At 41.1% G+C, this 46,616-nt stretch carries 41 protein-coding genes and 3 tRNA genes; 29 read left to right on the plus strand and 15 right to left on the minus strand.

Features of this window, described 5'->3' with window-relative positions:
* Window positions 1-36 precede the first annotated feature (36 nt).
* The 5 genes from BIY37_RS07115 to BIY37_RS07135 form a co-directional block, all read right to left on the minus strand.
* Window positions 37-384 (minus strand): ATP-binding cassette domain-containing protein, encoded by a 348-nt coding sequence (locus BIY37_RS07115; RefSeq protein ID WP_070067146.1) that lies wholly within the window; start codon window positions 382-384, stop codon window positions 37-39.
* Between the two features lie 2 nt (window positions 385-386).
* Window positions 387-1,262, minus strand: coding sequence for a branched-chain amino acid ABC transporter permease (locus tag BIY37_RS07120; protein ID WP_080324924.1), 876 nt, complete (start codon window positions 1,260-1,262; stop codon window positions 387-389).
* A complete protein-coding gene (locus BIY37_RS07125; RefSeq protein ID WP_070067147.1) occupies window positions 1,259-2,131 on the minus strand; it encodes a branched-chain amino acid ABC transporter permease in 873 nt (290 codons plus the stop codon). The genes BIY37_RS07120 and BIY37_RS07125 overlap by 4 nt, the downstream gene beginning before the upstream one ends.
* Window positions 2,132-2,831: 700 nt before the next feature.
* Window positions 2,832-2,908 (minus strand) — tRNA-His (locus BIY37_RS07130).
* A 41-nt stretch (window positions 2,909-2,949) separates the two neighbouring features.
* A tRNA-Arg gene (locus BIY37_RS07135) sits at window positions 2,950-3,026 on the minus strand.
* Window positions 3,027-3,589: 563 nt separating this feature from the next.
* Here BIY37_RS07135 and BIY37_RS07140 point away from each other — a divergent pair.
* The 3 genes from BIY37_RS07140 (at window position 3,590) to BIY37_RS07150 (ending at window position 7,808) form a co-directional block, all read left to right on the plus strand.
* Window positions 3,590-3,916, plus strand: a complete 327-nt coding sequence (locus tag BIY37_RS07140; RefSeq protein WP_070067184.1) for a carboxymuconolactone decarboxylase family protein — start codon at window positions 3,590-3,592, stop codon at window positions 3,914-3,916.
* 558 nt (window positions 3,917-4,474) lie between these two features.
* Window positions 4,475-6,592, plus strand: a complete 2,118-nt coding sequence (locus BIY37_RS07145; RefSeq protein WP_070067185.1) for a thioredoxin domain-containing protein — start codon at window positions 4,475-4,477, stop codon at window positions 6,590-6,592.
* Window positions 6,593-6,611: 19 nt separating this feature from the next.
* Entirely contained in the window at window positions 6,612-7,808 is a 1,197-nt protein-coding gene (locus BIY37_RS07150) for a glycosyltransferase (RefSeq protein ID WP_070067148.1), read from the plus strand.
* Between the two features lie 149 nt (window positions 7,809-7,957).
* Here the strand turns inward: BIY37_RS07150 and BIY37_RS07155 are convergent, their stop codons facing one another.
* Window positions 7,958-9,373, minus strand: a complete 1,416-nt coding sequence (locus tag BIY37_RS07155) for an NAD-dependent malic enzyme (protein WP_070067149.1) — start codon at window positions 9,371-9,373, stop codon at window positions 7,958-7,960.
* A 158-nt stretch (window positions 9,374-9,531) separates the two neighbouring features.
* Between BIY37_RS07155 and BIY37_RS07160 the strand changes: the two genes are divergently transcribed.
* From BIY37_RS07160 to BIY37_RS07195, 7 genes are all read left to right on the plus strand, one after another.
* Complete coding sequence (locus tag BIY37_RS07160) at window positions 9,532-10,227, plus strand: metallophosphoesterase family protein (RefSeq protein WP_070067150.1); 696 nt, start codon at window positions 9,532-9,534, stop codon at window positions 10,225-10,227.
* Window positions 10,228-10,341: 114 nt separating this feature from the next.
* Window positions 10,342-10,953 carry a nucleotide exchange factor GrpE gene (locus BIY37_RS07165; RefSeq protein ID WP_070067151.1) on the plus strand — a complete coding sequence of 204 codons (612 nt, stop codon included), beginning with the start codon at window positions 10,342-10,344 and terminating at the stop codon, window positions 10,951-10,953.
* 3 nt (window positions 10,954-10,956) lie between these two features.
* Window positions 10,957-12,813: a molecular chaperone DnaK gene (gene dnaK / locus BIY37_RS07170; RefSeq protein WP_070067152.1), complete on the plus strand. Its 1,857-nt coding sequence runs from the start codon at window positions 10,957-10,959 to the stop codon at window positions 12,811-12,813.
* Between the two features lie 214 nt (window positions 12,814-13,027).
* The gene (locus BIY37_RS07175; protein WP_179129324.1) at window positions 13,028-13,987 is read left to right on the plus strand and encodes a cobalamin biosynthesis protein; all 960 of its coding nucleotides are present in this window, start codon (window positions 13,028-13,030) and stop codon (window positions 13,985-13,987) included.
* On the plus strand, window positions 13,963-14,760 hold the full coding sequence (locus BIY37_RS07180; RefSeq protein ID WP_070067153.1) for an energy-coupling factor transporter transmembrane component T family protein: 798 nt from the start codon (window positions 13,963-13,965) through the stop codon (window positions 14,758-14,760). The genes BIY37_RS07175 and BIY37_RS07180 overlap by 25 nt, the downstream gene beginning before the upstream one ends.
* 181 nt (window positions 14,761-14,941) lie before the next feature.
* Window positions 14,942-15,724 carry a hypothetical protein gene (locus BIY37_RS07190; RefSeq protein ID WP_143299205.1) on the plus strand — a complete coding sequence of 261 codons (783 nt, stop codon included), beginning with the start codon at window positions 14,942-14,944 and terminating at the stop codon, window positions 15,722-15,724.
* Between the two features lie 36 nt (window positions 15,725-15,760).
* Window positions 15,761-17,170, plus strand: a complete 1,410-nt coding sequence (locus BIY37_RS07195) for a cobyrinic acid a,c-diamide synthase CobB (protein ID WP_070067156.1) — start codon at window positions 15,761-15,763, stop codon at window positions 17,168-17,170.
* Here BIY37_RS07195 and BIY37_RS07200 read toward each other — a convergent pair.
* From BIY37_RS07200 to BIY37_RS07210, 3 genes are all read right to left on the minus strand, one after another.
* Window positions 17,136-17,648 (minus strand): chemotaxis protein CheW, encoded by a 513-nt coding sequence (locus BIY37_RS07200; RefSeq protein ID WP_070067157.1) that lies wholly within the window; start codon window positions 17,646-17,648, stop codon window positions 17,136-17,138. The genes BIY37_RS07195 and BIY37_RS07200 overlap by 35 nt on opposite strands.
* A 306-nt stretch (window positions 17,649-17,954) precedes the next feature.
* Entirely contained in the window at window positions 17,955-18,482 is a 528-nt protein-coding gene (locus tag BIY37_RS07205) for a chemotaxis protein CheX (protein ID WP_070067158.1), read from the minus strand.
* Between the two features lie 179 nt (window positions 18,483-18,661).
* Window positions 18,662-18,889 (minus strand): helix-turn-helix domain-containing protein, encoded by a 228-nt coding sequence (locus BIY37_RS07210; protein WP_070067159.1) that lies wholly within the window; start codon window positions 18,887-18,889, stop codon window positions 18,662-18,664.
* Window positions 18,890-19,207: 318 nt separating this feature from the next.
* On the opposite strand from BIY37_RS07210, the gene BIY37_RS13460 reads away from it, so the two are divergent.
* Window positions 19,208-19,381, plus strand: coding sequence for a hypothetical protein (locus BIY37_RS13460; RefSeq protein WP_179129325.1), 174 nt, complete (start codon window positions 19,208-19,210; stop codon window positions 19,379-19,381).
* 304 nt (window positions 19,382-19,685) lie between these two features.
* On the opposite strand, the gene BIY37_RS07230 is transcribed toward BIY37_RS13460, so the two are convergent.
* Window positions 19,686-21,383 (minus strand): YihY/virulence factor BrkB family protein, encoded by a 1,698-nt coding sequence (locus BIY37_RS07230; RefSeq protein WP_070067163.1) that lies wholly within the window; start codon window positions 21,381-21,383, stop codon window positions 19,686-19,688.
* Window positions 21,384-21,540: 157 nt separating this feature from the next.
* Here BIY37_RS07230 and BIY37_RS13465 point away from each other — a divergent pair, with 157 nt between their 5' ends.
* Window positions 21,541-21,684, plus strand: a complete 144-nt coding sequence (locus BIY37_RS13465) for a hypothetical protein (protein WP_179129326.1) — start codon at window positions 21,541-21,543, stop codon at window positions 21,682-21,684.
* Between the two features lie 563 nt (window positions 21,685-22,247).
* Here BIY37_RS13465 and BIY37_RS07240 read toward each other — a convergent pair.
* The 5 genes from BIY37_RS07240 to ispH all read right to left on the minus strand — a co-directional run bounded on the left by BIY37_RS07240 (window position 22,248) and on the right by ispH (window position 26,939).
* The gene (locus tag BIY37_RS07240) at window positions 22,248-23,024 is read right to left on the minus strand and encodes a DUF2950 family protein (protein ID WP_070067165.1); all 777 of its coding nucleotides are present in this window, start codon (window positions 23,022-23,024) and stop codon (window positions 22,248-22,250) included.
* Between the two features lie 24 nt (window positions 23,025-23,048).
* Window positions 23,049-24,131, minus strand: coding sequence for a DUF3300 domain-containing protein (locus BIY37_RS07245; protein ID WP_070067166.1), 1,083 nt, complete (start codon window positions 24,129-24,131; stop codon window positions 23,049-23,051).
* Window positions 24,132-24,344: 213 nt separating this feature from the next.
* Window positions 24,345-24,441: transfer RNA gene (locus BIY37_RS07250), tRNA-Sec, on the minus strand.
* A 52-nt stretch (window positions 24,442-24,493) separates the two neighbouring features.
* Window positions 24,494-25,183, minus strand: a complete 690-nt coding sequence (locus BIY37_RS07255; protein ID WP_070067167.1) for a DUF502 domain-containing protein — start codon at window positions 25,181-25,183, stop codon at window positions 24,494-24,496.
* 13 nt (window positions 25,184-25,196) lie between these two features.
* On the minus strand, window positions 25,197-26,939 hold the full coding sequence (gene ispH, locus BIY37_RS07260; RefSeq protein ID WP_143299206.1) for a 4-hydroxy-3-methylbut-2-enyl diphosphate reductase: 1,743 nt from the start codon (window positions 26,937-26,939) through the stop codon (window positions 25,197-25,199).
* 494 nt (window positions 26,940-27,433) lie between these two features.
* Here ispH and BIY37_RS07265 point away from each other — a divergent pair, with 494 nt between their 5' ends.
* From BIY37_RS07265 to BIY37_RS07345, 17 genes are all read left to right on the plus strand, one after another.
* Window positions 27,434-28,183 (plus strand): glycosyltransferase family 2 protein, encoded by a 750-nt coding sequence (locus BIY37_RS07265; RefSeq protein WP_070067187.1) that lies wholly within the window; start codon window positions 27,434-27,436, stop codon window positions 28,181-28,183.
* Window positions 28,184-28,208: 25 nt separating this feature from the next.
* Window positions 28,209-29,351: a radical SAM family heme chaperone HemW gene (gene hemW / locus BIY37_RS07270; protein WP_070067169.1), complete on the plus strand. Its 1,143-nt coding sequence runs from the start codon at window positions 28,209-28,211 to the stop codon at window positions 29,349-29,351.
* Between the two features lie 36 nt (window positions 29,352-29,387).
* Window positions 29,388-29,945 carry an elongation factor P gene (gene efp, locus BIY37_RS07275; protein WP_070067170.1) on the plus strand — a complete coding sequence of 186 codons (558 nt, stop codon included), beginning with the start codon at window positions 29,388-29,390 and terminating at the stop codon, window positions 29,943-29,945.
* A gap of 124 nt (window positions 29,946-30,069) precedes the next feature.
* Window positions 30,070-31,053: a polyprenyl synthetase family protein gene (locus tag BIY37_RS07280; RefSeq protein ID WP_070067171.1), complete on the plus strand. Its 984-nt coding sequence runs from the start codon at window positions 30,070-30,072 to the stop codon at window positions 31,051-31,053.
* Between the two features lie 218 nt (window positions 31,054-31,271).
* Window positions 31,272-32,015, plus strand: coding sequence for a tetratricopeptide repeat protein (locus BIY37_RS07285; RefSeq protein WP_070067172.1), 744 nt, complete (start codon window positions 31,272-31,274; stop codon window positions 32,013-32,015).
* A 1,177-nt stretch (window positions 32,016-33,192) separates the two neighbouring features.
* Entirely contained in the window at window positions 33,193-34,290 is a 1,098-nt protein-coding gene (locus BIY37_RS07290) for an efflux RND transporter periplasmic adaptor subunit (protein WP_070067173.1), read from the plus strand.
* 35 nt (window positions 34,291-34,325) lie between these two features.
* On the plus strand, window positions 34,326-37,586 hold the full coding sequence (locus tag BIY37_RS07295) for an efflux RND transporter permease subunit (RefSeq protein WP_080324927.1): 3,261 nt from the start codon (window positions 34,326-34,328) through the stop codon (window positions 37,584-37,586).
* Window positions 37,587-37,682: 96 nt separating this feature from the next.
* Complete coding sequence (locus BIY37_RS07300) at window positions 37,683-39,113, plus strand: TolC family protein (protein ID WP_070067174.1); 1,431 nt, start codon at window positions 37,683-37,685, stop codon at window positions 39,111-39,113.
* A 126-nt stretch (window positions 39,114-39,239) separates the two neighbouring features.
* Window positions 39,240-40,004, plus strand: coding sequence for a M90 family metallopeptidase (locus BIY37_RS07305; protein WP_070067175.1), 765 nt, complete (start codon window positions 39,240-39,242; stop codon window positions 40,002-40,004).
* Window positions 40,005-40,253: 249 nt separating this feature from the next.
* Entirely contained in the window at window positions 40,254-41,627 is a 1,374-nt protein-coding gene (gene atpD, locus BIY37_RS07310) for a F0F1 ATP synthase subunit beta (protein WP_070067188.1), read from the plus strand.
* The gene (locus BIY37_RS07315) at window positions 41,624-42,028 is read left to right on the plus strand and encodes a F0F1 ATP synthase subunit epsilon (RefSeq protein WP_070067176.1); all 405 of its coding nucleotides are present in this window, start codon (window positions 41,624-41,626) and stop codon (window positions 42,026-42,028) included. Before atpD ends, BIY37_RS07315 begins: the two co-directional genes overlap by 4 nt.
* Window positions 42,028-42,303, plus strand: coding sequence for an AtpZ/AtpI family protein (locus BIY37_RS07320; RefSeq protein ID WP_070067177.1), 276 nt, complete (start codon window positions 42,028-42,030; stop codon window positions 42,301-42,303). The genes BIY37_RS07315 and BIY37_RS07320 overlap by 1 nt, the downstream gene beginning before the upstream one ends.
* On the plus strand, window positions 42,303-42,968 hold the full coding sequence (atpB, locus tag BIY37_RS07325) for a F0F1 ATP synthase subunit A (protein WP_070067178.1): 666 nt from the start codon (window positions 42,303-42,305) through the stop codon (window positions 42,966-42,968). The genes BIY37_RS07320 and atpB overlap by 1 nt, the downstream gene beginning before the upstream one ends.
* Before the next feature lie 12 nt (window positions 42,969-42,980).
* Complete coding sequence (atpE, locus tag BIY37_RS07330; RefSeq protein ID WP_070067179.1) at window positions 42,981-43,247, plus strand: ATP synthase F0 subunit C; 267 nt, start codon at window positions 42,981-42,983, stop codon at window positions 43,245-43,247.
* Window positions 43,244-43,984: a F0F1 ATP synthase subunit delta gene (locus BIY37_RS07335; RefSeq protein WP_070067180.1), complete on the plus strand. Its 741-nt coding sequence runs from the start codon at window positions 43,244-43,246 to the stop codon at window positions 43,982-43,984. The genes atpE and BIY37_RS07335 overlap by 4 nt, the downstream gene beginning before the upstream one ends.
* 136 nt (window positions 43,985-44,120) lie before the next feature.
* Window positions 44,121-45,617 (plus strand): F0F1 ATP synthase subunit alpha, encoded by a 1,497-nt coding sequence (locus BIY37_RS07340; protein WP_070067181.1) that lies wholly within the window; start codon window positions 44,121-44,123, stop codon window positions 45,615-45,617.
* Window positions 45,618-45,619: 2 nt separating this feature from the next.
* On the plus strand, window positions 45,620-46,462 hold the full coding sequence (locus BIY37_RS07345) for a F0F1 ATP synthase subunit gamma (protein ID WP_070067182.1): 843 nt from the start codon (window positions 45,620-45,622) through the stop codon (window positions 46,460-46,462).
* Window positions 46,463-46,616 lie beyond the last annotated feature (154 nt).

The following is a 46,616-nucleotide window of genomic DNA, read 5'->3' on the forward strand; positions in this document are numbered from 1 at the left end:
CGCCCTACACTAAACTCTATGGGGTAAAGTGTCCAACTAATATTGACACAGAGGGGTGGCATCGGATTGTGCTACGAGGAGATGATCTATCACGGTCAGGCTGCCCCAAATTTTAACATCCTGGAAGAGCCTGCCAATTCCCATCCGGGCGACTTGGTAGTCGGATAGCCCATTCATTTTACGAGAGTTATAGAATATTTCATCCGAATCTGGCCTGATATGGTTAGTTTTCGTAATAAGGTTGAAAAGGGTTGTTTTACCCGCACCGTTAGGGCCGATGAGTCCAACGATTTCTCCTTTTTTTATGGAGAGGCAGACGTTCTTTACCGCCATAATTCCATTAAAAGACTTTGATACCTTATTTAACACTAAAATTTCATCCATCTTTAAACACTCCCGAGTTCCTTATCTCCCGCGATACCCCAGGGACGAAATCTTGCAAGCAAGATCAGTATCAAGGCATAAATAATCTGTCTGAGGTTATGCGCTATTGAATCAGGCAAACCAACGAAACGGAGGAATTCCGGGATGAGTAACATGAACAATACGCCAACAATAGGGCCTTTAAAATTGCCAGTCCCGCCTATGAGGACAATTGCAAGGATGAATATCGATTCATCAAGGGTGAAGCTGGTGGGATCAATGTATGTTATATAGACGGCGTATAATCCGCCTGCAATTGCTGCGACACCACCGCTGATTACAAAGGCAAGAATTTTAAATCTGACAACATTCTTTCCCATGGAAACGACCGCTTGTTCTTCTTCCCGTATGGCTTTTAGTACCGTGCAAAAAGGGGATTTATAAAGGCTATATTTAAAATAGATTACCAGCACTGTTATATTAGTAGTGAATACAAAAAATTCCGGTAACGTATCAACTTTGAAACCGAAAAGGCCTGGCCTTGGAATCCCGACTATTCCATACGGCCCTCTTGTAAGACCAACCCAATTGTAGAGGATGCCAAAGATAATGACCTGAAAGGCAAAAGAGGATATTGCAAAATAATCTCCCCTGAGTTTTAAAGAAGTATATCCAATGCAAAGGGAAAAGATAGCGGTAATGAATACTGCGAATGCAAGAGATGGAAAGAAATTAAGCCCGGCATGCATCATGAGGAGAGCGGAAGCGTACGCCCCTAATCCATAAAATGCTGCATGAGACAAGGAAAGAAGTCCGGTATAACCAACAACCAGGTTGAGGGACAATGCTAATATAGCGTAGATTTCAATCATAATGAGCAGGTGAAATGCGTAATTCATAGCTCTTCTGCCCTCTTTTTCATCTTCAAAACACCGCCTGATTGGTAAAGAAAAAATACTATTAAGACGGAAAACGTAACCACACTTTCCCAACGTCCGGAGAAATACCATACCACGAGATTTTGGGACATGCCAATAAAGAAGGCGCCTGCAATTGTTCCTTCAATCCGCTTAACTCCACCGAGTATTACAGCCGTTACTGCATTAAGTAGCGGCATCATACCCATATAGGGGTCTAGGCCAACGTCCAGACCAGTTAAAATTGCTGCTATACTGGCAAAGAATGAGCCTATCGCAAAAACAATGAATCGCATCTTTTGTAAATTTACACCACGGAATTCCAAAAGGCGTGCATTACAGCCCATTGCCTGGATTGTTTTTCCTATCCTTGTATAGTGCATAAAAAATAGGGAAAGTATGGCCAATATAAGAAACGTGAAAAATTGTACGACCTGTATTTTCGTAAGAATAATTCCACCAAGATGGACACTAGCTCCAATCTCATATGACAGGAGTTTGGTTTCATTACCAAATATGAGTGCAATTATATTAATTATTAGTATATAAACACCCAGGGAACTAATTAAATAAATTCCGTGTGAGGCTCTTTTTTCATGTAATGGTTTGTAAACAAGGAATTCAATCAAAATACCGGCAACAATAGTCAAGATAATCGCAAGGATTATTGAAATAGCAAATGGTAAGTGCCAGGAAAGTAGGGCGTACAGTAAATAAGCTGCCACCGTATACACAGCGCCATAGGCAATATGGAAAAAATTGGTTGTGCTGTAGATTACACCAAAACCTATTGCCATGATCGAAATAAGGCTTCCTGTGATTATCCCGTTTGCTATAAGTTGAAGTATCATAATGTTTTCCTTTTAGGGGGGAATTATAACACGGAGACATAATAATAAATATCCTAAAAATATCCATAAAATATTTTCCTGTAAAATTTATTGCCTATGGCATCAAGACGAGTCTGATTTTGTAGATGCATTCGTGAATGCCTTTTAATGGGTTTACTGTAATAGTTTAGCACCCCCACCTGACCTCCCCCATCGGGGGGGAGGAAGTGTTTTTCCCCGCCCCTGGCGGGAGGGGATAGGGGAGGGGGGTGGACTGATACAATTTACTTTGGTGAGAAGCAAGAAAATGAACCCGTAAAGGTTACGCAATATATTATCGACGATCATGGACGTAAGGAAGCGGCACTTATTGAGATCGTAGAACTTAACCGGCTGGAGGAATTGTTTGAGGACTTATCAGATATAAAATCTATTGAAGACAGGAAAAAGGAGCCTAACGAAGATTACGAAACCTATAACAATAAAAGAAAGTCACCGTTATAAGGTAGGTTTTGTTTTTCGTCCTGAGGATAAAAGATGCGCAGCATTTTTCGTGATGCCTGCATCGCGCAATTTTCTAGACGGACGGTGCTGAGTCAAACTGAAATAAGATAAAATTCTGTGTCAAAGAAAATATGAGGGGAACGTTTTGGGAATAGTTTGAGGATGTTATTTCTTTGCAGGTCAAAAACACAAAGTCTTTGACCTGCAGGAGATTATTTGGGGTGAGCGACGGGATTCGAACCCGCGACCCTTAGAGCCACAGTCTAATGCTCTATCCAACTGAGCTACGCTCACCACAACATTGGACTGTGCAAGATAAACGGAATATTTTCATATGGCGCGCCAGGAAGGACTTGAACCCTCGACCGCCGGATTAGAAATCCGATGCTCTATCCAACTGAGCTACTGGCGCAAATAATTACTATCTTATAAACATAATTTTTTCTATTTATAACAAAATTATGTGTCTTTGCAAGAGAAAAAAACATCACCGGCTTGCAAATAAAAGTACAAGGCTATCGATTCCTTTTAAGATAAAGAACTATTACCTGATTTTGTAATGGTTGCGCGTACAGGATTTAAACAATGCTTTTTATACGGCACGAATTCTCGTTATCAAAGATGACGTTACAATTATTTGTCATGCACTTTTATGGAACGCATGCTATAATTATTGCATTATCGGGGGGTGTTATACATTGCCAATATCATTTTTCGTAACCGTTTAGCTTTTTGAAAGGAATTTCCCCCTGCATTTCATATGTACGGTAAGAGACGAAACATCTGCTGCATTGTGACACATCCCTAAATCCCCTCTTTTTATAGGGGACTCTTGCTCTCCACTCTTAAAAGAGGGGCTGAGGGTGTGTTTGATTCGAGCAACCGCATTATCTTATATGAAGTGCAACAACTTGAATGTTACCGGGATTTTTCAAAAAACTGAATTGTTGTCTTTTTGTGAAAGGAAGAGAGATTATGTCGAAGGGAAAATTGCCCCAACAGTATCTCCGGATTAAAGAGAAGCATGAAAAATATTTCAACGCGGTCGAGGAGCTTGGTAAGGTTGTAAAACAGGAAGGCCCTCTGGATGAAAAGACTGCGCATCTGATTCAACTTGCAGCAGCGGTAACGGCTCATTCAGAAGGCGCCGTACACAGCCATGTAAGACGGGCGCTTGAGATAGGAGTAACCCCGGAAGCAATACATCATGCAATCCTTCTTCTTACCAGTACCGTTGGATTTCCAACGGTTGTTGCGGCGTTAAGTTGGGCTGAAGATATTATAAACAACGAGAAAATGTAACAATTTATACCTAGCGACATAAGTTTACACCTGCCAGTCATTCCGGGATTGACCCGGAATCCAGTATTTTTCTGGATTCCCGCTTCCGCGGGAATGACATGTTCGTATCTGATTAATGACGCTGTGTACAGCTCTTTGAAAAACCGTGCATTTACGGATAATTCGCACAAAACAAAAAATGCAACACGGGTGGTTTGTCTTCCGCCTTACCCGGACTACAAAGGAATAGCGTTGCCTTTTCAAAGAGCTGAATGGTTGAGGAAAAATTCAATACTATATAGTAGGCTGGTGGATACTACGTTTGTGGTGCATGGGGCGAATATGATCTAGTGCAGCATAACCCTCTTGTCGATATGTTTTACACACCGCAACATTGAAAAAATAAAGCAAATGGTTGATTCAACATTATGAGCAAAGCTCATTTCGGTTAACGAATAAATGTTTGTAAACGAATTCTTGATGGGTAAGATTTTTCAGATTTTTACCTTCAGTATCTATAGCGTTCCTATCCGAACTATTATCCTTGCAATTTTTATGAAAGGATGTGTCTTTAACGATATGAATCCAAATAATGGCAGCGTTCCGTCTGCGACCCAACCGGACACGAAAGCTTCTCAGAAAAGAAAACCGAATCGCTTGATCCATGAAAAAAGCCCATACCTGCAGCAACATGCATATAATCCTGTTGACTGGTATCCCTGGGGTGAAGAGGCATTTCAGAAAGCTATCAGGGAAAACAAACCCATCTTCCTTTCTATTGGTTATTCGACCTGCCACTGGTGTCACGTCATGGAATCCGAATCTTTTGAGGATGAAGAAGTTGCAAAACTATTGAACGAAAACTTCGTGTCGATTAAGGTTGACCGGGAAGAACGGCCAGATATAGATAATGTGTATATGGCCGTTTGCCAGGCCATAACCGGCAGCGGTGGTTGGCCTCTCAATATCTTTTTGACACAGGAGAGAAAGCCATTTTATGCCGGTACCTATTTTCCCAAAACGGAACGGTATGGAAACCCCGGGTTTATTGCGATTCTCAAAAAGATTTCCGATTTATGGAAAACCAATGCGGAAAGCACTATTGCATCGGGCGAACAGGTGACGAAGGTTATACAATCCATGGTCCCCACAACGCCAGGTGGACTTTTAACCAGTGAGATAATGAAGCTTGCCTATGAACAGTTAAGAGACACCTTTGATAACATTTATGGTGGATTTGGTTCATCACCCAAGTTTCCTACCCCTCATAATTATACTTTTCTCCTTCGGTGGTGGAAACGAAGCAACACCCCTCCCGCGTTGGATATGGTAGAAAAAACTCTGGAGCGGATGAGCCGGGGTGGCATATACGATCAGTTGGGAGGCGGGTTTCACCGGTATTCTACGGACGAATACTGGCTTATCCCTCATTTTGAAAAAATGCTTTACGACCAGGCATTATTAGCCATCGCTTATACTGAGGCATATCAGGCCGCAGGAAAAACATATTATGCTGACATCGTAAAAGACATCTTCCGGTATGTTTTAAGGGATATGACTTCCCCGGACGGTGGCTTTTATTCTGCAGAGGACGCAGACAGCGAAGGGGTTGAGGGTAAGTATTATGTATGGACTCCTGATGAGATCGTAAAGATTTTAGGTGAAAAAGACGGGAAGATTTTTTGTGATTATTACGACGTCTCCGATGAAGGCAATTTTGAAGGAAAGAACATCCTGCATGTTGATAAGCCGTTTGATGCCTTTGCCAAACTGGAGGGCATCAGTCCGGATAAACTCCAGGAAATATTACGTACATCCCGGGAAAAACTTTTTGCCGTTCGGGAGAAGCGCATTCATCCTCACAAAGATGACAAGGTGCTTACCTCATGGAATGGTTTAATGATTGCTGCGTTTGCCAAAGGTGCACGGGCATTAAACGAACCAGGGTATATACAGCCGGCAGTGCGTGCAGTCAACTTTATTTTGGATACCTTGCGTGATCACAACGGATCATTGTTAAGGCGACATCGTCTGGGTGAGTCCGCAATTCCAGGATATCTGGACGACTATGCCTATTTTGTCTGGGGTCTGATTGACCTTTACGAGGTCACGTTTGAGACAAAATACCTGAAAATGGCATTAGAGATAAACAAGATTATGATTGAAAATTTCTGGGATGAAAAAGGGGGGGGCTTTTTCTTTAGCGGTAAGAAGAACGAACAACTGATTGCCCAAACTAAAGAAGTTTACGACGGTGCAACTCCTTCTGGAAACTCCGTTGCCTTTCTCAATCTATTTCGTTTGGGACGGATGACGGGAAATCAGACTCTGGAAAAAATGGCGGAACAAATTATAAAAACCTTTGGAGAAACGATACGACAGTATCCAGCAGGCTATACTCAATTTCTGTGCGCCTTGGATTTTTCTCTGGGGCCGACAAAAGAGATTGTCATTGCCGGAGAGCCAAATCAGAAAGACACGGAGCAGATACTTACGGCGATAGGAAAGCGGTTTCTGCCGCGACAGATATTGTTGCTCCGTTCTCAAAAAGACAAAATTCTGGAAGAAATTGCGCCATTCGTGAAAGAACAAAAACCCATCGACAACAAAGCCACTGCTTACATCTGTGAAAACTATGCTTGTAAGGCGCCAATTTGTGATATAGATAAAATCATACACCTTTTGGAGGCACCTTAAAACAATTTGTTTCTCTATCATGAATAGTTATATTGCATTCTACATTGTTACCGTCTCTGCAATTGTCTGGCTCGTATTGCTCTTTATTCCGAAACGCTGGCGCATCTCTGAACGCTGGGATATCACCGATGAATTACCGGTAATGATTCGACCATTGCCGACGTTGTCCGTCATTATACCAGCGCGGAATGAGAGTTCATCTCTTCCCATAACAATGCCTTCCTGGTTAAAACAAAGCTATCCGGACTCAGAAATTATTCTGATAGACGATGAATCGAGTGATGGCACAGCAGAATGTGCCAGGGAAATTTCAGCACCGGCAAATGGTAAGGTTCAAGTCCTTGACGGTAGTCCGACTCCATCCGGATGGAGTGGAAAACTCTGGGCACTTGAGCAAGGGGTAAGGATTTCATCCGGCGAATGGTTGTTGTTTACCGATGCAGATATTTACCACAACCCGCATCTGTGGCAGGGATTGGTAGCAAAGGCAATAGCAGAGCAACGGGAACTAGTTTCATTAATGGTACTCCTGGATACCCGTGGATTTTGGGCGCAATTCCTTATTCCTGCATTTGTTTATTTCTTTCATTTTCTTTATCCTTTTACAGAAGTAAAAAATATACGGTCCGGAACATCAGCTGCTGCTGGTGGATGTATCCTTGTCTCACGAAAGGCATTGAATGCAATAGGAGGGATAGCCAGCTACTGCGAAGCATGGATTGACGATATTGCTCTTGCGGTAAGAGTTAAACGAGCCGGTATGCCGATTTCACTTTCATTGACAAAATCGGCAGTCAGTATTCGTCCGTATTTTAAGCTTCATGAGATTTGGAATATGGTTGCCCGTAACGCTTTTGCGCAGTTGCACTATTCATGGTTTCTATTATTGGGAACGGTAATCGGCTTGTTTATCTTATTTGTATCTCCCGTAGTTGGGATAGGTATTTCAGCAACAGGTAAAACCGCCATAATGGTACCCTCTGGTATTGCCCTGGTATCCATGTCTTTTACCTATCTGCCCACCATTCGTTTTTTTAATCTGAACAAGGTGAGGATATTCTCGTTACCCGTTGCAGGCTTTTTGTACCAGGCAATGACCGTATCTTCTGCCATAAATTTTATTTTGAACCGCCGAGAATGGCGGGGAAGCCGCAGAAAAAAAGACAAACAGAACGAATCTGTAAAAAACAATATGTCTGCGAACAACATCTTTTAAGTCGTATAAAATAGCGCAATCCGCCATAATTAAGAGAGAGGGCAAAATTACAGAGCCTGTCATAAAGGTTCATTAAAACGCCAAAGATCAAAAAATCATTTCAAGAAAACCAGGCCTTCATATCCCGTAAGTCGTTTTTTTGTGGGTATTCACGAAAATATATTTCGTCTTGCCACACCAGTTTTTATAGCCGCATCCGCCACTGCCTTAGCCACATCCGTATGCACTTTTTCATTGAATACACTTGGTATAATGTAATCCTCGGAGAGATGCTCTTCCTCAATAGCATGTGCAATGGCATAGGCTGCGGCCATATTCATAGTGTCATTAATTGTCGTTGCCCCGCTATCCAATGCCCCACGGAAGAGACCGGGGAAACACAGCACATTATTGATCTGATTATGATAATCTGAGCGTCCGGTAGCAATTATCCTTGTAATGCCCTCGATTGACTCAGGTTCTATTTCCGGATCAGGATTTGCCATGGCAAACACGATAGAATCCTTTTGCATCGTTTTTACCATATCTTTTGTAATCGTATTGGGCCCGGAGACGCCAATAAAAACATCTTTTTCTCTTATTGCGTCAGAAATTGTTCCTTGTTCATTTTTTGGATTTGTGATCCGTGCAAGTACTTCTTTCGCCGGATTCATATTAGCCTTTCTCCCTTTGTAAATGATGCCAGAAGTGTCACAGACCACAATGTCCTTTATTCCAGCATGTATAAGCATATGCGCTATTGAAATTCCTGCAGCGCCGGCGCCACTGATGACGACGGAAATAGTTTCCATTGATTTTTTTACCACTTTTAAAGCGTTAATGAGACCAGCGAGACAGACAACGGCAGTGCCATGCTGATCGTCATGAAAGACGGGAATCGGTAAGATTTCCTTCAGCCGCCGCTCGATCTCAAAACACCGGGGGGCGGCGATGTCCTCGAGATTTATTCCACCAAACGTGGGAGAAATGTTTACCACGGTCTTAACGATTTCATCAGTATCTTTGGTATTCAGCAAAATGGGAAATGCGTCGATATTGCCGAATGCCTTGAACAACATTGCTTTGCCTTCCATAACAGGCATTCCGGCTACGGGACCAATATCACCTAATCCCAGGATTGCCGTGCCGTCCGTAACAACGGCAACGGTATTCCTGGTTATCGTATATTCTCTTGCCAGTTCAGGATGTTCATGAATTGCCATGCATACCTTGGCTACCCCTGGCGTATATACCCGCGAAAGGTCATCAAAGGTTGTGATGCTAATGCGGTTACTTATGTAAATCTTTCCCTTTTCGTGGAGTTCAAAGACCTTGTCTTTAACAGAAATAACCTCAACAAGGTTTTTTCCAAGAGTCAAAAGTGAATTCATGATTTCTTTGACTTGTTCGTCGGCGCTTACATAAACAGCCAGATCCCTGATTTTACAATCCTTGTCGACTTTAACAATTTGAATATTACCCATGCTTCCACCCGACGTACCGATGGCCGTAAGCACCTTGCCCAGGGTACCTGGTGAATTATTGAGCTTTAAACGAAACGTCACAAGATTTTCTACAATCCTCATAAATATGTCACCTCCTAGTTATAGCCCGGGCATGCGTACGATTTCCTCAACGCGCCGAGTGGTTCAAGGGTATTAGATGGCACTTGATTGCCCATATTATATCAGTATAATATGGAATTTTACTAACTATTTATATTGAGTGGTGAACGGTACCGTATATGAAGATACTGGTTATTTCAGACATTCATGGTAATCTTGCGGCGTTAGAAGCAGTATCAGAACGTGCCGATATGATTTTTTGTCTTGGGGATATTGTGAATTACGGTCCCTATCCCGATCGCTGTATCGAAAGGATTAGAGGTTTAACCAATACCGTAGTTCGTGGGAATCACGATAATGCCATTGGCAGAAACATGGATTGTGGATGCTCCGTAAAGTATCAGGAACTCAGTAATGCCGGGAAAGTATTTACGAAAACTGTTTTAAGTGCTGAGGAAAAAGACTATCTTGGGAATTTACCCATAACGTCACTTATAGAGAGAGAAGGAAAGAAATTTTTATTATCACACGGATCGCCAGGTGGAGACATTTATAAATATCTTAGGCCAGAGGTTTCCGATAAGCAATGGGAGTCTGAATTAAAGGATATTTCTGCCGATGTCGTCTTTCTCGGACACACTCACTTGCCCATGATGCGTGTGATTCATGGCGTTACCATTGTAAACCCGGGAAGTGTCGGGCAGCCGCGAGATGGCGTGCCTATGGCATCGTACGCAATATGGGAGGACGGCCGTATCGAAATAAAACGGGTTCGTTATGATATCGAAGCAACAATAAAAGGATTGCATGAGACCGAAATTCCCCCTCATCTTATTTCCGTACTAGCAAAGATTTTAAGAGAAGGCGGAATATAACTGATTTTTTCAGCAATTCGTTGACAGAGATTTTAATTATTGTATAATAAATAAATTTGTAAAATAAGTTTACGAAGGTTTCATTTCAAAAAGATTATTTAGGGTAAGATCGCTATGTCAAATGGAACAGAAATGGGTGACAATCCATCTGAAAAAATGGAAGTTGTGCGGTCCTCCGAGGTGTTATTTACAGAACAACAATTGATAATTCAATCTTTAAAACAGGAGCTTGAAGTAAATAAAAAAAGAATCGCCGAACTTCAGGACTCGATACGGCGCCTGACAGCAGATTTTGAAAACTATAAAAAATGGACTGCAAAAGAACGGCAAACAATCGAACGTACCGCTGCAGAATCACTCATTAAAAAACTTTTGGATATGTATGAAAGTTTAGGAAAGGCAGTTTCTACAAAAACGGATACAAAAGAAAATGATTTCATTGAAGGGATTAAAATGATTTACAAGGAATTTTCACGTATCTTAAAATCAGAAGGTCTGGAACCAATACCTTCTGTGGGTTTACCTTTAGATGTTTATAAGCATGAGGTCGTGATGCAAAAGGTCAACGATGAGGTACCTGAAGATACTGTATTGGATGAGATCCAGAGAGGTTATCTATTAAATAACTTTGTGTTAAGAGCCGCAAAAGTGGTAGTGTCTCAGAAATCGGCGATACCGGAAAATACACAGAATTCAGAGAAGTCAGAAGAGGATAAAGGAGGTTAAGAAATGGCAAAGATTATTGGCATAGACTTAGGAACAAGTAACTCCGCTGCATCCGTTTTGATCGGCGGCAAACCCACGATTATTCCTAGCGCAGAAGGCGCAACCATTGGGGGAAAGGCATTTCCTTCGTATGTCGCCTTCACCAAAGACGGTGAAAAATTGGTGGGTGAACCCGCGAGGAGGCAGGCTGTGAGCAATCCGGATGGTACTATTTATGCAATTAAGAGAAAGATGGGGACTGATTACAAAGTTACGATTCGTGGGAAAACCTTCACTCCACAGCAAATTTCAGCGTTTATCCTCCAAAAGATAAAGCAGGATGCTGAGGCATTTCTTGGGGAGCGGGTTGAAAAGGCAGTAATCACGGTTCCGGCGTATTTCAATGACAATCAAAGGCAAGCCACGAAAGATGCTGGGACTATTGCAGGATTGGATGTTGTCCGTATCATAAATGAACCAACAGCTGCATCGTTGGCGTATGGGTTGGATAAGGTTGAAGAATCCCAAAAAATTCTGGTGTTCGATTTGGGAGGAGGTACCCTTGATTGTACTATTATGGATTTTGGTCAGGGAGTTTTTGAGGTGGTATCGACAAGTGGCGATACTCAATTGGGTGGCACGGATATGGATAACGCCATTGTTGATTACCTGGTGTCTGAGTTCAAGAAGGAATATGGAATCGATCTCAAAAATGACAAAATGGCTATGCAAAGATTGCGCGAAGCGGGAGAAAAGGCCAAGATCGAACTTTCTACAACTTTGACTACGGATATTAATCTCCCCTTTCTTACCGCGGATGCCTCGGGACCAAAACACTTTACCCATGCCATAACCAGGGCAAAATTAGAACAATTGGTATCACCGATTGTCGATCGTTGTGGTCATTCGATTGAACAGGCATTAAAGGATGCCAAATTAACGCCAAATGACATTCACAAAATCATTTTGGTGGGGGGACCAACCCGGATGCCTATTGTTCAGAAATTTGTGGAAGATTATGTTGGTAAAAAGATAGAACGGGGCGTTGATCCCATGGAGTGTGTAGCTATGGGTGCTGCGATACAGGCTGGAGTTTTGTCAGGAGAAGTCAAGGACCTCGTTCTTCTTGATGTAACTCCTCTGTCACTTGGAATAGAAACCCTTGGTGGTGTGTTTACTCATTTGATTGAAAGGAATACCACGATCCCAACGAAAAAAAGTCAGGTATTTACAACGGCAGAGGATAATCAGACAAGTGTAGAAGTGCATGTTCTTCAGGGCGAAAGGTCAATGGCCAGGGATAATGTAACCCTGGGAAGATTTCATTTATCCGGCATCCCACCTGCACCGAGAGGCGTTCCCCAGGTTGAGGTGTCATTCGATATCGACGCCAATGGTATCATTAATGTCCATGCAAAAGACCTCGGGACAGGAAATGAGCAAAAGATTACTATTACGGCGTCGACCAAATTAAATAAGGAAGAAATTGACCGTATGGTTAAGCAGTCTCAGGAATATGCAGACCAGGATAAACGGGCAAAAGAAAGGGCTGAAACGAAAAATAAGGCAGATAATCTGGCTTATAGCGCGGAAAAGACCCTCAAAGACGTAGCCAGCAAGGTCGAGGCATCTCAGAAGCAAAAGATTGAGTCTGCAATTAAGGATTTAAGGGAATCGATTAAAACGGAAGATGAAAAAGACATGCAGCAAAAGATGGATGCTTTAACCAGTGCCTTGCACGAAATCAGTGCAAAAGTATATGAGCAATCCGCCAAGCAAGGAGAACAGCCTCCTCCACCTCCGTCTGGAGAAGAAGAGAAGAAGAAAAAAGGGAACAAAGATGATGAAATAATCGATGCAGATTATGAAGTGAAAGAATAGGTTTTAAATCGGTTGTACCTTCTTTGTGAATCGAACGTTTAAAAATGAATAGATAACTTCGTACTATCTTTTTAAAGTGTCAGCCGCCAAAGTTCAGAATTCAGAATAGAAATTCATATTGTGTATTGACGTGGTAATACCTTTTCTGAATGCTGAATTTTGGTTTCTGGCTCTTTTTTTGATTGTCTTACCTTCCCTCACTATGATTTTCGCCTTGCATGTTAATCTTATTCAGATTGCGGTGGCTTTTCTCATAGACATCGTCATAGGCGATCCTCAATGGTCATATCACCCGGTTCGACTTATTGGAAGATTTATAGGGCAAACAGAATTAGCATTGCGAAGACTCTCTCTTCCGGAACGTATCAGTGGAATTTTGTTAACCATGTTTGTTGTACTGTGGACGTATCTGACATTTTTTTGCGTAATGTCCATTGCAAAACAGGGCGGTTTTTTTTGTGAAATTGTAACCGGCGCTGTTTGTATTTATTTTGCAATTTCTATAAAGAGCCTTGCTGATGAAGCAAAGAAGGTTATGACGGCTCTCAAAGAAAATGATTTAATAAAAGCCAGGCAAACCTTGTCACGGATTGTAGGCAGGGATACAGCACATCTTACCGAAGAACAAATAATAAGAGCATGTGTGGAAACCGTTGCAGAGGGTAGCGTCGACGGCGTTGTGTCACCATTGTTTTATTCCTTCCTGGGAGGGCCTGCGGGAGCAATGACTTATAAAGCCGTAAATACCCTGGATTCTATGGTGGGATACAAGAACGAGAAATATATCCGCTTCGGCTGGGCATCCGCGCGTTTTGATGACGTAGTCAATTATATCCCGGCGAGAATGAGCGCCGTGTTGATTCCTCTCTCCTCATTTCTCTGCGGTTATGGTTTTTTAAGATCTTTGCGGACCACTTTTCGTGACGGCCGTAAGCACGAAAGCCCTAATAGCGGTATTCCTGAGGCTGCGATGGCAGGGGCGTTGGGAGTCCAGCTAGGGGGGCCCAGCAGTTATCAGGGTGAGATCATAGAAAAACCCCTAATAGGGGATGCTCAGAATCAATTAACTCTGAAGTCGATTGATCATGCTGTAAAAATCCTCCGAGTTATGTCTGTTTTATTTTTGTTCTGTGGAATTGGGGTTATTTTGTGCATAAAATATCTGGTATTTTAGAAATCCTTGATCCACGTTCAAAAATTATATCATTTCTTGCAATCATCAGTTGCATAATCCTGACCCCCATTACCCGTTTCAAAGATTTTGAACTCTATTTTCTGGTATTACTGGCAATAGTATTGCTCTCGCGGATTACACCAGGACAAATTGTTAAAAAAATGTCCATTTTGATTCCGTGTATATTTTTCATTGCGATGTTTGTGCCTTTTGTAAAGGAAGGATTTGTCTGCTGGTCAATGAAAATAGGTTATTGGAAATTAGAGATCACGAATAGGGGCGCTTTAGCATTTCTCAACATTGTTGTCAAGTCGAGCTTGTCATTTCTTTTACTCATAATTGCCTCATCAACGACAACTTTTTCAAATTTTATTAGGGGGTTAGAATTGTTTCGTCTGCCACGTTTTCTGATTTTGCTGGTGTCCTTTATTCATCGTTGTCTTTTTGTATCCTTATACAAGGCGGCGCAGCAGTTGCAGGTTAGTTATCGATGGTTTATTGGATCTCAGTACAGAATCCCGTCTCGAGTTCTTGGATTTGTGGCAGGAATGTTAAGTACCAGGACACATGAACGGCTTGAAAAAAGATATGAGTCTGCGGCCTATCGCAGGTTTCAAAAAGAAATACCCCACGTGATAGATTTTAAAATCTCATCTCTGGATATAGTATTTGTAACGTGTATAATTGCTTCTTTACTATGCATTGCTTCTGGCCTTGTTTACAAAATAGAATGTGTGCAAAGAAGGAATGCCCACATATGGTGTAGGTTTTAATGATTTCAAACCAAAATTATCTGACTCCTGAACAAAACGAGAAAATAATCAGGCGAAGGAGAGGAATGATATTTCAGAATTCTGATGATCCGTTTTTCCCCCTATTATTCAGGGCGATCCATCCTTCAGCCAAGTCAGTTCTAGGCAGGGTAATTAGAGTCTTCGTTGAAAATGAGAGGGTATGATCATGAAAACAGGTTCCGGTATCGTTGCTTGCAGTAAGAATATTGATTTCGTTAACGACCTCTGTGCCGATGGAATATGTTGTTTTATGAGCATACCCAGAGATCAAACTCATCTGGGCATATCAAAGATATTTCTGAAACGAAGGAATGCGTCTTATGGTATCAAGTTGCTTTATACCGCCCTTCAGGCGAAGGATATTGTGTATAATCCGTGTAAATGTCTGGAATTTTATTTAAAAGAATTTAACACACCAGCAGGTCCCGCTATTAAGGTATTGTTACGATGCGGTATCTTTGGCAAGAAGTGCCGTCCGTATCCCTGTAAGGAGTTTCCCGACAAGGCAGATAGTTTTATGCATGATGTTCCTGCTCCCTGCATTTATAATGAATACCTTGCACCAACAGACTACATTGCTTTGAAACATAAACAGATCTTTCATTTATATTTTGCAATAAGGGACGATCACAAACTACTTAAAAAAATCGCCCCCGGGTTTGCAACGGAAGAGATACGAAGGAAATTAAATCTTTGTGAAAATGTATTTAAAATTAGTGCTGCCTGGAATGAAAAACCCTCAGAATATTTTCTTTTGGAGGTGCCAAAGCTAGCATGTGTTTTGTACACTTCTAAAGTGCATCCAAGGATTGAAAGTATAAAACAGGCATATAATCTTTGGCAGGGACATATTGAAAGTTGGCTGGAAAAACATTATGGCAGTAAATGGCAAAACCGATTGGAGCGTGCAATTGAGAATGAAAGTGCCACATCAAGGAAATAAGAGGAGCAATCGATTACCGTATTGGATGTTAGTCCCATGAAACACGTTTCAGATTATTGTCCAAGAATAGTGATTGCTGGAACCCACAGTGGTGTTGGCAAAACAACAATTACTCTTGGCTTGATGTCCGTTTTAAAAGACAAAGGCAATCAGGTTCAGGGCTTTAAAGTTGGACCTGATTATATTGATCCTTCACATCATACAGCCATTACCGAAAGACCTTCCCGCAATCTAGATACATGGCTTATGGACCGGGATGTGTGTCTGGAATTATTTGAACACGCCTTTAGGGGAGCAAACATCGCAGTAATTGAAGGAGTGATGGGATTGTATGATGGCTGTCTGAATGGGACAGAACTTGGAAGTACAGCACATCTCGCCAAAATATTGAATGCCTCCGTTGTGCTGGTAATGGACGTAAAGGGATTATCGCGCAGTGCAGGTGCGATTGCTTTGGGATATAAAAACTTTGACAAAGAGGTAGAAATCACGGGGATAATCTTAAACAGAATCAGAACGGAAAGACATTACGCTTCTATAAAAAAATCTATCGAAGACCATACGGGAATCCCGGTATTGGGGTACCTTCCCTTTCATGAAGAGATAATGCTGCCGGAGCGTCATCTGGGTTTGATACCATCGGTTGAGCAGGAGATTTCAAAATCTGCATACAAAAAAATCGGATATTTGTTGTCGGCTACCGTAGACATTGACAAATTAATCAGTATTGTGTTCTCCTCAAAGAATCTTCCAGCCTATGAGCGGACGGTATTTTGTCAGGTCAATGAACGGTTCCCCTGCCGGATTGCTATAGCTGTTGACGAGGCATTTAATTTTTATTATCAGGACAACCTTGATCTTCTTGAATTATTTGGGGCTAAGCTAATGTATTTTAGCCCGATATATGACAAACGTCTGCCTGACGACATCGATGGTCTGTATCTTGGAGGTGGTTTCCCGGAATTATATGCCTCCAGGCTCGCATCAAATATCGCCATGAAGGAATCGATTCGGAAGGCGCACCGTGATGGAGCAGTCATATACGGAGAATGCGGAGGAATGATGTATTTACTCGAGAAACTGATTGATTTTAAAAATAATATCCATGAGATGTGTGGAATATTAAAGGGTACTACAAGGATGGAAAATAAACGTCAGGGATTAGGTTATGTGACGATAAGAGCAATTCACGATACTATACTATGCAATAAAGGTGACATATTTAAAGCACACGAATTTCACTGGTCATCTTTGCAGGTATCATCAAAAACACAATATGCATATGAGGTATCTAAATATGGTGATACTTTGCCGAAGCAAGATGGTCTAATCACTGACCGCGTACTTGGTTCTTACAGTCATATACATTTCTTGGCCTTTCCCCGATTGGCTCAACAATATTTGTCAACAATTACCTTGCACAAATCGCACTCTCGACCATCTTAATCTCTTCAACGTTTAATATCCTGTCAATGTCAAAGAGAAATCTTACCTTTTTCTTTATCTTTACCATACCTAAAAGCATTGTGCTTTTAATGCCTTCTGCTATATCTGGTGCTGGCTGGAGATCCTCATCATGAATATTAAGCACTTCTGATACCGCATCTACAATGACACCTGCAAGTTTGTCCCTTACTTCAACGACAATGATAAATTTTTCTTTTATATCATCCGCATCTTGAAATCCTAGCTTTGTTCTCAAATCCATCACAGGTAAAATCTTGCCGCGAAGATTAATGACGCCTTTCATATACTTAGATGATTGCGACACTGGTGTTATGTCCATAGTTCCTATAATTTCGCTTACCTTTAAAATTTTAATACCATACTCCTTACCACACAAAATAAAGATTAAATATTTTCCTTCATGCTGTAATGCAGTTTGGTTTTTAATTTTTTTACCTAGATTTATGGCGTTTTGCATAGGGTACTCCTTTTGAGTACGAGCGACTGTATGTCTTGAAAAGGTTATTGTTTCTCACCTTTCACGTAATTGTTAATTTAACGATATGCTAATAATTTGATATATTCAAGAACAGATACTGGACGCATGAATAAAAGCAATCAATGTTGCACTCCGCAATATCAGATTTGTCAGAAAGAATTCTTTTTCAGTTTGTTACAGTCGGCGTATGTTCAAGGGAATGTGCCCGCCAGGATTTTTTCAGACTCGAATCAAGATGTCATTTGTTGTACAAGTATTTCCATGGAATACTCTTTAAAATGAAGCCTATTTGTTTGATTCCTTCAATAACAAACCGATATTAAATTTTTCATTATGTGAGGTAAAAGGCATTATGAGCCAGGGATCGCTGCTAAAACATGAAAGTGTCGCATCAGATATTGCTGGATAATCGTTGATTGCCGTAATTGAAATACTCCCCCCGGTAATTACAACGGGAACGGAGAGATGCATGTCACCGTAATAAGCGCTAATCTTCATCCTTACCGTGTCTGCAATCATTTTTGCGATCTCACCAATAGCATCTTTTACTTCCATGGTTAACTGAGTTACTTCTGTCATGAGTAAGTTTGATGCGATTTTTAACGAGAACTTTTGAGAGCAAAATAAGGCAATAACTCCATAATATTTTCCGGTAAAACTTACCATACCAATAATGTCAGTTTTAATATGGTTATCATCAGTCAGAAAGGACGCTGTATGCTGTAAATCCAGCATCACCATCGTTTCAAACAAGATCTTCGTGGACTCAGCAATATCTAATGCAATATTTTCCATCATACTATCAGGTGCCATGGTACTTTAGCTCCTTTTCAGAATCTGTCCATGTTATAATAGGCATTTTCCAGTCATGCAAGATTAAGTCAACGTTATTGGATATCGCGTTCCAGCGATCTTCCCATCTGTTTCCTGTTTAAAAGAATGTTTCTGCCAGTAAATCATTTCTTTGAATATTCATTCTTATGTCTTCAGGATCATCGATTGTTTACACGGCTCTCATCCTCAATACCGTTAAAGGTAAAATATTTACTTTCTGTTTTCTCTCTGATCCACTGATCAATCATGGATTGCTCAAACCTCCACATATTCATTATTTTAAAAGACGGAATCGCTTCCTCTTTCACTAATTTATATACCGTACGAGGACTTATTTTCAGATATTCCGCTACTTGCTTAATTGTTAGAATATTTCGATTTTTCATAAATATTTACCTCTTTGCATCCGATGTCTTTCTGTTGCAAGTATTACTTTCCATTATCGGAATAACAGAATAATTATTAATGTAAAAAAATTGACTTATCATGAGGCATGTTTTGGTAAGATTGTTAATTACAACCAATCGAAGCCATGAGAATTTATATCTTTTTGAAGACAGAATTCCTGTCTTTCTTGTTTGATGACTTGATTTCTTCATTTTCAGAAAGCTCTTGTGGGAATCAACAAGAAAAGACCATGTGTCTTAATATCCTGGGCCGGAGCAATGACAGCAAACCGTTTTATTGGAAACCGGGTATATACTATGAAAGATACACAACAAACCGTGTCTGCTCAGAAGTCTCATCGTGCTGATTTCAGATGGGTTTTAAGAAGATGGGTGACAGGGTATGTTATCGATGAAGTGTTGAAATATCAGGCGACGTTGTCAAAACCGAAATTTAATGGGAAGTTCAAAAAAAATTTGAAAAAAACCTAAGCCCTGTCCAAAAGGCAACTGGCATTTGGACTGCGTGAATTAAAACGGGCTCTTGTAAGGAACGTTGTAACCTGTTATTTTGGTTTTACAGGCAAAAAGAGAATTATTTATAAATGATAATATTGCACAGCTTGAAGATGAAGGATTTTCTGATAATAAGAGAGTACCGTGGAACACCCTTAGCTTTGAGCACAGAGAACATGTGGTCCATGTGGAGGCAGAGCTTATTTCTGTAATTCTTGCTTGTCCATGTTTTAAAATTGTCGTATCTTTTCAAATGGTTTAAACAGCGTTCCAACAAAACCTAATTTATGTTGGATGGTTTTTTATCTTGAATAATATCTTTAAAAGTAACTTGTATACCCTGTTTAATCTTATTTTGCGTATCTTCGACAAACCTCGCTATTCTCTGGTCGTGAAGCGTCCTGGGAATGAGCTCAAGACTCTCGCCTGCGTTTCTCATTGCGTGTAAGACTTCCGTTATGAAAATTGAATCCATGTCTCTGCCGGGTACATAATAAATGCCTTTTTCTGTCGGAATTTCCAAAATCAGCGATACCTTTAAGAGTCCGGAGATAATATCCTGTATTAATCCGAACGGGACATTGAGAGCATCAGACAATCGCTCACTCGACCACTTTTCTCCTTTTCCATCGAAAAACTGAGCGCATATACGTTCCATAATAATGAGTCCTAAAATCTCACGAGATGCATAATTTATTTTAAGAAACTGCCCTCCGGGCCTGATGGTATTAATATTTTGAATTACATACGAAATCACTGCACCAAGAAGCACGATAGTCCAGCTTGTTTGCAGCCAGACAAGAAAAAAAGGAATGGCTGCAAAAGCTCCGTAAATAACATTATACCGGGAAAGACCAATCTGACCTTTCAAAAAGAAGGCCTGGAGAATGTAAAAAACTGTTCCACCTGCAATCCCTCCAATTATGCCAGGAGCGATCTTGACCCTTGTGTTGGGAAGAAACATGTACATAGAGATAAATGCTATCCACAATACAATAATCGGCAAACCCCATCCCAGCAAATTTAAATAAAGTTTTCCAATCCATACTTTATGTAAAAAAGCAACTAATCTTTCATCGGTTAGGACCGCTGTGACAGTTGTTGAGGCAAGGAGAAGGATGGGAAGAATAATTAACATACTGGTATAGTCGGTGAACTTCCTGAAAATTGACCGACATTTCTTGATCTTCCAGACATCATTGAAGGACATTTCTATTTGACCCAGCGTCCTGATTACAACAGAAAGAAGCACTAAAAGTCCAATCGTTCCTAAGTATCCAAAGCTTGTTCTGTCTACAAAATACATGATGTATTCTTTGAATTGTAATGCGCTCGAGCCGATATTTTGAGGAATGGAAAATTTTACATTCTCAAAGCGTTCTTTCAGACCCTTGCCTGCATCTTTACGATTCAAATCAATCGAGTTAACAATGACAGAAAGTTCTATTTTATAGTCTTCCAGGGCGTCTTTTATTTTTATATACTCTGAATATTGATCGGGTTCCTGTTTCTGAGCATTAGGTCTGTATGCTTCTGAAATATCCGAGGAGGTTGTTTTGTCAAAATTTTCAATTATATTCAGGAGTTCTTCCCGGATGGAAGATTTCGAAAAGTTCAGAGAATCAATTTGTTTAAAAAGATGTTGTTTAAGATAGGTGAAAAGAGAAGCTTCTTTGCCGCCGGGAAGGCTTGTAATGTATGTGTCTATCTTGTTGTTAAGTGCCTTTTCCGCGCCAAGGCCTTTTGAAACAGAAAGTATAAAAGCCAAGAGGGGAACGAGCGATATCAAAGAGATAAAAGTCAGGGCCGAGGCCTTTAGTGGACACCGGCCACCAATAAATTCGGTTGTAACAAGGTAACAGAACCGCAGGAACTTGAAAATGAGATTTTTAAATGTAAGAGGTCTTAAATCTACAGCCCAGAGGTCTGTCTCAATGAATACTTTTGATTTATTATAAAAAGAAAAGAGATTTTTCATTATTCAGCCTGTTTTTTCATACAATCCAGTTATGCCACGTTTGAAACAGGGTTCTTATCCCAATTAGCCAAAAGAGAAAAAATGGGGGATAGGTGTTGACATCACTTTATTAAACAAATTTCTGAGACACTTGTCCTCTTGCTTTAAGAGGAAACAAATGACCATGTTTACCTTTGCTAGTTACACCCTCTTCAAAGAGTACCTGAGAAATTCATGGGATGCTATAGCGAATGCCTCCACAAAGATGATCAGAAGTTCCAATGCTTCTTTTCTGGCGCAACCTGGGACTTTTATGCCTTGAAACGTGATAGGCCGGAAATCTTTCAAAAGAACTATCGCCTTCACCAGGTTGCCATTGATGACGCCGGTTGTCCAAAACCCTTTGCAAGGAAAACCGATCTGCTGTCACCATCGGTACCTGGTATGCTGCAATTTATTTTCTCGAACACATTTACTCACGGAAGAAATTATTCTTTTCTGAAAAAAAGTCCAGCAGAAATACCTTCATACATCATCTGAAAAAAAGAAGAAAATGCTGTGTAAGATCCGATGTTCTGAGGTATAGTCGAAGAATCGATACCCTTATTAAGGGTCATTCTGGCACAAAACCAAATGAATTAAATTCAAGCAGTCGATCAGTTCCCAGTTTGAGTTTGTCTCAACAGGCACTCTTTCAAAGAACGGTAATTTTGCTTGTTAACCACGAATCGGATCGGTATCATACGGGAGCGTATCGTGCGTCGGGCACAGGTGCTGTCAATTCATATACCATGTCCTAAGAAGCGAGATATTACCTCTTGTATCCGGGCACATACAACCTAAGAATACGTCATACAGAAAGGGGTATTAGCGTGATATTGGCTTTTATGGCATCTGCACGCGATCCCACCCGCTTTTTGGTTCCTTCATGATTTGTTGGGCCAATGATGACGTCCTGGGTCCGAGGTTCTTCTCATATACAGATCCGCTACCGGAAAGGATGAAAGTCATCACTCCGGATATCCTGTATTCCGAAGGATAGGCTACCAGCATGATGCCACCGGCTTTTTTAGGGACGACTCTGAAATAATAGCCGACAAAAAGATTTTTCTCCGGTGACGTATTTTGACTGTTGCCTTCACCAGTCAGGCGTTGGGCATAGTTGCCGATTGCATTACTGCTGGTGACTTTCTTTCCACATCGCGCAGCTGCCACTTCCTGACAGACCTGGATGGCGGAGATTTCATCTTCGCCGATGTGCCTGGCCAGAATTTCCGCAGCGCCGGCGTCGGAGTCGAAATACCAGTTGCCCTGATTTTCAACCAGCGGAACCGGAAACGGCCAATTTTCTGCACCAATATAAAGAACTATCGAGCCATTGTGTTCTCGAACCAGACGATGCATTTCAAGGTACTTACAAGCGAATTGCTCGCGTTCTGCCTTATCGCGGACCGCGTTACCCGAGGAAATAAATTCCTGGCTCGTTCCAAGGATAGCGTGCAGAGATGGAGTGTCATTGATGCTGACAGCCTCATAGAGAGCCTGAGCGGCTTGATCGGCAGACGCAAACGTTTTCGGTTGCATCCGCTGAGCGAAGGTCAATGGAACACTGATTAGAACAAGAATCACAACCGTAGTAACAATGAAAATGCTTATGCGCATGATTGGACTCCCTTTGAGAAAGGTTTACCGCCGTCCGCCATGGAAACCACCGCCATGATAGCCTCCCTGACTTGAAAAACCACGAAATGAATAGTTACGAGTAACGCCGCCGTGATTATAGCCACTAAATACACCTGAGGGATTGCGGTAATTATTCACGCGATTTGCGTTTGCACGGTCATAATCATTAAATGTGCTTTCAGAACTGCGATAATTATTTGTGCGATTCGCGTACGCACGATTATTGCTGCCAAGGGTGCCTGCAGGATTGTGATAATTGTTCACGCGGTTTGTGTATGCACGATTAGTATAGTAATTGCGGTTGACAAACGTCCTGCTGTTAGAAACATAGACGGAACGATTATAAATTATTGTATGGTTGTGCCAGTTTGGAGCCCAACAATGATATCCCCAGCTATATTCGGTGAAAAAGCCGATTCCGAATCCAAAACCAAATGCCACTCCCGGAGATGTCCAATACAAACCAGGATACCAGTACCAACCTGGCCATGCGATAACCGGAACACCATATACAAGCCATGGATCATATTGCGGAACGTAGATGACCTGGGGGTTCGCCGTGGCGATTACAATCGATTGCCCCTGTTGACTTACTGTCTGCTGTTTGTTACTTGCCAGCGTTCCGGCTGTCTGTGCACGCTGACGCATTACCTGAACGGCATTCATGAGATCCTGTTGATGGTTAATATAGGCATCGCCGAGAGATGATGTCCAGGAAAGATTCTTATCCATGTTCGCAAGCACCGATGGGAACTCTGTCAATGCCTTGACACTCGGATCCCATGGTTGCTGATCAACCGCTTGAGCCAAATGCTCCCCTTTGAGATCACGATGTTCCTGCAACCAGCGATCAGCTTGAACCACCTGTTCAGGGTAAGTAGCAGCCGCGAGTATTTGAGCTACCAACGCATCCGTGTACAAAGCGATTGGCGCTACTAATTGCTGCAGTTGTTCCGGAGAAGGTTGTGCCGACGAAGCTGCGATGGTGTTGGTTTGAAGCTCTGCCAAGGCCGGTTGCAAGCCATACATTATAAAAACGAGGTAACATGATAGAAGGACAGAAACAGTTTGCTTCAACCGATTCATAACAATTCTCCCTTTAAACAAGAGTGATGGCTGGCTTGAAAGTATCACGATGAAATGATAAGAAATAGCTTTTTCGTGTATATGAATGATAAATCACGAAGGAAGGAGATGTCAAGTTTTTTAAGAACCCTTACTTTCTTTTGTGTAACCCTGTGAGGTCGGTATTTTAAAAATTTAAAAAACCATAAATGCCTTGTTCGTCTCATAAGATAATGGCGGGAGTGTGTGGGAATCGAACCCACCTATCCTACTAAAAGTGGGACAGACCGGATTTGAAGTCCGTCGCCGACACCAGCCGACATGCACTCCCCACCAAGATTTATATTCAATGTGATAAGTAACGGTGATTGAAAGAACAATTCTCAAATGGAAGTTTGAATATCTGCTGTATTAAACGATGTGATAATGTCTTTGGGTGCCAGCACACCGCCTGAAAAAAGGGCTTTAAAGGCCTCTTCTACCGTAAGGTTGGTATCAACAACTGCCTCTTCATTCGTAAATATTAAAAATCCTGTTGTTGGGTTTGGTGTGGTTGGTATAAACACACTGATAAGTTTTTTTTCGTTGTTATACTGCGTAGCACCGGTAACAAAACCGATGGATTTTGTGCCTTCTCTTGGAAAATCTATAATAACGACTCTCTTAAATGCTTGCCTGCCGGGTAAGGTAACTGCATGGATGATTTGTTTTACGGATGAATAGATGTTTTTAATAACAGGGGTCTTTGTTAAAAGGTTTTCAAAATAATCAATAATAGCCTTGCCTACAAAATTCGCCGCAAAGATACCAATAAAATATAATGCGACAAAGGTGAGAATGAGTCCAAAAAAAGTAATAATGAATTCATCAAGTGTGGTTCTTGGCGGTGCTACACCATGAAACTGTAACATTCTTTTAATGATAGGGGCAAGCGTGCCTCCAACAAAACTAAAGAGAAATTTTACAACGAAAAATGTTACATACACTGGCAGGATTAATAATAAGCCGGTCAGCATTCGTTTTCTAACGTCTTTTTTAAATTGTATGAATACGCCGTTTTTTTCTTTTTTCATAAGTTATCAATTTTTAAAAGTGGTTTGATTTCCATATAAAGGCCATAATGCCAGCCAGGACGAAATTAAAGTCAATAATAGCTTCTGATAACAGCCCTTCTGATACAATCCGTTTCTGAAATAGATATTGGTAACCACAGGCATAGGCAACACAGGGGAGTAAATAATATCCCAGGGTAGTTACCCATCCAAGCCATGAACTTACTATCATTAAAACTGCAATGAGCGCCGTAATAATTACAAGAATTGTTTTTGTGTATTCCTTTCCAATCGCAATAGGAATGGTTTCCTTTCCTAAAATACGATCGCCCTGAATGTCTCGTATGTCAAGGACTACTGCCCTGATAAATGCAAGACTAAATGCAAAGATCATGGCGATCAGAAGGGACGGCATAAAATTTTTTTGTACTCCAAGGAAAGGTATTAATGCTGTACTAACTGCCCACGCAATGCTGTAAAAAATTTCTTTTGAACCAGGAATCTCTTCGAGACTTCTGTAGCGGATAAATTTAGACATACTCTTTGGTATTATGTCTAACCGGTAAAAAAAACCAAAAAGGCTCGCAAGAAAGATACAGAAAAATATGGATTTACTGAGTGCGAATCCGAGAACAAAAGACGCCACTGCCCCAATGATACCAAGACAAACAAAGAGGGTTTGTTTTCTTTCGTAGAATTTCGCGCTTGTTGGTTCATTAAGCGCTACGGCCTCTTTATTGAAGAAACGATTCAGGACTTGCATAGAAAAAATAAATAGCGCGGCTATGAAACAAAAACTGAACCGGGGTTGAATCCCGAGTAATACAGCGCTTGCATAGCTTAAACTTGCCGCTCCTAGTCCTGCATAGGTACAACTTCTGATGAAAAAACTCGCAACGTTTTTTACACCAAATAAAAGCCGTCTGTATCTGCTCAACTTAAAGGAATGCACTTTGTCAACGACTCTTTTGATCATCCAGTTCGGCGTAGAAGCGCCTGCAGTTACACCGACGGTATCATAATTTTTCAGCTTTTCAAGGTCCAATTCTGCATCCGTTTCGACATGGAAGGTAGGCGTTCCCTGAGACTCGCAGATCTTAACGAGCCTTGTGGTATTGGCGCTTCCTCTTCCGCCAACGACAATCATCGCGTCGACCGACTTGCTCAGGCTGATGATTTCATCCTGGCGTTTGTACGTGGAACTGCAAATGGTTTCAAAGGATTCACAGCTTGCATAGCGTTCCTTCAGCCTCTCTATCGCTTCCTTAAACATGCGCCTGTCCTGTGTTGTCTGCGCTACGATACATACCTTATCCATAGGAGGCAGTGATTCAATTTCTTCGAGTTCCTGAACAACGTATCCCTTGCCTTCCGCATATCCTAATAAACCGATAACCTCGGCATGCCCTTTGTCTCCCACAATCACCGTTGAGTATCCCTTGGCGGCATATTTTTTAATGATGGATTGGACTCTCATCACGTGGGGACATGTGGCATCACAGACTTTTGCCCCTCTGCCTTCAATTTCCTTTCTTCGGTCAGGAGTAACGCCGTGTGCCCGTATAACGACAGTGGTCTTTGAAAGATCCGTTTGTCCGTCAACAACACGGATTCCTCTCTTTTCCAAATATTCAAGCACTTGCGGATTGTGAATCAGCGGGCCATCGGTGTAAACTTTACCATCACCATTCTTTTCGTTTGCAGCGTCCAAAAGAATATCCATCGCCCTTCGGACACCCATGCAAAATCCTGCGGTTTTAGCAACTTTTACTTTCAAAATAGTACCTCAGATAATTTACCATGAAAATCATGAAAAAAACGGGATCTCTTTTCCTGAAAAAACCTTATCTCCGTTATAAGACAATCTCGCTGCTGTGAGAACGAACCTAACGAAGATCTGCTTTGATATCATAAGATGTGCATCTCCAATAAGTTCTTTCAAAAGAGGGATAAACTGCGCTAAATGCGGGCATTCTATCAGTTATCGTGAAAGATGTCAATGTTTTAATGCCGAAAAATAGTGAGACAACAGGGTTTTTCCTTGCTATATAATTATCTGTTCTTTTATAATGCTACATTAAAAAAATACCTATCGAAAAACTGACTTTTCGTGAAGGATCTTTTTCCTTCGGTACCAGCGGAGAGTTTGTTTTATGTAAGTCTTTCCGTATAGTGTTGCCAGGCAAAGTCTTTCTTTTTGCAAATTATTTACACTCCTCTTGGCAGAGGGAATTTGGTTGCTGCTTTATTACACCAGGTTATTTAAACGTTATGCATAGAACAAAGATACTAGTTGCAATACCTGTATTCAATGAATTTGCGGTATTTCAAATTGTCCAACAGGTCAAAAATTTTGCTCTCGATGTGTTGGTGATTGACGATGGATCTACCAGCAATCTTCGCATGGAATTAGCAAAGATCAAAAACATTCGTATGATTGTGCATCCTAGAAATCTGGGGTATGGCAAGGCAATCATCGACGCATTCCAATACGCAATCAGGAATAACTATGATTATTTAATAACTATTGATGGGGACGGGCAGCATGAGCCAGAAGAGATACAGCTTTTTTTGCAAGAAATCCCATTCTTTTCTTATGATATTCTATCGGGTTCACGATATCTTTTCCCCAGGGATATACACGAAGAGGTACCCAGGGAGCGATATATTATCAATAAAAAAATTACTAATATCTTAAACCGTATAACGTGCTTTCATTTAACCGATTCTTTTTGTGGCTTTAAAGCATATAAGGTTGAAAAATTAAAGTTGTTACATTTGACAGAATATGGTTACGGAATGCCATTGCAGTTATGGATGCAGGCGTGGAAGGAGAGGTTGCGTATAAAGGAAATACCTGTTAAACTTATTTATAAAGATCTGACAAAACGGTTTCATGGTATTTTGGGAAATCCGGATATAAGACTGGAATATTACAAAAATATTCTTCGGAAAGAACTCTCAGACATCAGGCATCATAAGTCAACAGGAAGCAAAGTTCTAAAAGTGACGAAATATTAATGCCTTTCTGAAGCAAAGTTTCAAAATGACAGAAAATAAGAACTCATCTCCTCATGCCCTTTATATACATATCCCCTTTTGTGCTAGAAAGTGTAATTACTGCGATTTCCATTCGATGGTATCGGAAACAAAGACAATTAACCGTTATCTTCATGCCCTTGAAAAAGAATTACAGGCGTTCCGGGGACAATATCTCATTAAAACGATTTATATAGGTGGAGGGACTCCCAGTGTATTAAACGAATCCCAGTTAGAAAAATTACTTTCCGGTATAGTACGCTACATACCAGCCTCGGAAATCCAGGAGTATACCGTTGAAATCAATCCCGGTACCGTGACAAAAGATAAAATTGAAGTGTTAAAAGAATATTTTGTGAACCGTATCAGTTTAGGAGTTCAGTCATTTCAAGATCGTCAGTTAAAACTTCTTGGTCGTATTCATTCAGGTGAAGATGCAAAAAATGCCTTCGCATTATTGAGAATGCACGGCTTTCAGAATATTAATATTGACCTAATCTTTGGCTGTCCGGAACAGACGTTTGATGATTGGGAAAAAGATTTAAAAGTTGCCATGGAGTTAAATCCCGAACATCTGTCAGCATATGCCCTGACGTATGAAGACGAAACGCCGCTTGCGAATGATTTAAAGAATAAGATTGTTCACAGGGTGGAAGAATTTGTTGAATTGGAAATGTATAAAATGGCCATCAGTTATCTAACGAGAAACCGGTATAATCATTACGAAATTTCAAATTTCGCAAAAGATGGATATGAATGTTGCCATAACCGAGTTTATTGGGAAAACAGGGGGTATATCGGGATTGGAGCCGGTGCACATTCCTTTCTCCGCGGCGTGCGAACTGCCAATGAAAAAGATATATTGAAATACATTCATGGAATACAGGAAAATACAGATATAAAATCTTTTGATGAGTGTCTGCCGCAAAACCTGTACGCAGCTGAAACTATTATCATGTCACTGAGGTTGCGTCAGGGTATTTTAAATGCTGATTTTTACGAACGGTTCGGTTATGCGATAGAAGATAAATTTGGCGTTCAGATAAGCCGGTTGCAAAAGCATGGACTGGTTACGTATGAGGGTGATAGGCTAAAACTCACTGAAAAAGGCTTATTTGTTGCCGATACGGTAATGACAGAATTTTTATAAGCGATTATACATTGAATTTATTAAGGAGTTATTAAAGTGGTAAGCGCTACAGAAATTAAAAGGGGTACGGTAATTAAAATGGATGGGGAACTGTATCTGGTAGTTGATTATCAGCACGTTACCCCGGGCAACTGGAGAGGAATGGTACAAGCAAAACTAAAGAGCCTGAAACAGGGCAGCGTGGTTCAAAAACGGTTCCGGTCCACCGATAAAGTTGAGGATGTATTTCTGGATCATCGGGTAATGGAGTATCTGTATAAGGATGGAGATAATTATTGCTTCATGGATACGGAAAATTATGAGCAAGTATTGCTGCCGAAAGAAGCGGTTGAAGATGCTATGCCGTATATGACCTTAAATAGTCAGGCGAAAATCGCTTTCTATGAGGGCAAGGCGATTTCAATAGAATTACCAACGTCGGTTATTTTAAAAATTATTGAAACAGATCCGGGTATGAAAGGAGACACCGTTGTAAATGTCTATAAACCAGCGAAAATGGAGACCGGGCTTGTGGTAAAGGTTCCTTTATTTATCAATAACGGTGAAAGGATTAAGGTAGACACAAGAACGGGTGAATTTCTCGGGAGAGAGTGATTTTTATGGATCAGTGGACAGTGAGCAACGGGTAGTTAACAGATGGTGATACATCAGCATTTTCACAACCAAGCATTTTACTTACGATCACGTAATACTATACAATTATGCAAAAGAGATAGACATGCGTATTGAGGAATCCATCAAAATCTATGGTGCAAAGATAGACGAATTATTGAAAGAGCTCATCCCGCCGCATCGTAATGATTATTTAAGTGCACCTATATGGCACCATATGCGAACAGGGGGAAAACGAGTGAGGCCTGCACTCTGTCTGATTACCTGTGAAGCACTGGGTGGCAATCCTCATGAGGCAATACATTTTGCCCTGGCCATTGAGGCTATGCATAATATGTTTCTTATCCATGATGACATTGAGGATGGAGACACCGTACGTCGCGATCAGCCCACCGTATGGGTACAGTATGGGATTGCCAATGCGATTAATGCAGGTGATTACCTTCTTGCTTGCGCTTATAAAACCACCCTGGCAAGTCCGATATCATTAGAAAAAAAATTAGCCTTATTGCAGGTCCTTACATCGACCTATGAAAAAACCGTGGAAGGACAGGCGTTGGATATTAACGCACGGGCAGCGGAAGATTTTTCGGTAGAAAAATATATGAAAATGGTAGAGCTCAAGACCGGCTATTATCTTGCATGCGGAATGGTTGGCGGGGCCATTGTATCAGGAGTTTCGGAACAGGTTGTGGACAAGATATGGACACTTGGAAAAACTATGGGGCCGGCATTTCAGATCCGTGACGATCTCATTGATCTTACCCATGGAAAGGGACGAGGGGGAGTAATTGGCTCTGATGTTAAGGAAGGCAAGGCAAGTTTCTTATACTCGTATGCATTACAGATTGCTAGTGCGGATGATAAAAAACAGTTACGGATTATCATGTTAAAACCCAGGGATGAAACAACAGATAACGATATCCAAAAAGTGCTGGATATATATCGTAAGTATGGAGCGATACAACATGCCCAGGATTATGCAGAGAATTTAGTAAGACAAGCGTATAAGACGATTGATGAGATTCCAACCGGAAACAAAACGATATTTAAAGAGATAGCGTCTTTCATGGCGCAGCGGATGTCTTAAAAGCTCAATTTTGAATACATGCATTTCCGAAAGTGTGAGACAGGTGTCGTGTCTTCCAACGATAATTTTGACATTTTTGACGAAAATATGAATAAAACCAAGCTCTCTCTGTCAGGGTTTTAAGCCCTGACAGAGTTAACTCACGACCTGTTTCAGGAAATGTTGAGACAGCGGGTATTGACAAGAATGAATTTAAAGGGATTTTGTCCGGAGAGTAAATGAAGATGGGAATGACGGGAAAGAATTTACAATTATTTGCGGTTGCCAGTATCGTTGTACTTTTATCCGCCTGTGGATGCAGTAAAAAAGAGACCTCAGAAAATGTTGAAATCACCAGGAGTGATGCGGTAAGTGAAGGAGTATCTGATGCCCTGCAAACCAGGAAAGAAGTTGTACTACCAGAGAAAATGACGGCGACGGAGTATTATAATTACGGATTGGAAAGTATTAAAAAAAGTGGTTTCGATGAGGCAATTGCTGCATGGGAGAAGGCACTCGCGCTCGATCCAACCATGATAAACGCCTATGAGAAGCTTGGTAAGGCTTACTATACTCAGGGGAGGCTTGACAAGGCGGGTGAGATATACCGGAAAGAATTAGAGTTTAAACCAGATGATCCTATGATCTATTATAGTCTGGGTGTTGTCTACCGTATGAATGAACAATTTGAAGATGCTGTTAAGATGCAGACAAAGGCCTTGTCACTCAATCCTAACCTTGCTATCGCTTACAACGAGCTTGGGCTAACGTATTGTAAACAGAAAAAATTAGATGATGCTATTGTCGCCCATAAAACAGCATTAGAACTTGATCCGAAACTGGGAACCGCTCATAATTATCTTGGTGTTGTGTATCTGCTGAAAGGAATGAGCGCCGAGGCAGAAGAAGAATTTAATCAGTTCAAAAAATATGAGGCAAACAAGAATATGTACCCACCGCACGGTGCGGCATCTTCTCATTAGAAGTTTCAAAGATAACCTGCCCGAAAGACCTGCTTTTTTAACAAAGGTTTATAAAACTGTTAATACATTTACGTAGGATAAATTATTTATAAACATTTGGAGTTGCTGATTCAGTGTTGTTTGGTGAAGGGAGGATGTGTGCTACCGTTTCACCTTGAGAATACCAAGCCTGACGTATTTGCAGCGATTGAAAAGAGGCGCAATGGTATAACGACAAGTACTGTCTAATTCCGATGGATAATCATGGGAACAATTTTGAGGTATAATGAGCTTGAAAAACTACTTTGCGCTGCTGAGCGTGTTTGAGCAAAATCTGCCATACAATATGGCATAAAATCCATTAATTCATGCTTGTCACAAAACCCAAAATAGGATTTCGGATAAAAAAAGAGCTTACAAACGTATCTACTATTTACCATTCTTTTCTTACAGTGAACGCGAAAAGAACGTTGTCATTCCGAGCACATTCGCATTGCTCAGGGTAAACTCCGCAAAGCAATACAGGCGCTGGAGACTGCTTCAGGTTGTCGCTATCGCAAGGATACTTGCATCTATTTTTAATTGTTGTGTTTACTCTAGTTTAAAATAAGACATAAAGGTTGATTTCAGCCATTATTCAGAATTGTAATGTATAGTAACAAAGTTAATAACTCTATAATCTATAAGTATATATGAAAGAAAACAAAATTGGTACAAATATTGCGTTATGTTTTTTTCGGAATATCATAAGTTTAATTCCGTTTATTAAATGGATTAATATCCATAGGGATGTAACTATTCAACGTGTTTTATTAATATTTGGCATACACAACAAAAACCTATTAATATAAGTGATTTTTAATATACCATAAAGTCATACATGTGCGATACATATGAATATATTATACCGAGTAAACGCAAGAATTATTCTGTATTTATTGCTATATAACAATGCAACTTATAAATAATATTTGTGGTTTAGACAATTTTTTGTAATATATCATTATATGATAAACGTAAATATTATTTTAAATAGTTATTCTGCGTTGCTTTTTTATGTGCTTCATTAAGAGCATAGATGCATCGATGAAGAAAACAAGTTTTAAAGACGAGACTTTTTCTGTTCTTTTTACCGACTAATTTAACAGGAAATTACCTGTTTTAATTTATTAGATTTATTTCATAATAAAAATTAAAAATGCCCAAGCTATTAATAAAAAGAATGTGCTTATTTGCAGGTTTGGTTGTTTCGTTGCTCCATGCAGGGTGTAAAACCAAACACGCAGAACATGAAGAGGAAGTTAAATTTCAGATTACCAGTCCGTTGAAAAAAAATACTTCCATTACCAGAGACTACGTATGTCAAATTCATGCAATACAGCATATTGAACTAAGAGCGCTTGAAAGAGGCTATTTAAAGAAGATTTATGTGGATGAGGGGCAGTCGGTGAAGAAGGGGCAGCTTATGTTTCAGATATTGCCAATCATATACCATGCCGAACTGGATAAGGCAAAGGCTGAAGCAAAATTAGCGGAAATTGAATATTTAACTACAAAATCGCTTGCTGACAACAATGTAGTATCTCCCAATGAATTGGCGATGGTTAAGGCCAAATTCGACAAAGCAAAGGCTGAACGGGAACTGGCTCGGGCGCACGTAATGTTTACGGAGATTAGAGCTCCTTTTGATGGTTTGATGAACCGGTTCCATGTACGGCTTGGAAGCCTTTTAGAAGAAGGAGACCTGCTCACTACCTTATCGGATAACAGTGAAATGTGGGTTTATTTTAATGTACCGGAAGCGGAATATTTGGATTACAAGACAAACAAAAAAAACGATGGTCAGTTACAAGTAAAGTTACTCATGGCCAATAATCAGCTTTTTAAATACCCCGGAGTCATTTCTACGATTGAAGCCGATTTTAACAACGAAACAGGCAATATTGCTTTCAGAGCAACTTTTCCCAATCCGGAAAGGCTGTTAAGGCATGGAGAAACAGGTGATATCTTAATGGAAAAACAACTCAAAAACGCGCTTTTAATCCCGCAGAAAGCCACTTTTGAGATATTAGACAGGAAGTATGTCTTTGTAATAGATGAAAACAATGTGGTAAGATCGAGACAAATTACCATAGCCGAGGAGTTGCCACACCTTTATGTGATAAAAGATGGCTTGACCGAGAACGACAAGATACTTTTAGAGGGTTTACGTAAGGTAAGAGACAAGGATAAAATAGCCTGTAAATATCGGGATCCGAATTTGGTAATGACACAATTGGAATTATATGCAGAATAACTTTAGTATTAAAAGAAAGAAAAAAGACAGGAAGTATGTTTAGTAAAATTCTTCATAGACCCGTCTTCGCAATTGTCATATCGGTTGTCATTGTTTTCATGGGTTTGTTAGGCATGACACAGTTGCCTAAATCACAGTTTCCTGAAATCGCTCCCACAACGGTAAATATTTTTATCGCTTATCCGGGCGCCAGCGCGGATGTATTAGTTCAATCCACTCTTATCCCATTGGAAACAGCTATAAATGGCGTTCAGGACATGAGATATATGGCAACGGATGCCACCAGTGCCGGAGAGGCTACCATTAGGATAATATTTGAACCGGGCACTGATCCTAATCAAGCGGTTATCCGGGTAAAAACAAGGGTGGATCAGGTCATGCCCAATCTTCCATTATTGGTGCAGCGGGAAGGGGTTATTATCACGCCGATACAACCCAGCATGCTAATGTATGTGAACCTATATAGCAGCGATAAAAATACCGATGAAAAGTTTCTTTACAATTATGCCTATACCAAAATTCTACGGGAAATACAACGAATTAATGGTGTGGCAATGGCAAGAATTCTGGGAAGCCGGAAATATGCTATGCGCATCTGGCTGAAACCTGACCGGATGAGGGCATACAACATTTCAGCAGAAGAAGTGATGGAAGCGCTGGCAGACCAAAGTATTATAGGCAGACCGGGAAGATTGGGACAGAGTTCGGGAATTCAGGCACAATCGCTGGAATATGTGCTGACATATCAAGGAAGATATAATAAGCCGGAACAGTATGAGAACGTTATCATCCGCGCCAATGAAGAGGGAGAAATACTCCGACTGAAAGATATCGCCAGGGTAGAGTTGGGAAGCGAATTTTTTGACATCTATTGCAACCTTAACGGGCAACCTTCGGCATCTATTGTCTTAAACCAGACATTAGGCAGTAATGCCACGGATGTAATTAAACGTATAAAGGCTAAACTGGAAGAATTAAAGGCCGATTTCCCTCTAGGGATGGATTATAACATCAATTATGATGTGTCGAAGTTTTTAGGTGCCTCCATTGAACAGGTGATACATACGTTACGGGACGCATTTATTTTGGTGGCGATAGTTGTATTTGTCTTTCTTGGCGATTGGCGTTCCACGCTGATTCCAACGCTGGCCGTTCCGGTATCTTTGACCGGAGCTTTCTTTTTTATGCAGCTTTTCGGCTTTTCCATCAATCTGGTTACCTTATTTGCCCTTGTGCTGGCAATTGGTATTGTAGTTGACGATGCCATTGTTGTCGTAGAGGCCGTACACGCTAAGATGGAAGAAAAAAATCTGTCGCCATACGATGCTACCAAACAAGTGATGGGTGAGATTAGTGGCGCCATTATAGCCATTACGCTGGTGATGACTTCGGTTTTTATTCCTGTTACTTTTATGCCGGGCCCGGTAGGTGTATTTTACCGGCAGTTCTCTGTCACGATGGCATCTTCCATTGTTCTTTCGAGCATAGTGGCGCTTACGCTTACGCCGGTATTGTGCGCTATTATATTAAAGAATACGCACGGTAAACCGACGAGAAAATCGCCAATCAAGTGGTTGCTTGGCTATTTTAACAGGGGATTTGAACAGCTAACAGGAAAATATGTAGGGCTGCTGAACCTAATCGTAAACAGGAGATTGATCACCTTTGGAATATTACTGGCATTTTGCGTAGGATTGTATATTGAGAATAAAGGTGTTCCGACCGGATTCGTTCCTAGTGAAGATCAGGGGACAATCTATGCCATTATACAAACCCCTCCGGGCTCAACTCTGGAAAGAACTAATCAGGTATCCCAGGAATTACAAAAAATTTGCGAAGAAGTTGATGGCGTAGAATCCGTTACTTCACTAGCCGGCTATGAGATCATGACAGAAGGACGCGGTTCCAATGCGGGGACTTGTTTGATCAACCTGAAGGATTGGTCAGAGCGTAAACAAACGGTTCGTGAAATCGTAGAGGAATTGGAAGAGAAATCGAAAGATATCGGAGCCATCGTAGAATTTTTTGAACCACCCGCTGTGCCTGGATTTGGTACTTCAGAAGGTTTTTCCTTACGGTTGCTTGATAAAACAGAAACTACAGATTACCATGAATTTGACAAAATAAATGGCGAATTTATGGATGCCTTGCGCGAACGAAAAGAATTGTCTGGTTTATTTACTTTTTATGCTGCCAATTATCCTCAGTATGAATTAATAATAAATAACAAAGTTGCTATGCAAAAAGGAGTGTCTATCAGAAAGGCGATGGAAAATCTCGACATTTTGATAGGCAGTACCTATGAACAGGGATTTATTCGATTTGGCTTTTTTTTCAAGGTTTATACACAGGGAGTTCCGGAATGCCGAAGGTATCCTTCGGATATTTCGGGCTTGTATGTAAAAAATGATCGTGGTGAGATGGTACCTTATTCGGCATTCATGAAAATCAAAAAAACTCAAGGTCCTAATGAAATTACCCGATACAATCTATACAATTCGTCATCCATTAGAGGTATGCCGTCATCTGGCTACACCACGGGCGAAGCCATAAAAGCGATTCGTGAGGTAGCCAAGAAAACTTTGCCCACGGGGTATGACATCGCCTGGGAAGGACTCTCATTTGATGAGGCTGGGCGTGGAAATCAAGCGCTTTATATCTTCACTATCGTTCTCCTTTTTATCTATCTGGTGCTTGCAGCGCAGTATGAGAGCTTCGTCCTGCCTTTGGCAGTAATTTTTTCTCTGCCGATAGGGGCATTTGGTTCATTTTTATTGCTTAAGCTCATGGGGTTAGCCAACGATGTCTATGCCCAGATAGGAATGATTATGTTAGTTGGCTTGCTAGGCAAGAATGCAGTGCTGATTGTGGAATTTGCCGTCCAGAGGCATCGGCAGGGATTGGCCATACTTGAGGCAGCTATAGAAGGAGCCAGGGCGCGTCTTCGTCCCATTCTAATGACCTCCTTTGCTTTTTGTGCTGGCTTGATACCCCTGGTTGTTGCTACTGGTCCTGGCGCTATTGGTAATCGTACCATAGGATCAGCATCTCTTGGTGGCATGTTTATTGGTACCGTCTTTGGGGTAATTGTTATACCCGGGTTATATTACACATTCGCCAAACTGATCGAGGGTCGTCGACTCATAAAAGATGAATACGACGAACCTATATCTGAAGCATATGTACATTCAAAAGAACATTTTACGTTTTGTTCTCAAGGATGTGCACGTTCAAAAGAACACTTCACGTTTTGTTGCCAAGGCATATCCCCCACAAAACACAAATCAGAAAAATAGGTGCACTCGAAAAGGCGCTGAAAAATGAGTTTAGAAACTCGAGGAAAGCCAATAAATTAATTCATGAGAAAAAGGTAATCGAAGAAATAAAATACCATGAAAAGAAATTACGTATTGATTTGGATAGGGATAGTCTGCGCTTCGTTCGTGTTCAAGGGTTGTACGCCTGTGTTGATGCAGAAAACAGAAAATAAAAACGTTCCGGAAAAGTATAATAATGTACAGGATACAACTAACACGTCAGAAGTTAGTTGGACGAAGTTTTTCACCGATACCCGTCTTATAGAATTGATTGATGTTGCACTGCAAAATAATCAGGAACTGAATATCACGTTGCAGGAAATTATCATTGCCGGGAATGAAGTACAGGCAAAAAAAGGAGAATATCTGCCTTTTGTAAATCTCAAGATGGGTGCTGGGGCTGAGAAGGTAGGCGAGTATACCAGACTTGGGGCTGTTGAAAAAAATCTCGATATAAAATCCGACAAAGAATTCCCTGAGCCTCTGCCGGATTACCTGATCTCTGCCAACGTTTCCTGGGAAGTGGATATATGGAAAAAGCTGCGGAATGCCAAAAAAGCAGCGGCATTGAGATATTTGTCCACAATTGAGGGGAAAAATTTTGTGGTAACTAAGCTGATTGCTGAAATAGCCAGTTCTTATTACGAACTGATGGCGCTTGATAACATGCTGACAACAATAAAAAAGTATATTGAAATTCAAAAAAACGCCTTGGAAGTTGTAAAACTACAGAAACAAGCAGCAAAAGCCACCGAACTAGCAGTGCGTAAGTTTGAAGCAGAGGTGCTGAAAAATCAAAGTTATCAATACAATATTGAACAAAAGATCATAGAAACAGAGAACAGGATAAACTTCCTGGCAGGAAGATTCCCTCAGTCTATTCAACGAAACTCTCAGGGCTATAACGATTTGACTCCTGGCACGCTCTATGCCGGTATTCCATCCCAATTGTTGTCCAATCGTCCCGACGTTAAACAAGCCGAACTAGAGCTGGAAGCCGCAAAATTGGATGTGAAGGTGGCGAGGGCCAAGTTTTATCCATCATTAGACATTGTTGCTGGCATAGGTTATGAGGCATTCAATCCGAAGTTTTTATTAAATACACCAGAATCCATGTTGTATAATCTAGCCGGAGAATTAACGATGCCTCTCATCAATAGAAGGGCAATAAAGGCAGCCTACTACAATGCAAATGCAAAACAGATACAAGCGGTTTACAATTACGAACGAACGGTACTGAATGCTTATATTGAGGTTGTCAATAAGGTATCAAAAATCAGTAATTTAGGAAAAAACTACGACAGGAAAGAGAAGCAGGTTCAGGCACTTACCCAGTCGATTGTTCTTGCAGATAAATTATTCAAATCAGCCAGGGCTGATTATCTGGAGGTGTTAATGACCCAACGAGATGCATTGGAAGCGAAAATGGAATTGATCGAGACGAAAGCACAGCAAATGTACGCAATGGTTAATGTTTACCAGGCGTTGGGTGGGGGATGGAAGTAAATTATGTGAAATGCAATTGCAATTTATAATAAATTTTTTGAATAGACTAAAAAACCATGGTATCGTCATGTTTGCACGATTTCGGGAGAATATCAAAAAAAATATGATGGTTGAGGACTTTTGAGTATGTTTGGTTTTAAGCATCGAAGACGCGACTCCTTACGTGTCATTCCACTGCCCATGGTGTGGCTAAAAACCATTGAACGTAATATTCCTTTCTATCGTTGTTTACCAATAGCTGATCAACAGGAACTTCAGGGGCATATCCAGGTCTTCCTTGACGAGAAACGTTTCGAGGGCTGTGGTGGTTTACAAATAAATGATGAGATAAAGGTAACTATCGCCACGCAAGCGTGCCTGCTCCTTCTCCACCGGGATACCGACTACTATCCGGCAATGGTAACGATTTTAGTTTATCCAAGCACATATATAGCGCACATGTCTGAGTCTGTGGGTGGAATTGTGCGTGAGGGTGATTCGGTCAGGCTTGGTGAATCATGGCAACATGGAGTGGTTATCCTGTCATGGGACGATGTACTTCGTGGCGCGGCCGACATTCATGACGGTCACAACGTTGTTTTGCATGAGTTTGCACATCAGCTTGACCAGGAGGGTGGGGCTGCCCATGGATCACCCATTTTGCCCCGACGCTCAATGTACGTTGCGTGGGCGCGTGTTCTTGGCGCGGAATATGTACGTTTACAACAAGATGCCGAACATGGCCGGAAGACTGTGTTGGATAAGTATGGCGCCACAAATCCTGCAGAATTTTTTGCGGTGGCAACAGAATGTTTCTTCGAAAAGGCTGAGCAACTCAAAAGAAAACACCCGGAGCTTTATGAAGAATTGAAACTCTATTATCTGCAGGATCCGGCACAACTTTCCCGTTGATTGTTCTGTGAAAAAATGTTTGTAAAAAGATGTTTTTAAGTCATCAGGCGAACCTTGCCTACCTTACGACAAATCGATACTTCCTCCCAAATTTAAAAAGAAATATCTTCCTCGCTATCCGGCAAAAAATATACCAAACATGCCCATAGCTATTTTAATATAAAATCTTAACGTTTTAAGAAAAAGAACGAAACTTTGACAATTCATCTGATGAGAAAAATATTTGAAAGTCAGGGTTCTTATGGTACGATGATGGCTATGAAGGGTGTTATAATTGCAATTCACGGCGATGTTGTTGAGATTGAATTCAGCGGAGGACTTCCCAATATCAATGATTCCCTTGTTGTCAGGAAATCGGACGAGACAAATATCATTCTTGAAGTTCATGATCACATAAGCAGCACCGTTGTAAAGGCTATTGCGCTTGGATATACACAGGGCCTGAAAAGAGGTATGTCCGTTGTTTCTTCAGGCAGTTCGCTCAAAATTCCGGTAGATAAGAACTGCCTGGGGAGGGCTTTTAATATCTTTGGAGAACCGATAGATGGCAAGCCCCCTCTAGAAAATGGTAAAGCGCTGCCAATTCATAAAATGCCTCCGGCTTTGACGGAACAGATACCTGCTTCTGGCATCCTTGAGACCGGCATAAAGATCATAGACCTTTTGTCTCCATTTCCCAGGGGCGGTAAAATAGGCCTTTTTGGAGGCGCCGGAGTTGGAAAGACGGTTTTGCTTATGGAATTCATCTACAAAATAGCAAAAGTTTACTCCGGAATATCCATCTTCTGCGGTATTGGAGAAAGAGTAAGGGAAGGGCATGAACTCTGGAGAGAGATGGAAAGACAGGATATTATCGGTAACGCAATGCTTGTGTTTGGAGAGATGTGTGAATCCCCGGGAATAAGATTCCGGGTACCTTTAACGGCAATTACCTTAGCAGAATTTTTTCGAGATGAAATAGGAAAAGACATCCTTTTTTTGATGGACAATATCTATCGGTTTGTTCAGGCAGGAAACGAGGTCTCAGTACTTTTGGGAAGACTCTCTTCCCGGGTGGGTTACCAGCCGACACTCCTTTCAGAACTCGCAGAGGTAGAGGAAAGAATTGTATCAACACCGAGGGGTTCTATTACCTCCATACAGGCGATCTATGTGCCTGCCGATGATATAACAGACCCGGCCGTAGCAAACGTCTTTCCCCATCTCGACACAACGGTAGTTCTTTCGCGGGATATTGCAGCAAAAGGGCTTTACCCGGCAATTGACCCACTACTTTCGACTTCAAAATTTCTCAGTCCGGAAGGCGTGGGAGTAAGGCATTATGGAATCTCACGAAACGTAAAAGAGCATCTCTCCCGGTATAAAGAACTCCTCGATATTATTGCCATGCTGGGCATAGAAGAGCTCTCTCCCGATGACAGGCTTATCGTGAAAAGAGCGAGAAAACTCGAGATGTTCCTCACACAACCTTTTTTCCTTACGAAGGAATTTACCGGAAGAGAGGGGAAACATGTTCCTCTCGCCAAAACCCTCGACGGTTGTGAGATGATACTGTCGGGGAAAATGGATGACATGTCGGAGAATGCCTTTTTTATGATCGGTGATGTCGGGGAGATACGGTGAATAATTCAGCCTTTAAACTACGCATCGTAACACCTGCAAAGATCATGGAAAAAGACATAACCTACATCAGATTGAAGGATAGTACAGGATTTTTCGGTATTTTAAAAGACCATACAAATTTCTTAACGGTTTTAGTTCCTTCTCTTTGTTATTACACATCAGCAGAGGGTAAAGAATATTTTCTTGCAGTTGATGAAGGAATATTAAGCGTAAGGGCTGGATCCGTAATGATCACATCAAAGGAAGTCTTTGAAAGCGAGGATGCTGAGAAACTTGCGGAAATTATCGAAAATACCCTCGCAAAAAGGAACCAGGAGGAAATGGCCTTCCGTGAAATGTTTGAGGGAATCGAGAGGTCATTTATGGAAAAGACGATAAAGTTGGTTAAGGAAAATCCCTAATGGAAAATCAAAAGTTTTCCCGTAATATTGAAAAGTCTGCAAGGGAACTGCTGAGTTCCCGAAAAGAGAGGTCAAATTTCTGGCGTTATGCTAATGTCCTCGGTGTCGGGGGATGGGTTTTTGTTATACCGGTAGTTGGCGGGGCTTATCTCGGAAGGTATCTGGACAAAAAAATGCACGGAGAAGGCATCTCATGGACAATAACCCTTATTATGATCGGCATAGCCGTCGGTATTTATAATGTCTGGTATCTGTTTGTCAGGAAACATCAGTAATGAAGATATTTAATGTTTTTCCGGAGACAATTTTTTCAATCGGCCCCGTTCATATTACCGATACCGTTATTACCACATGGCTCGTCATGATTGCCATAATAACGATAAGCTATTTTGCAACACGGAAACTCTCCGTAAAGCCTTCTTTTTTCCAGGAGATTATAGAAGCCGTCTTTGAGGCCATCGAAGTGACAATAAAGGATATCCTGCCTGTTGAACCCTGGCTGGTTATTCCTGTGCTGGGCACCCTGTGGATACTTATTGGCTTCTCCAATCTGGCTGGTTTAATACCAGGATTGAAGACTCCTACTGCAGACCTTAATACAACTTTTGCATTTGCGTTAATATCCTTTTCAATGACCCACGTCATCGGTATTGCAACACAAGGGTTGAAAGGATATCTCATGCACTATAAAGAACCAACGTGGCTCTTGCTCCCTTTCCACCTTATAGCAGAGGTTACAAGGACCATTGCCCTCGCGGTAAGGCTTTTTGGGAATATGTTAAGTGGCGACATGATCACCATAATACTCCTCGGGATCGTCGGTTTACTGGTGCCGGTCCCGTTTAGCTTACTGCATATTATTATTGCCCTTATACAGGCATATATATTTGGTGTTTTAACCCTGGTTTTTATTGCAGGCGGTATCAGAACAAAATCTTAAAGGAGATTCGATATGGATGCTAAAACCGTAGTTATTTCTGTTTCCATAATAGCGGCTGCCTTTGCCATGGCTATTGGTGGATATGGTCCAGCAAGGGCGTTGGGCAAGGCGCTTACAGAAGCGCTCGATGCAATTGCAAGACAACCTGAGGCCTCGGACAGGATTATGAGGGCTCTTTTTGTCGGGATGGCATTGATTGAATCTATTGCCATATATGCATTTGTCATTGCATTGATTATCCTTTTTGCTAATCCTCTCATCGGGTACATTTTAAAATGAAATTGAACATCTGGACACTCCTCTTTCAGATAATAAACTTTGTTGTTTTGCTCTTTATCCTCAGGCGGATATTATATAAACCCATACGGGAAATTATTGAAAAGCGCAGGGGGATTGTGGCAAAGACTGTCGAGGATGCTGAAAAGACAAAGAAAGAGGCGCTTGAACTGAAGGAGAAACAGCAGGAGGAGCTGAAGAAATTTAAGGAAGTTCAAGACCGCCTACTCGGACAGACACGGGAAGAGGCTCTTAAGGAAAGAAATAAACTGCTCAGTGAGGCAAAGGAAGACGCAGTTAAAATAATCGAAAAAGAAAAAGCGCTGTTTGATGCGGAAAAAAAGAGGATAGAAACGGAACTAAAAACCAAATGTCTTGAGATTACCTCCATTTTTGCATCGAACCTTTTGAAAGATATTTCAGACAAAGAGCTCCATATGGCTGTTGTAAGAAGGTTTTTGAAGGAGAACGAGATAATGGTTTCTGATGTTTCCAAAATGAAAGAAACCGCAGAGGCATTAAATATAGACCTCGTTACCGCATATCCGTTTTCGATGGATGATGAAAAAGTGGTTCGGGGAACTCTTGAAGCGCGTATTGCAAAAAAAATAAAAATTAATACAACCATTGATGAGACGCTTATTGCCGGTGTAAGGGTAAAGGTTGGCGATACGATTTACGATGCCTCACTTGCAGGCCGGATAAATGCCATTGCTTTGAAACTTAAAGAAACCTCCTAGCGCAGTTTCGCCGCAACGAATTACCGCTCAACCTATGCAGGGACAAGGGTACCCTCTCTTCCCCTTCTTTAAAAGTCGGGGATAAGGGAGAGGTAAAAAATCTTCCTAAAAAATATTTGCACAGTAATAAAGATAGATGGAAAAAGAATTCAGCATTTTTTTTGAAAAGATAAAGGAAAAGGTCAAAGCCAGCAGATTCTCCGTTGGCATTACGGAGGAAGGCAGGGTGCTTTCCATAGGAGATGGGATAGTGCATCTTGCTGGTCTGCGGGATGCAAAACTTTATGAGCTTATTAAATTTGCACATGGCGATGAAGGGATAGTATTTGATCTTGATGTTGATAGCATAGGAGTCGTACTGCTTACCGAACGTAACGGAATAAGGGCGGGTGATACGGCTTATAAAACCGAACGAATTGCTTCCGTAAATGTAAGCGAAGGACTCTTGGGAAGGATATTGGATGCCCTCGGTAATCCTATAGATAATGGACCAAAACTTGAACAGACAGTGTCTTGGCCAATAGAAAAGGAAGCACCTTCCTTGCTCCAGAGAGACTTTATTACCGAACCTCTCTACACAGGTATTAAAGTTATTGACTCTATGCTTGCCATAGGTAAAGGACAACGGGAGCTGATCATCGGCGATTCTGCTACCGGCAAGACTTCTCTTGCTATTGATACCGTCATCAATCAGAAAAACTCCCGCGTAATTTCTATTTATGTAGCCATCGGACAAAAAAAGTCTCATGTATTAAAAATTATTGAAGAGATAAAAAGATATGGCGATTTATCAAAGACCATATTTGTAATTGCAGATGCTTCAAACTCTTTTGGTCTTCAATTTATTGCCCCTTACAGCGCTATGGCCATTGCCGAGTATTTCCTTGTTAAGGGGGAGGATGTTTTACTCATCTACGACGATCTTACAAAACATGCCGATGCGTATCGTTCCTTAAGCCTCTTGCTGAAGAGATCTCCCGGCAGAGAGGCATATCCGGGAGACATATTTTTTATCCACTCAAGACTGCTCGAAAGGTCTGCAAAACTAAATCAGAAGAACGGAGGAGGCTCCATTACCGCCCTTCCGATTGTGGAAACACAGCAGGGCAGAATATCATCTTATATTCCCACAAACCTTATCTCGATAACAGATGGTCAAATATATTTGGATACTTTCCTGTTCAACAAAGGTATCCGGCCAGCAGTGGACGTGAGCAAATCTGTGTCGAGGATAGGCGGAAAGGCTCAGGTTGAGGCAATGAAAGCGGTGGCAGAAAGGCTGAAAATCGACTATTCAAGATTCATTGAGGTGGAAGTATTTACAAAATTCGGGGCACATGTGGAGGAAGAGACTGCAAAACTCATCAAACGCGGTGAACGACTAAGAGAAATTCTAAAACAACCGCAGTTTCATCCTTTCACCCTTGAAGATGAGGTATTAAGCTTCATAATTTTGGAATCGGGCGTACTCGATAATGTAGCAATTACCTTAGTAGATAAAGTTTGCAAGGAAATAACGAACGCGGCTAAAACAGCATTCCCGGAGATTATAAGGCGTATCAATCAAGATGGTTTGCTGGAAAAAAAGGACCTGGAAGCATTGAAGGTTTTCATCGGAAAAGAAAGGGTTTAGCCATGCTTTCTTCCATAGATATTGAAAAAAAAAGAAGAGCGCTCTACACCATAGAGGATATCGTCAGCGCAATGAAGGCATATGCCGGGGTCACGATCAGAAGAACCGATGAACTAGTACAGAATGTAAGGGTTTATGAAAATAATCTGATTTTGGCTATGTACGATCTTACAACACATTATCCGGGAATATCATTAAGGGGGCAAAACAAAGGAAAACGAATTCTCGTAGCATTCGGGTCATCACAGGGATTATGTGGCCCTTTTAATGAAAAAATAGCCGACACCGTTTCCCGTGTCGCTACCAGCAATGATATCCTGTTTGTCATCGGAAAGCGGCTGAAATTATCTCTGGAATTAAAACAGACAAAATATGAAGATTATTGCGACTCCGTTGCTAGCATCAACGGAATACAGTCGGCCCTGAAAGATACGGTTTTGAAAATAATGAATATATACCGTAAGGAAGAGTACTATAATCTTACGCTCATCTTCACCTATATTTTTGAGAAAAAGGCCGAGATTTCCGTGAAACAGACACTCCCGCCTGATATGCATAAAGAGGGAGCTTTAAGCCAGACAAGGGTTCCGCCTTACACCTATCTTGAACCAAAAAAAATATTTGAAAAGATCCTGGAAGAGTTTTTGTTTATCAGCCTTTACAGAGGTTATGTAGAGTCACTGAGGAGCGAGAACTGGTATCGGATGAGGAGCATGGAAGGAGCCTCTGAAACCCTGAAAAGACAACTTTCGGATCTTAATGCCATGCAGATGTACACCCGGCAGGAAGAGATTACCGAGGAGATGCTGGAGATATTGGGAAGCGGGATGTTTTTTAAAAAATAGATACCCGGTTGCTTGTATATAATAAAAAAACACCTTGCACAGACTGAAATCTCAAGGGATTTGTAACTATTCAGCGAAACGGATGGTGAGAGAGAATAATTTCTCAGAATAGTTAGGAGCCGATAGGGAAAACGGGCAGACGGGAAAATCCCGA

It is taken from the genome of Candidatus Brocadia sapporoensis (assembly GCF_001753675.2).
Taxonomy (GTDB): Bacteria; Planctomycetota; Brocadiia; order Brocadiales; family Brocadiaceae; genus Brocadia; species Brocadia sapporoensis.

Excerpts from the sequence above, each read along its gene's own strand:
- BIY37_RS07305 (WP_070067175.1), top strand. The coding sequence starts at position 39,240 with ATGTTTGGTTTTAAGCATCGAAGACGCGACTCCTTACGTGTCATTCCA.
- BIY37_RS07160 (WP_070067150.1), top strand. The coding sequence starts at position 9,532 with ATGAAGATACTGGTTATTTCAGACATTCATGGTAATCTTGCGGCGTTA.
- BIY37_RS13460 (WP_179129325.1), top strand. The coding sequence starts at position 19,208 with ATGAAAGATACACAACAAACCGTGTCTGCTCAGAAGTCTCATCGTGCT.
- BIY37_RS07290 (WP_070067173.1), top strand. The coding sequence starts at position 33,193 with ATGCCCAAGCTATTAATAAAAAGAATGTGCTTATTTGCAGGTTTGGTT.
- BIY37_RS07205 (WP_070067158.1), bottom strand. The coding sequence starts at position 18,482 with ATGGCACCTGATAGTATGATGGAAAATATTGCATTAGATATTGCTGAG.
- atpB (WP_070067178.1), top strand. The coding sequence starts at position 42,303 with ATGAAGATATTTAATGTTTTTCCGGAGACAATTTTTTCAATCGGCCCC.
- BIY37_RS07340 (WP_070067181.1), top strand. The coding sequence starts at position 44,121 with ATGGAAAAAGAATTCAGCATTTTTTTTGAAAAGATAAAGGAAAAGGTC.
- BIY37_RS07120 (WP_080324924.1), bottom strand. The coding sequence starts at position 1,262 with ATGAATTACGCATTTCACCTGCTCATTATGATTGAAATCTACGCTATA.
- BIY37_RS07345 (WP_070067182.1), top strand. The coding sequence starts at position 45,620 with ATGCTTTCTTCCATAGATATTGAAAAAAAAAGAAGAGCGCTCTACACC.
- BIY37_RS07245 (WP_070067166.1), bottom strand. The coding sequence starts at position 24,131 with ATGAATCGGTTGAAGCAAACTGTTTCTGTCCTTCTATCATGTTACCTC.
- BIY37_RS07265 (WP_070067187.1), top strand. The coding sequence starts at position 27,434 with ATGCATAGAACAAAGATACTAGTTGCAATACCTGTATTCAATGAATTT.
- BIY37_RS07280 (WP_070067171.1), top strand. The coding sequence starts at position 30,070 with ATGCGTATTGAGGAATCCATCAAAATCTATGGTGCAAAGATAGACGAA.
- BIY37_RS07320 (WP_070067177.1), top strand. The coding sequence starts at position 42,028 with ATGGAAAATCAAAAGTTTTCCCGTAATATTGAAAAGTCTGCAAGGGAA.
- BIY37_RS07300 (WP_070067174.1), top strand. The coding sequence starts at position 37,683 with ATGAAAAGAAATTACGTATTGATTTGGATAGGGATAGTCTGCGCTTCG.
- BIY37_RS07255 (WP_070067167.1), bottom strand. The coding sequence starts at position 25,183 with ATGAAAAAAGAAAAAAACGGCGTATTCATACAATTTAAAAAAGACGTT.
- BIY37_RS07240 (WP_070067165.1), bottom strand. The coding sequence starts at position 23,024 with ATGCGCATAAGCATTTTCATTGTTACTACGGTTGTGATTCTTGTTCTA.
- BIY37_RS07155 (WP_070067149.1), bottom strand. The coding sequence starts at position 9,373 with ATGAGGATTGTAGAAAATCTTGTGACGTTTCGTTTAAAGCTCAATAAT.
- BIY37_RS07295 (WP_080324927.1), top strand. The coding sequence starts at position 34,326 with ATGTTTAGTAAAATTCTTCATAGACCCGTCTTCGCAATTGTCATATCG.
- BIY37_RS07190 (WP_143299205.1), top strand. The coding sequence starts at position 14,942 with ATGATCATGAAAACAGGTTCCGGTATCGTTGCTTGCAGTAAGAATATT.
- atpE (WP_070067179.1), top strand. The coding sequence starts at position 42,981 with ATGGATGCTAAAACCGTAGTTATTTCTGTTTCCATAATAGCGGCTGCC.
- BIY37_RS07115 (WP_070067146.1), bottom strand. The coding sequence starts at position 384 with ATGGATGAAATTTTAGTGTTAAATAAGGTATCAAAGTCTTTTAATGGA.
- BIY37_RS07200 (WP_070067157.1), bottom strand. The coding sequence starts at position 17,648 with ATGCAAAACGCCATAAATCTAGGTAAAAAAATTAAAAACCAAACTGCA.
- BIY37_RS07140 (WP_070067184.1), top strand. The coding sequence starts at position 3,590 with ATGTCGAAGGGAAAATTGCCCCAACAGTATCTCCGGATTAAAGAGAAG.
- BIY37_RS07195 (WP_070067156.1), top strand. The coding sequence starts at position 15,761 with ATGAAACACGTTTCAGATTATTGTCCAAGAATAGTGATTGCTGGAACC.
- dnaK (WP_070067152.1), top strand. The coding sequence starts at position 10,957 with ATGGCAAAGATTATTGGCATAGACTTAGGAACAAGTAACTCCGCTGCA.
- BIY37_RS07125 (WP_070067147.1), bottom strand. The coding sequence starts at position 2,131 with ATGATACTTCAACTTATAGCAAACGGGATAATCACAGGAAGCCTTATT.
- BIY37_RS07335 (WP_070067180.1), top strand. The coding sequence starts at position 43,244 with ATGAAATTGAACATCTGGACACTCCTCTTTCAGATAATAAACTTTGTT.
- BIY37_RS07165 (WP_070067151.1), top strand. The coding sequence starts at position 10,342 with ATGTCAAATGGAACAGAAATGGGTGACAATCCATCTGAAAAAATGGAA.
- BIY37_RS07210 (WP_070067159.1), bottom strand. The coding sequence starts at position 18,889 with ATGAAAAATCGAAATATTCTAACAATTAAGCAAGTAGCGGAATATCTG.
- BIY37_RS07285 (WP_070067172.1), top strand. The coding sequence starts at position 31,272 with ATGAAGATGGGAATGACGGGAAAGAATTTACAATTATTTGCGGTTGCC.
- atpD (WP_070067188.1), top strand. The coding sequence starts at position 40,254 with ATGATGGCTATGAAGGGTGTTATAATTGCAATTCACGGCGATGTTGTT.
- BIY37_RS07230 (WP_070067163.1), bottom strand. The coding sequence starts at position 21,383 with ATGAAAAATCTCTTTTCTTTTTATAATAAATCAAAAGTATTCATTGAG.
- BIY37_RS07145 (WP_070067185.1), top strand. The coding sequence starts at position 4,475 with ATGAATCCAAATAATGGCAGCGTTCCGTCTGCGACCCAACCGGACACG.
- hemW (WP_070067169.1), top strand. The coding sequence starts at position 28,209 with ATGACAGAAAATAAGAACTCATCTCCTCATGCCCTTTATATACATATC.
- BIY37_RS07150 (WP_070067148.1), top strand. The coding sequence starts at position 6,612 with ATGAATAGTTATATTGCATTCTACATTGTTACCGTCTCTGCAATTGTC.
- BIY37_RS13465 (WP_179129326.1), top strand. The coding sequence starts at position 21,541 with ATGACCATGTTTACCTTTGCTAGTTACACCCTCTTCAAAGAGTACCTG.